Annotated in this window: 54 protein-coding genes (2 of these 54 only partly in view); 36 read left to right on the top strand and 18 right to left on the bottom strand. The window is 67.5% G+C overall.

Features of this window, described 5'->3' with window-relative positions:
• Nucleotides 1–114, top strand: partial view of an ABC transporter ATP-binding protein gene (locus IED13_RS06175; protein WP_260368387.1) — the 3' portion only. The gene continues 654 nt to the left of window position 1, outside the view; only the last 114 of its 768 coding nucleotides appear in the window; its start codon lies beyond the left edge, outside the window; the stop codon is at nucleotides 112–114.
• Here the strand turns inward: IED13_RS06175 and IED13_RS06170 are convergent.
• Nucleotides 111–959, bottom strand: a complete 849-nt coding sequence (locus tag IED13_RS06170; RefSeq protein ID WP_191123690.1) for an SDR family NAD(P)-dependent oxidoreductase — start codon at nucleotides 957–959, stop codon at nucleotides 111–113. The two genes, IED13_RS06175 and IED13_RS06170, sit on opposite strands and share 4 nt — an antisense overlap.
• Nucleotides 960–1146: 187 nt before the next feature.
• Here IED13_RS06170 and IED13_RS06165 point away from each other — a divergent pair, with 187 nt between their 5' ends.
• Nucleotides 1147–3348, top strand: a complete 2202-nt coding sequence (locus IED13_RS06165) for a protein-disulfide reductase DsbD family protein (protein WP_191123689.1) — start codon at nucleotides 1147–1149, stop codon at nucleotides 3346–3348.
• A gap of 29 nt (nucleotides 3349–3377) precedes the next feature.
• A complete protein-coding gene (locus IED13_RS06160) occupies nucleotides 3378–4013 on the top strand; it encodes a redoxin domain-containing protein (protein ID WP_191123688.1) in 636 nt (211 codons plus the stop codon).
• A gap of 67 nt (nucleotides 4014–4080) precedes the next feature.
• Here the strand turns inward: IED13_RS06160 and IED13_RS06155 are convergent, their stop codons facing one another.
• A complete protein-coding gene (locus IED13_RS06155; protein ID WP_260368376.1) occupies nucleotides 4081–5286 on the bottom strand; it encodes a penicillin-binding protein activator in 1206 nt (401 codons plus the stop codon).
• Between the two features lie 173 nt (nucleotides 5287–5459).
• On the opposite strand from IED13_RS06155, the gene rsmI reads away from it, so the two are divergent.
• From rsmI to gshB, 3 genes are all read left to right on the top strand, one after another.
• Nucleotides 5460–6368: a 16S rRNA (cytidine(1402)-2'-O)-methyltransferase gene (rsmI, locus tag IED13_RS06150; RefSeq protein WP_191123686.1), complete on the top strand. Its 909-nt coding sequence runs from the start codon at nucleotides 5460–5462 to the stop codon at nucleotides 6366–6368.
• A complete protein-coding gene (locus IED13_RS06145; protein ID WP_133560475.1) occupies nucleotides 6365–6760 on the top strand; it encodes a YraN family protein in 396 nt (131 codons plus the stop codon). Before rsmI ends, IED13_RS06145 begins: the two co-directional genes overlap by 4 nt.
• A gap of 71 nt (nucleotides 6761–6831) precedes the next feature.
• Complete coding sequence (gene gshB / locus IED13_RS06140) at nucleotides 6832–7770, top strand: glutathione synthase (protein ID WP_191123685.1); 939 nt, start codon at nucleotides 6832–6834, stop codon at nucleotides 7768–7770.
• Between the two features lie 147 nt (nucleotides 7771–7917).
• On the opposite strand, the gene IED13_RS06135 is transcribed toward gshB, so the two are convergent.
• On the bottom strand, nucleotides 7918–8700 hold the full coding sequence (locus tag IED13_RS06135; RefSeq protein ID WP_038365193.1) for a HesA/MoeB/ThiF family protein: 783 nt from the start codon (nucleotides 8698–8700) through the stop codon (nucleotides 7918–7920).
• A gap of 163 nt (nucleotides 8701–8863) precedes the next feature.
• On the opposite strand from IED13_RS06135, the gene IED13_RS06130 reads away from it, so the two are divergent.
• The 11 genes from IED13_RS06130 (at nucleotide 8864) to IED13_RS06080 (ending at nucleotide 19861) form a co-directional block, all read left to right on the top strand.
• Nucleotides 8864–9862 (top strand): BMP family lipoprotein, encoded by a 999-nt coding sequence (locus IED13_RS06130; protein WP_133560477.1) that lies wholly within the window; start codon nucleotides 8864–8866, stop codon nucleotides 9860–9862.
• Between the two features lie 25 nt (nucleotides 9863–9887).
• The gene (locus IED13_RS06125; protein ID WP_191123684.1) at nucleotides 9888–11417 is read left to right on the top strand and encodes an ABC transporter ATP-binding protein; all 1530 of its coding nucleotides are present in this window, start codon (nucleotides 9888–9890) and stop codon (nucleotides 11415–11417) included.
• Entirely contained in the window at nucleotides 11414–12532 is a 1119-nt protein-coding gene (locus IED13_RS06120) for an ABC transporter permease (RefSeq protein ID WP_191123683.1), read from the top strand. The genes IED13_RS06125 and IED13_RS06120 overlap by 4 nt, the downstream gene beginning before the upstream one ends.
• Nucleotides 12532–13506, top strand: coding sequence for an ABC transporter permease (locus tag IED13_RS06115; RefSeq protein WP_112761533.1), 975 nt, complete (start codon nucleotides 12532–12534; stop codon nucleotides 13504–13506). Before IED13_RS06120 ends, IED13_RS06115 begins: the two co-directional genes overlap by 1 nt.
• A gap of 17 nt (nucleotides 13507–13523) precedes the next feature.
• Nucleotides 13524–13934, top strand: coding sequence for a cytidine deaminase (locus IED13_RS06110; RefSeq protein ID WP_112761532.1), 411 nt, complete (start codon nucleotides 13524–13526; stop codon nucleotides 13932–13934).
• Between the two features lie 38 nt (nucleotides 13935–13972).
• Nucleotides 13973–14785, top strand: a complete 813-nt coding sequence (locus IED13_RS06105) for a purine-nucleoside phosphorylase (protein ID WP_038364705.1) — start codon at nucleotides 13973–13975, stop codon at nucleotides 14783–14785.
• 3 nt (nucleotides 14786–14788) lie between these two features.
• Nucleotides 14789–15550 carry a deoxyribose-phosphate aldolase gene (gene deoC, locus IED13_RS06100; RefSeq protein ID WP_191123682.1) on the top strand — a complete coding sequence of 254 codons (762 nt, stop codon included), beginning with the start codon at nucleotides 14789–14791 and terminating at the stop codon, nucleotides 15548–15550.
• On the top strand, nucleotides 15550–16875 hold the full coding sequence (gene deoA / locus IED13_RS06095; RefSeq protein ID WP_191123681.1) for a thymidine phosphorylase: 1326 nt from the start codon (nucleotides 15550–15552) through the stop codon (nucleotides 16873–16875). Before deoC ends, deoA begins: the two co-directional genes overlap by 1 nt.
• Nucleotides 16872–17816 carry a 2-hydroxyacid dehydrogenase gene (locus IED13_RS06090; protein ID WP_142022344.1) on the top strand — a complete coding sequence of 315 codons (945 nt, stop codon included), beginning with the start codon at nucleotides 16872–16874 and terminating at the stop codon, nucleotides 17814–17816. The genes deoA and IED13_RS06090 overlap by 4 nt, the downstream gene beginning before the upstream one ends.
• Nucleotides 17817–17964: 148 nt before the next feature.
• A complete protein-coding gene (locus IED13_RS06085) occupies nucleotides 17965–19323 on the top strand; it encodes an esterase-like activity of phytase family protein (RefSeq protein ID WP_191123680.1) in 1359 nt (452 codons plus the stop codon).
• A gap of 175 nt (nucleotides 19324–19498) precedes the next feature.
• The gene (locus IED13_RS06080) at nucleotides 19499–19861 is read left to right on the top strand and encodes an SPW repeat protein (protein WP_038365186.1); all 363 of its coding nucleotides are present in this window, start codon (nucleotides 19499–19501) and stop codon (nucleotides 19859–19861) included.
• 43 nt (nucleotides 19862–19904) lie between these two features.
• Here the strand turns inward: IED13_RS06080 and IED13_RS06075 are convergent, their stop codons facing one another.
• From IED13_RS06075 to nth, 4 genes are all read right to left on the bottom strand, one after another.
• Entirely contained in the window at nucleotides 19905–20723 is an 819-nt protein-coding gene (locus tag IED13_RS06075) for an ATP-binding cassette domain-containing protein (protein WP_191123679.1), read from the bottom strand.
• A 10-nt stretch (nucleotides 20724–20733) separates the two neighbouring features.
• Complete coding sequence (locus IED13_RS06070) at nucleotides 20734–22038, bottom strand: sugar ABC transporter permease (RefSeq protein ID WP_260368375.1); 1305 nt, start codon at nucleotides 22036–22038, stop codon at nucleotides 20734–20736.
• A complete protein-coding gene (gene xylF / locus IED13_RS06065) occupies nucleotides 22031–23077 on the bottom strand; it encodes a D-xylose ABC transporter substrate-binding protein (protein ID WP_142022343.1) in 1047 nt (348 codons plus the stop codon). Before xylF ends, IED13_RS06070 begins: the two co-directional genes overlap by 8 nt.
• A 128-nt stretch (nucleotides 23078–23205) precedes the next feature.
• Nucleotides 23206–23907, bottom strand: a complete 702-nt coding sequence (nth, locus tag IED13_RS06060) for an endonuclease III (protein ID WP_191123678.1) — start codon at nucleotides 23905–23907, stop codon at nucleotides 23206–23208.
• A 20-nt stretch (nucleotides 23908–23927) separates the two neighbouring features.
• Between nth and IED13_RS06055 the strand changes: the two genes are divergently transcribed.
• Nucleotides 23928–24458 (top strand): DUF2244 domain-containing protein, encoded by a 531-nt coding sequence (locus tag IED13_RS06055; RefSeq protein WP_191123677.1) that lies wholly within the window; start codon nucleotides 23928–23930, stop codon nucleotides 24456–24458.
• 174 nt (nucleotides 24459–24632) lie between these two features.
• A complete protein-coding gene (locus IED13_RS06050) occupies nucleotides 24633–25529 on the top strand; it encodes a methylated-DNA--[protein]-cysteine S-methyltransferase (protein WP_191123813.1) in 897 nt (298 codons plus the stop codon).
• A 6-nt stretch (nucleotides 25530–25535) separates the two neighbouring features.
• On the opposite strand, the gene IED13_RS06045 is transcribed toward IED13_RS06050, so the two are convergent.
• Together IED13_RS06045 and IED13_RS06040 are read right to left on the bottom strand one after the other, a co-directional pair.
• On the bottom strand, nucleotides 25536–27242 hold the full coding sequence (locus IED13_RS06045) for a hypothetical protein (RefSeq protein ID WP_191123676.1): 1707 nt from the start codon (nucleotides 27240–27242) through the stop codon (nucleotides 25536–25538).
• A 97-nt stretch (nucleotides 27243–27339) separates the two neighbouring features.
• Nucleotides 27340–28518: a fumarylacetoacetate hydrolase family protein gene (locus IED13_RS06040; RefSeq protein ID WP_191123675.1), complete on the bottom strand. Its 1179-nt coding sequence runs from the start codon at nucleotides 28516–28518 to the stop codon at nucleotides 27340–27342.
• Between the two features lie 199 nt (nucleotides 28519–28717).
• Between IED13_RS06040 and ugpB the strand changes: the two genes are divergently transcribed.
• From ugpB to IED13_RS06015, 5 genes are all read left to right on the top strand, one after another.
• A complete protein-coding gene (gene ugpB / locus IED13_RS06035; RefSeq protein WP_112761522.1) occupies nucleotides 28718–30043 on the top strand; it encodes a sn-glycerol-3-phosphate ABC transporter substrate-binding protein UgpB in 1326 nt (441 codons plus the stop codon).
• A 76-nt stretch (nucleotides 30044–30119) separates the two neighbouring features.
• Complete coding sequence (gene ugpA, locus IED13_RS06030) at nucleotides 30120–31001, top strand: sn-glycerol-3-phosphate ABC transporter permease UgpA (RefSeq protein ID WP_038364681.1); 882 nt, start codon at nucleotides 30120–30122, stop codon at nucleotides 30999–31001.
• Nucleotides 31001–31750, top strand: a complete 750-nt coding sequence (locus tag IED13_RS06025) for a creatininase family protein (RefSeq protein WP_191123674.1) — start codon at nucleotides 31001–31003, stop codon at nucleotides 31748–31750. The genes ugpA and IED13_RS06025 overlap by 1 nt, the downstream gene beginning before the upstream one ends.
• Nucleotides 31750–32598, top strand: coding sequence for a sn-glycerol-3-phosphate ABC transporter permease UgpE (ugpE, locus tag IED13_RS06020; RefSeq protein WP_112761520.1), 849 nt, complete (start codon nucleotides 31750–31752; stop codon nucleotides 32596–32598). Before IED13_RS06025 ends, ugpE begins: the two co-directional genes overlap by 1 nt.
• Before the next feature lie 7 nt (nucleotides 32599–32605).
• Nucleotides 32606–33685, top strand: coding sequence for a sn-glycerol-3-phosphate import ATP-binding protein UgpC (locus IED13_RS06015; protein WP_191123673.1), 1080 nt, complete (start codon nucleotides 32606–32608; stop codon nucleotides 33683–33685).
• Nucleotides 33686–33808: 123 nt separating this feature from the next.
• On the opposite strand, the gene hemW is transcribed toward IED13_RS06015, so the two are convergent.
• Genes hemW through rph form a run of 3 tightly spaced genes read right to left on the bottom strand, consistent with a single transcriptional unit; the run spans nucleotide 33809 to nucleotide 36371 of the window.
• Nucleotides 33809–35008: a radical SAM family heme chaperone HemW gene (hemW, locus tag IED13_RS06010; protein WP_248312474.1), complete on the bottom strand. Its 1200-nt coding sequence runs from the start codon at nucleotides 35006–35008 to the stop codon at nucleotides 33809–33811.
• The gene (rdgB, locus tag IED13_RS06005; RefSeq protein WP_191123672.1) at nucleotides 35005–35652 is read right to left on the bottom strand and encodes an RdgB/HAM1 family non-canonical purine NTP pyrophosphatase; all 648 of its coding nucleotides are present in this window, start codon (nucleotides 35650–35652) and stop codon (nucleotides 35005–35007) included. The genes hemW and rdgB overlap by 4 nt, the downstream gene beginning before the upstream one ends.
• 2 nt (nucleotides 35653–35654) lie before the next feature.
• Nucleotides 35655–36371 (bottom strand): ribonuclease PH, encoded by a 717-nt coding sequence (gene rph, locus IED13_RS06000; protein WP_112761518.1) that lies wholly within the window; start codon nucleotides 36369–36371, stop codon nucleotides 35655–35657.
• A gap of 144 nt (nucleotides 36372–36515) precedes the next feature.
• Between rph and hrcA the strand changes: the two genes are divergently transcribed.
• The 3 genes from hrcA (at nucleotide 36516) to IED13_RS05985 (ending at nucleotide 38580) form a co-directional block, all read left to right on the top strand.
• Nucleotides 36516–37601, top strand: a complete 1086-nt coding sequence (gene hrcA / locus IED13_RS05995; protein ID WP_051988210.1) for a heat-inducible transcriptional repressor HrcA — start codon at nucleotides 36516–36518, stop codon at nucleotides 37599–37601.
• A 38-nt stretch (nucleotides 37602–37639) separates the two neighbouring features.
• Nucleotides 37640–38260 carry an ankyrin repeat domain-containing protein gene (locus tag IED13_RS05990; protein WP_191123671.1) on the top strand — a complete coding sequence of 207 codons (621 nt, stop codon included), beginning with the start codon at nucleotides 37640–37642 and terminating at the stop codon, nucleotides 38258–38260.
• 68 nt (nucleotides 38261–38328) lie between these two features.
• Complete coding sequence (locus IED13_RS05985) at nucleotides 38329–38580, top strand: DUF3297 family protein (protein WP_038364668.1); 252 nt, start codon at nucleotides 38329–38331, stop codon at nucleotides 38578–38580.
• 129 nt (nucleotides 38581–38709) lie between these two features.
• Here IED13_RS05985 and IED13_RS05980 read toward each other — a convergent pair whose 3' ends face one another.
• Both IED13_RS05980 and IED13_RS05975 read right to left on the bottom strand, forming a co-directional pair.
• Complete coding sequence (locus tag IED13_RS05980; protein ID WP_191123670.1) at nucleotides 38710–39246, bottom strand: GNAT family N-acetyltransferase; 537 nt, start codon at nucleotides 39244–39246, stop codon at nucleotides 38710–38712.
• Complete coding sequence (locus IED13_RS05975) at nucleotides 39243–39842, bottom strand: helix-turn-helix domain-containing protein (protein WP_191123669.1); 600 nt, start codon at nucleotides 39840–39842, stop codon at nucleotides 39243–39245. Before IED13_RS05975 ends, IED13_RS05980 begins: the two co-directional genes overlap by 4 nt.
• Nucleotides 39843–40111: 269 nt before the next feature.
• On the opposite strand from IED13_RS05975, the gene lepA reads away from it, so the two are divergent.
• Complete coding sequence (gene lepA / locus IED13_RS05970) at nucleotides 40112–41917, top strand: translation elongation factor 4 (protein ID WP_038364663.1); 1806 nt, start codon at nucleotides 40112–40114, stop codon at nucleotides 41915–41917.
• A 160-nt stretch (nucleotides 41918–42077) separates the two neighbouring features.
• Here the strand turns inward: lepA and xylB are convergent, their stop codons facing one another.
• Together xylB and xylA are read right to left on the bottom strand one after the other, a co-directional pair.
• Complete coding sequence (gene xylB, locus IED13_RS05965) at nucleotides 42078–43526, bottom strand: xylulokinase (protein ID WP_191123668.1); 1449 nt, start codon at nucleotides 43524–43526, stop codon at nucleotides 42078–42080.
• 9 nt (nucleotides 43527–43535) lie between these two features.
• Entirely contained in the window at nucleotides 43536–44843 is a 1308-nt protein-coding gene (gene xylA / locus IED13_RS05960) for a xylose isomerase (protein WP_142022331.1), read from the bottom strand.
• Between the two features lie 139 nt (nucleotides 44844–44982).
• Between xylA and IED13_RS05955 the strand changes: the two genes are divergently transcribed.
• The 6 genes from IED13_RS05955 to IED13_RS05930 all read left to right on the top strand — a co-directional run bounded on the left by IED13_RS05955 (nucleotide 44983) and on the right by IED13_RS05930 (nucleotide 51973).
• Nucleotides 44983–46005: a LacI family DNA-binding transcriptional regulator gene (locus IED13_RS05955; protein WP_142022330.1), complete on the top strand. Its 1023-nt coding sequence runs from the start codon at nucleotides 44983–44985 to the stop codon at nucleotides 46003–46005.
• 116 nt (nucleotides 46006–46121) lie between these two features.
• Nucleotides 46122–47177, top strand: coding sequence for a sugar phosphate isomerase/epimerase family protein (locus IED13_RS05950; RefSeq protein WP_142022329.1), 1056 nt, complete (start codon nucleotides 46122–46124; stop codon nucleotides 47175–47177).
• A gap of 10 nt (nucleotides 47178–47187) precedes the next feature.
• Nucleotides 47188–48360, top strand: coding sequence for a Gfo/Idh/MocA family protein (locus IED13_RS05945; protein WP_191123667.1), 1173 nt, complete (start codon nucleotides 47188–47190; stop codon nucleotides 48358–48360).
• Complete coding sequence (locus IED13_RS05940; RefSeq protein ID WP_191123666.1) at nucleotides 48345–49913, top strand: sugar ABC transporter ATP-binding protein; 1569 nt, start codon at nucleotides 48345–48347, stop codon at nucleotides 49911–49913. The genes IED13_RS05945 and IED13_RS05940 overlap by 16 nt, the downstream gene beginning before the upstream one ends.
• A gap of 77 nt (nucleotides 49914–49990) precedes the next feature.
• Nucleotides 49991–50938: an ABC transporter permease gene (locus IED13_RS05935; protein WP_248312482.1), complete on the top strand. Its 948-nt coding sequence runs from the start codon at nucleotides 49991–49993 to the stop codon at nucleotides 50936–50938.
• A gap of 96 nt (nucleotides 50939–51034) precedes the next feature.
• Nucleotides 51035–51973 carry an ABC transporter substrate-binding protein gene (locus tag IED13_RS05930; protein ID WP_038364652.1) on the top strand — a complete coding sequence of 313 codons (939 nt, stop codon included), beginning with the start codon at nucleotides 51035–51037 and terminating at the stop codon, nucleotides 51971–51973.
• Between the two features lie 193 nt (nucleotides 51974–52166).
• Here IED13_RS05930 and IED13_RS05925 read toward each other — a convergent pair whose 3' ends face one another.
• A complete protein-coding gene (locus IED13_RS05925; RefSeq protein WP_112761507.1) occupies nucleotides 52167–52502 on the bottom strand; it encodes a GIY-YIG nuclease family protein in 336 nt (111 codons plus the stop codon).
• Between the two features lie 129 nt (nucleotides 52503–52631).
• Here IED13_RS05925 and IED13_RS05920 point away from each other — a divergent pair, with 129 nt between their 5' ends.
• Nucleotides 52632–53402 carry an SDR family NAD(P)-dependent oxidoreductase gene (locus IED13_RS05920; RefSeq protein ID WP_191123665.1) on the top strand — a complete coding sequence of 257 codons (771 nt, stop codon included), beginning with the start codon at nucleotides 52632–52634 and terminating at the stop codon, nucleotides 53400–53402.
• Between the two features lie 96 nt (nucleotides 53403–53498).
• Here the strand turns inward: IED13_RS05920 and IED13_RS05915 are convergent, their stop codons facing one another.
• Entirely contained in the window at nucleotides 53499–54257 is a 759-nt protein-coding gene (locus IED13_RS05915; protein ID WP_210323523.1) for a GntR family transcriptional regulator, read from the bottom strand.
• A 240-nt stretch (nucleotides 54258–54497) separates the two neighbouring features.
• Here IED13_RS05915 and IED13_RS05910 point away from each other — a divergent pair, with 240 nt between their 5' ends.
• A protein-coding gene (locus tag IED13_RS05910; protein WP_191123664.1) for an ABC transporter substrate-binding protein crosses the window boundary here: on the top strand, nucleotides 54498–55698 show its 5' portion. It continues 332 nt past the right edge of the window; 1201 of the gene's 1533 nt are visible here — the first part of the coding sequence; its start codon is at nucleotides 54498–54500; its stop codon lies off the right edge, out of view.

The raw sequence follows: 55698 nt of genomic DNA, 5'->3' as shown, positions 1-55698 counted from the left end.
CGCATCGATGCCGCTCGTCCGCGCAGGCGCGGCGCGGCGGCGGAGGCCGAGATCGTCCGCGCCGTCCGGCAAGGGCTCGGCGCCGACATCGTGACGGACGGCGCGGCGATCTAGGTCTTCGCGACGAACGCCTTGAACGCCTCGCCATAATCCTTGTGCCAGCGCGAGAGCGGCGGGCGGTTCTCGATGATATCGCCCATCGCCCAGGCCATGCGCTTCTCATCGAGGGCGCGCGTCGTCTCGTCATCCGGGCAGAGGATGTAGAAGTCCCCGGCCTTCAGCCGCTCCAGCATGAAATCGACGGTCTGCTCCGGTGTCCAGGCACCCTCCGGCTTCTCGACGCGCCCGCGCGCCGTCAGCGGCGTGAAGACGAAGCCGGGGATCAGCAGATGGGCGCTGACCTTGCAGCCTTCGGTGTTGCGGAGTTCATGCGCCAGCGCCTCGGTGAAGACCTTCACGCCCGCCTTCGAGACATTGTAGGCCGGATTGCCCGGCGGCGTGGTGATGCCCTGCTTCGAGCCGGTGTTGACGATCAGCGCCGGCGCGCCATGGGCGACCATGCCCGGCCCGAAGATCTGCGTGCCGTTGACGATGCCGCCGAGATTGACCGCGAGGGTGCGCTCCCACGTCTCAGCCGGGCCGAAAATGCCGCTGCCTTGCTGTATCCCGGCATTGTTCATCAGCACATGCACGCGCCCGAAGCGAGCGAGCACCTTCTCCTGCAGCGCCGCGACCTCCTCGCGATGCGAGACATCGGTCGCGACCGCCAGCACGTTGTGCTCGCCGACCAGCGTGGCGAGCACCTGCCCGGCGGCCTTCAGCCCTTCCTCGTCGCTGTCGGCGATGGCGACCCTCATGCCGAGGCCGGCGAAGGCGCGGGCGGCGGCGAAGCCGATGCCGGAGGCGCCGCCGGTGATGACGGCCGTATTGGCGGCGATGAGGGCGGGGTGGATCGTCATGGTCTCGGATCTCGCGATTTCAGCGGAGGCGGGAGATAAGGAGCGGTGCGCGGCGACATCATGGCGCGCTGCGGGCGGCGGCGCGATGGCGCAGGATCGCCTGAGATGCTGCCTCACCGCCTTGTCATTGGCATGAACGGGTCGTTTGAGGCATCTGGGACCGATGATATCAGACAGAAGTGGGATGATGGCGCCGTATTCCGAAAGACCTGACAGGGCGCGCGGCGTTTCGGCCCGGCGGCTTCTGACCGGCGCCCTGCTGGTCCTGGGGCTGGCGTTGCCGGGCGCGGCGCTTGCGGCCGAATCGGCGCCGGTCACCTCCCAGCGTGTCACCGCGACCTTGCTGTCGAGCCGCGACACGGTCGCGCCCGGCGAGCGCTTCCATGTGGCGCTGACCCAGAAGCTTGCCCCGCACTGGCATACCTATTGGCTGAACCCCGGCGATTCCGGCGAGCCGACGCAGATTCAGTGGGATCTGCCGGCCGGCGCGAAGGCCGGAGACATCGCCTGGCCGGCGCCGCGTGCCATCCGCGTCGAGCCGCTGGTGAATTTCGGCTTCGAGGGCGAGGTCCTGCTGCCGGTCGAGATCACCGTGCCGGCCGATGCCAGGCCCGGCGAGACCTTTTCGCTCAAGGCGAACGCGACCTGGCTGGTCTGCGAAAAGATCTGCATTCCCGAGGAAGGCAGCTTCACGCTCGACCTGGCCGTCGGCGCGGCAAGCGCAGTCGATGAGGCGGCGCAGCAGCGCATCGATGCCGCGCTCGCCGCCCTGCCGAAGCCGGCCGGCTTCCGTGGCAGGCTGAGTGCCGATGGCGACAACCTCGCCTTGGCACTGCCCGGTCTTCCGGCCGGCGCGAGCGATCTGCGCTTCTTTCCGATCTCCGACACGCTGATCGAGCACGCCGCCGACCAGCCCATGAAAGCCGGCGATGTGCCGGGCCTGACGCTGACCCGCTCCAGTGCCTTCAAGCTGGAGCAGCCTGATATCTCCGGCGTCCTGACCTTCAGGCAGGATGGCGTGCCGCGTGCGCTGACGCTGGTGGCCGATGCCGATCCGGCACTGGTCTCCAAAGCGGCCGAGACCGGTTCCAACGCGCCCCGCCCGGCGGTCGTGCGAATTCCCGTCCCGGCGGAAGGCGCCGACCTCACGCTGCTCGCCGCATTGGCCTTCGCCTTCGCCGGCGGGCTCATCCTCAACCTGATGCCCTGCGTGCTGCCGGTGTTGTTCATCAAGGCGCTCGGCTTCGCCCAGACGGCGCATCGCAGCCGCACTGAGACGCGTGAGCAGGGCCTGATCTTCCTCTGCGGCGTGCTGCTGACCTTCCTGGTGCTGGCCGGAGCCGTCATTGCGCTGAGTGCGCTCGGCGGTAGCGTCGGCTGGGGTTTCCAGCTCCAGTCGCCGCTGCTCGTCATCGCGCTGGCGGTGGTGATGGTGCTGATCGGGCTCAATCTGATCGGCGCCTTCGAGATCGGCGGCTCGGTGGTCGGCCTCGGTGACGGGCTCGCCAGCCGGGGCGGGCGCCTCGGCGCCTTCATGACCGGCGTGCTCGCCGTCGTCGTCGCCACGCCCTGCACGGCGCCCTTCATGGGCGCGGCGATGGGCTATGCGGTGACGCAACCGCCAGCGCTCGCGCTCTCGGTCTTCATGGCGCTGGCCCTCGGCTTCGCTCTGCCGGTGGTGGCGCTCTCCTTCGCGCCGGGCCTGCTTCGGCTTTTGCCCAAGCCCGGGCGCTGGATGCTGGTGCTGAAGCAGGCCTTCGCCTTCCCGATGTTCGCGACCGCAATCTGGCTGATCTGGGTCGCCTCGGTCCAGACCGGCCCGCAGGGCGTTCTGGCGGCGCTGGTTGCGGTGCTGGCGGCGGGTTTCGTCGTCTGGCTCGTCGGCGTCACCCGCGGCTCCCTGCCGCGCCGCGCCTTCGGGACTGTGCTGGCCGTGCTGGTCGCGCTCGGCGCCGGCTGGTTCACGGTCGAGAACGCCGTGCCGGGCACCAATGCGGAGGCGCGGGCTGGGGATATCCAGGCCTGGAGCCCTGAGCGCGTCGCCACCCTGCAGGGGCAGGGCAAGCCGGTCTTCGTCAACTTCACCGCCGCCTGGTGCATCACCTGCCTCGCCAATGAGCGCGTTGCGCTCTCGCGTCAGGAGGTGAAGGACGCTTTCGCCAGGCTCGGCGTCGTCTATCTCAAGGCCGACTGGACCAATCGCGATAGCCGCATCGCCAAGGCGCTGGCCGAGCAAGGCCGGGCCGGTGTGCCGCTCTATCTGTTCTACCCCGCTCGCAAGGAGGCGCAGGCCGAGATCCTGCCGCAGCTTCTCACCGTGGATGGATTGATCACTGCGGCCGAGCGAGCGGCCGGCAGCAATGCCAAGACGGCGGCAGCAGCGCCGTAGGAGTTCGACTTCAACCAAGGGAGACAGACATGCAAAGCCTGACCAGACAGACTTTCATCGCCGGCCTCACCCTCGCGGGCCTTGCCTTCCCGGCCGTCGCCTTCGCGCAAGGCGCGGCCAAGATCGGCGCGCCCGCCCCCGCCTTCCAGGCGGTCGATGTCGAGGGCAAGACCCGCAATCTCCAGGAATTCGCCGGCAAGACCGTGATCCTCGAATGGACCAATCACGACTGCCCCTATGTCCGCAAGCACTACAACAGCGCCACCATGCAAACGTTGCAGAAGGACATGGCCAAGGAGGGCATCGTCTGGCTCTCGGTGATCTCCTCGCCGCCCGGCGAGCAGGGCTATGTCGAGGCGGCGAAGGCGAAGGAGCTGACCGTCCAGCGTGACGCCGCCCCCGCCGGCATCCTGCTCGACCCGAAGAGCCAGGTGGCGCGCGCTTATGGCGCCCAGACCACGCCGCACATGTACATCATCGATCCCAAAGGCACGCTCGCCTATATGGGTGCGATCGACGACAAGCCGTCCTCGAACCCCGCGAGCCTCAATGGCGCGAAGAGCTATGTCCGGCAGGCGGTCGCCGAGCTGAAGACCGGCAAGCCGGTCTCCGAGGCCAGCACTAAGGCTTATGGCTGCGCGGTGAAATACGCGCCGGCGAGCTGAGCTCTGTCAGCGCTCAAATGCAAAAGGCCGGGCATTTGCCCGGCCTTTTTGTCGGTACGGCAGCGCGCTACTGCGAACGCGGGCCGAGATCGCGCGGCGCGGCGTTGATCGTGACGATCTGGCCGTTGCGCAGTTCGAGCACCGCAAGCCCCCGCTCGACCTGTCCGTCCGGCCGGAAGCGGAAGACGCCGTCGGCTCCCGCGAAGCCCGAGGCATTGGTCAGCACCGCCTCGGAGAAGCGCTGCGAGCCTTGCGTGCGCGCCAGTGCCGCCGCCAGCGAAACCGCGTCGTAGGAGAGGGTCGCGGTGCGGGTCGGGCTGCTGTTGAAGCGTTGCTGGTAGCGGCCGGCGAAGGCGTTGAAGCCGGCCGTGTCGGGCGAGGCGAACCAGCCGCCCTGGATCGCCTGCACCTGCGCGATGCCGCTGTCGTTCCAGACGCCGGTGCCGAGCGGCTTGACCTTGCGCGGGTCGAAGCCGGCCTGCTGCAACGCCTGCCCGAGCGCCGGCATCATGTCGGCCGCCGCCGGAACGAAGAGCGCATCCGCCTGCTGCAGCGAGGGCATCAGGCGCTGGACGGCGGTGCGCATCGTGGCCGGGTCGGAGCCGAAATGCTCGATCGCCGCGACGCGGGCGCCGCGTGCCGCCACCGCCTGCTGGAAGGCGGCCTCGACGACCTTGCCATAGGCGGTGTCGGGCAGCAGCGCGGCGAAGGATTTGCGGCCCTGCTGCGCGGCATAGGCGATGACGCGGTTGACGTCGTTCTCGGGCGGGAAGGAGAGCAGATAGACGCCGCGCGAGGCCACGTTGGAATCGCTGGAGAAGGCGATGACCGGCCGGTTGGCCGCCCGCGCCACCTGTCCCGCCGCCTGCACGGTTGGGGCGAAGAGCGGCCCGATGATGAGTTCGGCGCCTTCCGAGATCGCTTCCTGCGCCGCGGCGCGCGCGCCTTCCGGCGTGCCGCGGTCGTCCTTGACCAGCAGCGTCAGGTCCGCGTTGGGGAATTCGGCCAGGGCCATCTCGGCGGCGTTCTTGAGTGAATTGCCGACCACGCCGCCCTGGCCTTCGGCGCCGAGCGGCAGAATGAGGCCGACCTTGACCTTGCCGGTGCCGATGGTCTGGCCGCTTGGCGCGGCCGGTTCCGTCGAGGCGGGGCCGTCGAAGCCCGGCAGGCCGGCGGGGCCACCGCTGCAGCTCGCGAGCAGCAAGGACAGGGAGACGGCCAGCGCGCCCGCCTTGAACCGCAGAACCGGTACGAAGTGCCGATGGTGCAACACGGGCGATCTCCAGTCGTGACCGGGCCGGCAAAGCCTTGCCCGGTGATACAGTCCCCCCGCGGGACTCTCGTGCCAGTGCCACATGCTATTTTCAAGTTGTTAACTATGGGTTGCATCGGGCCCGTCGCACGCACGCCATGGCGCGGCCGGGGGCGCTGTGGCAGCTTGCGGCCATGTCGAACGCCGCTCCGCCCCGCCCCGCCAGCTACACCGCCTTCGGTCTCAAAGCCGAGGCCGAGCCGCTGTCACCGGGGCTGCACATCGTCGCCACGCCGATCGGAAACCTGCGCGACATCTCTTTCCGGGCGCTCGCCACCCTCGCCGCCGCCGATGCGGTCCTGGCCGAGGACACCCGCACCTCGAAGACGCTGCTGGCGCATTACGGCATCTCGACGCCGCTCCTGCCCTATCACGAGCACAACGCCGCGCAGATGCGCCCGAAGGTGCTGGCGAAGCTGCGCGAAGGCGGCAAGCTCGCTTTGATCTCGGATGCCGGGACGCCGCTCGTTTCCGATCCCGGCTACAAGCTCGTGGCCGAACTGGTGGCGGAAGGCCTGCCGGTTACGGGTATTCCCGGCCCCTCCGCCGTGCTGGCGGCGCTGGTGCTCGCCGGGCTCCCGACGGACCGCTTCTTCTTCGAGGGCTTTCTGCCTCCCAAATCGGGAGGGCGCCGCACCCGGCTGACCGAGCTCGCCGCCATTCCCGGCACGCTGGTCTTCTTCGAATCGCCCCGCCGCCTCGCCGAGATGCTGGCTGATGCCGCCGCCGTGCTGGGCCCAAGGCCGGGCGCTGTCGCGCGCGAACTGACGAAGTTCTACGAGACGGTCAGGCGCGGCACCCTCCCCGAGCTGGCCGCGCATTACGAGACCCAAGAGGAGGCGCGCGGCGAGATCGTCGTCATCATCGGCCCGCCGGGCGCCGTCGATCTCGTTCCCAGCGACGAGGCGATCGATGAGCGGCTGCGCGTGGCGCTGGCGAAGGTCTCGCTGAAGGAGGCGGTGGCGCAGGTCGCGGCCGAGACCGGCCAGCCGCGCCGCAAGGTCTATGCGCGCGCCCTCGAACTCACCCGCGACGATCCGTGACAGAACCGGCGACGCGCTCGGAATTGCGCAGCCGCCGGGCGCGGCGTTCCGGCCTTTCGGGCCGGCGGGCGGAATGGCTCGCCATCCTCTGGCTGATGGCGAAGGGCTATTGGCTGCTGGAGCGGCGCTTCGGCGGCAAGGGCGGCGAGATCGATATCGTCATGCGGCGCGGGCGCACCGTCGCTTTCGTCGAGGTCAAGGCGCGCGGCCGAATCGAGGATGCGCTCACGGCCGTGACAACGGAAAAGCAGCGCCTCGTCGAGCGGCGCGTCCGGCAATGGCTCGCCCGCAATCCCTGGGCGATGGGCTACGATCTCAGGGCCGATGCGGTGTTCCTGGCGCCCTGGCGCTGGCCGCGCCATGTGCCGGCCGCCTTCGCGCTTGTCCTGTGACGCAGGGCCACCTACTTGCAGGAACCCGACCGGCAGCCCGATAAGAACGGGCCGCAACAGGAAGCCCGCCCATGACTCTCTCCGTCGCCATCCAGATGGACCCGATCGAGCGCATCCGGATCGCCGGCGATACCGGCTTCGCCCTGATGCTGGAAGCGCAGGCGCGCGGCCACACGCTCTACACCTACACCCCCGACAAGCTCTCGCTGCGCGACGGCAAGGTCACGGCGCCGATCCGCCCGGTCACGGTGCGCGACGTCGAGGGCGATCATTTCACTTTGGGGGCCGAGGAGAAGGTCGACCTTTCCCAGCTCGACGTCGTGCTGCTTAGGCAGGACCCGCCCTTCGACATGGCCTATGTCACCACCACGCATATGCTGGAGCGCATCCACCCCAAAACACTGGTGGTCAACAACCCGACCGAGGTGCGCAACGCGCCCGAGAAGATCTTCGTCACCCATTTCCCGGAATTGATGCCGCCGACGCTGATCACCCGCGACAGGGCCGAGATCGAGGCCTTCCGCGACGAATACGGCGAGATCGTCATGAAGCCGCTCTACGGCCATGGCGGCGCGACCGTGTTCAAGACGGGCAAGGGCGATCCGAACTTCGGCTCGCTCTTCGACCTGTTCAGCAACCTCTTCCGCGAGCCCTGGGTGGTGCAGGGCTTCATCAAGGAGGTCACGGAAGGCGACAAGCGCATCATCCTGATCGACGGCAAGGCGGCGGGCGCGGTCAATCGCGTGCCGGCGGTCGGCGATCTCCGCGCCAACATGGTGCGCGGCGGCGCGGCGCGGCCGACCGATCTGTCGAAGCAGGAGCTTGCGATCTGCGAGGCGATCGGCCCCGAGCTCAGCCGGCGCGGCCTGCTGCTGGTCGGCATCGACGTGATCCACGGCAAGCTCACCGAGATCAACGTCACCGCGCCGACCGGCGTGCGCGCCATCAAGAAGCTGGGCGGGCCGGATCTGGCGGCGCAGCTCTGGGATGTGATCGAAGCGAAACGCTGAGAGGTTCCCTTCGACCTCTGACATGGTCATCCCGGGCGAAGCGAAGCGCAGACCCGGGATCCAGGCCTGGACCTCGGCCGGAAGCGCTCCGGAATCGGCGCCGCTTTGCTGCTTGCCCGGGATGACGGCGCCGTTAATTGATGGCGTTCAGGCCGCGACGTTCGTCCCGTTCAGCGGGTTCGTCTCGTCCCAGCCATAGCGCAGCGTCTCGAAGCGCATCGTCAGCGAATCGACCAGCAGGAGCTTGCCGACCAGCGGCTCGCCGAAGCCGGTGACGGCACGCACGACCTCCAGCGCCATCAGCGAGCCGATGATGCCGGGCAGCGCGCCCAGCACGCCGGCCTCCGCGCAGGTCGGGATCGAGCCCGGCGGCGGCGCATCCGGGAACAGGCAGCGCCAGGTCGGGTTCGGCCGCCCGTCCGGGCCGGTTTCATGGGCGCGGATCGTGGTCAGCGAGCCGTCGAAGCGGCCGAGCGCGCCCATCACCACCGGCCTGTGTTCATGGAAACAGGCGTCGGAGACGGCATAGCGCGTGGCGAAACTGTCCGAACCCTCGGCGACGACATCGTAGAAGGCGATCATCGCGCGGGCATTGTGCGGGTCGATGCGGGTGACATGTTCCTCGACCACGACATTCGGGTTGAGCCGGCGGATGAAGTTCGCGGCCGCCACGGCCTTGCGTTTGCCGATGTCGTCGGTGGTGAAGATGGTCTGGCGCTGCAGGTTCGAGAGCGAGACCACGTCGTCGTCGACGATGCCGATCTTGCCGATGCCGGCCGCGGCCAGATACTGGATCAGCGGCGCGCCGAGCCCGCCGGCGCCGACGACCAGCACGCGGGCGTTCTTCAGCTTCTGCTGCCCCGGCCCGCCGATCTCCGGCAGGACGATATGGCGCGCATAGCGCTCGATCTCGTCGTCGTTCAGCATCATCCCACAGGATAGGACCGGATGGCCTTCTTCGGCAATCGCATCGCGTTGCCGCGCCTGCGAAAGAGTTGACCTCATCGCCAGCTTGGCCGCGCCGCCGAGCCATGTCATCGTGGCACCATCGAGGGCCGGCTAACGGCACCCGGCTTCAACAGGGGACTATGCGATGCGTTTGGGTTCTTTCGCGGCGGCGCTGGCCGGCATGGTGATTTCGGCGGCGGCTTTCGCGCAGCAGCCGATCAAGCCGGCGATCGTCTACGACAAGGGCGGCAAGTTCGACAAATCCTTCAACGAGGGCGTCTTCATCGGCGCCGACAAGTTCAAGAAGGAAACCGGCGTCGAGTTCCGCGATTTCGAGCCGACGAACGATGCGCAGATCGAGCAGGCCCTGCGCCGCTTCGCCCGCGACGGCAATTCGCCGATCATCGCGGTGGGCTTCTCGCAGGCGACCGCGCTGCAGAAAGTCGCGGCCGAATTCCCGGACCTGAAATTCACCATCATCGACATGGTGGTCGAGCTGCCCAACGTGCAGTCGATCGTCTTCAAGGAGCATGAGGGCTCCTATCTCGTCGGCCTGCTCGGGGCGATGGCCTCGAAGACCGACAAGCTCGGATTCGTCGGCGGCATGGACATCCCGCTCATCCGCAAATTCGCCTGCGGCTACATCCAGGGCGTCAAGGCGGCCAAGCCCGGCGCCGAAATCTTCCAGAACATGACCGGCTCGACGCCTTCAGCCTGGAACGACCCGGTGAAGGGCGGCGAACTCGCCAAGTCGCAGATCGACCGCGGCGCCGACGTCGTCTACCACGCAGCCGGCGGCACCGGCATCGGCGTGCTCCGGGCCGTGACCGATGCCGGCAAGCTCGGCATCGGCGTCGATTCCAACCAGAACGCGCTGCATCCCGGCAAGATCCTGACCTCGATGCTCAAGCGCGTCGACGTTGCCGCCTACAACTCCTTCATGGCGGCGCGCGACGGCTCCTGGAAGCCCGGCATCTCCGTGCTCGGCCTCAAGGAAGGCGGCATCGACTGGGCGCTCGACGACAACAACAAGGCGCTGATCACGCCCGAGATGAAGGCCGCCGCCGAGAAGGCCAAGGCCGCCATCATCGCCGGCACGGTCCAGGTCCACGACTACATGTCCGACCAGAAATGCACGATGTGAGGCGCGGGCCGCACTCTTGAGCCTCGTGCCTTCCCCTCCTGCGATCGAGCTCGTCGGCATCTCCAAGCGCTTCGGCGCGGTCGCGGCGAACCGGGACGTTTCGCTTGCGGTCGCGGCCGGCTCGATCCACGGCATCGTCGGCGAGAACGGCGCCGGAAAATCGACGCTGATGTCGATCCTCTACGGCTTCTATGAGGCCGATGCCGGCGAGATCAGGATCGCGGGCGAGCCGCGTCGCATCCGCTCCCCCGCCGATGCGATCGCGGCCGGCATCGGCATGGTCCATCAGCATTTCATGCTGGTCGAGACGCTGAGCGTCGTCGACAACGTCGTGCTCGGCGCCGAGGGCGGGGCCAGCCTCAAGGGCGGGCTGGCGAAGGCGCGGGCGGAACTGGCCCGCCTGTCGCGCGAATACGGGCTCGCGATCGACCCCGATGCCACGGTCGGCGATTTGTCCGTCGGCCTGCAGCAGCGCGTCGAGATCCTGAAGGCGCTCTATCGCGGGGCGCAGATTCTGATCCTCGACGAGCCGACCGCCGTGCTGACCCCAGCCGAGGCCGATCAGCTCTTCGCCCTGCTCCGGGCGCTGAAGGCGCAGGGCAAGACGGTGATCCTGATTACCCACAAGCTGCGCGAGATCATGGACGTCACCGATACGGTCTCGGTGATGCGGCGCGGCGAGATGGTCGCCGGGTTCCGGACGGCGGAAACCTCGCCGCCGGCGCTGGCCGAGGCGATGGTCGGCCGGCGCGTGCTGCTGCGCGTCGAGAAGCCGCCGCGCCAGCGTGGCGCTGCCGTTCTCGAGGCGGTCGGCCTGTCCTGCCGCGACGCGCGCGGCACCGAGACGCTGCGGGATGTGAGCCTGACCCTCCATGCCGGCGAGATCGTCGGCATCGCCGGCGTCGCCGGCAACGGCCAGAGCGAGTTGCTGGAGGTGCTCGCCGGGCTGGTCCAGCCCACGCGCGGCGTCATCCGCCTGGGCGGCCAGATCCTCGCGGCGGCGGATCGTCATCCGGCCCGGCTGCGCGAGCGCGGTCTCATGCATATCCCGGAGGATCGCCATCGCAGCGGCCTCGTCACCGCCTTCAGCGCGGCGGAGAACGCGATCCTCGGCTATCAGGGCGATCCGGCCTTTCGGGCCGGGCCTTTCCTGTCGCCGTCGCGGATCGAGGCGCATGCGCTGACGGCCTTCGCGGCCTATGACGTGCGCCCGCCCGATCCCGCCCTGAAGACGGCGAAATTCTCCGGCGGCAACCAGCAGAAGATCGTGCTCGCCCGCGAGATCGAGCGGCATCCGCAGGTGTTGCTCGTCGGCCAGCCGACGCGCGGCGTCGATATCGGCGCGATCGAGTTCATCCACCGCAGGCTGATCGAATTGCGCGATGCCGGCGTCGCGATCCTGCTGGTTTCGGTCGAGCTCGAGGAGGTGATGGCGCTCTCCGACCGAATCATCGCCCTCTGCGGCGGCCGGATCACGGGAGAACGCGCAGCAGAAGCGGCGGATGAGCGCGATCTCGGCCTGCTGATGGCCGGCGTCACGGACGAAGCTGCATGAGCGCCGCCCCGGTCGAACTGCCGCGCTGGGCCGATACTGCGCTGGTGCCGCTCGTCTCGGTGGCGGCGGCCCTGCTGGTCGCCGGCCTCGTCGTCCTCGGCATCGGGGAGAACCCGCTGGAGGCGACGGCGCTGCTGCTGCGCGGCGCGCTCGGCAGCGCGGAAGGCATCGGCTTCACGCTCTACTACGCGACGAACTTCATCTTCACGGGGCTCGCCGTCGCCGTCGCCTTCCATGCCGGGCTGTTCAATATCGGTGGCGAAGGGCAGGCGACCGTCGCCGGCATCTGCGCGGCGCTGGCCTGTGGGGCGCTCTCGGCCATGCCGGGTTTCCTCTCCGTGGCGGGCTTCCTCGCCGCGCCGCTCGCCATCCTCGCGGCGGCTGCAGGCGGCGCGGCTTACGCCTTCATCCCCGGCTGGCTGCAGGCGAAGCGCGGCAGCCATGTCGTCATCACCACGATCATGCTGAACTTCGTCGCCGCGACTCTGATCGTCTATCTGCTGCGCGAAGTGATCGGCAAGATCGGCTCGATGCAGCCCGAGACAGCGGATTTCCCGGCACAGGCCGTGCTGACGCCGATGCACCAGCTCCTCGCACCGTTCGGAATCAAGCTGCCCTCGACCCCGCTCAACAGCGCCTTCCTGCTCGCCCTGATGGCGCTGGTCGCGGTCTGGTTGCTGATCTGGCGCACGCGGCTGGGCTATGCGATCCGCACCGTCGGGGCCAATCCCCGCGCCGCCGCTTATGCGGGGATTTCGCCCGCCGCGGTCACCATGATCGCCATGGCGATCTCGGGCGCGCTCGCCGGCGGGCTCGCGGTCAATGAGGCGCTCGGCGTGCAGCATCGGCTGGTGCTCGATTTCACCGCCGGCTACGGCTTCGTCGGCATCGCCGTCGCGCTGATGGGGCGCGGCCATCCGGTCGGGGTGGGCCTGGCGGCGCTGCTTTTCGGCGTGCTCTACCAGGGCGGGGCGGAGCTTTCCTTCGACAAGCCGGCGATCACCCGCGACATGGTGGTGGTGATCGGCGGCGTGCTCATCCTCTTCGCCGGAGCGCTCGACGGGTTGTTTCGCCGGCTGGTGGCGACGGCGCTCGGCCGCGGGGCAGCCGGCTGATGGAGTGGCTCCAGACCCTTGCCGTCGTGCTCGATTCGATGGTCCGGCTCTCGATCCCGCTGATCTGCGCGGCGCTTGCCGGGCTCTGGTCGGAGAAGGCCGGCGTCGTCGATATCGGCCTCGAGGGTAAGATGCTGATCGCCGCCTTCGCCGCTGCGGTCGCGGCCCTCGCCACCGGCTCGGCCTGGGTGGGGCTGGGCGCCGGCATTCTTGCCTCGGTCCTGCTGGCGCTGCTGCATGGCTTCGCCGCCATCACCTGGCGCGGCAACCAGATCGTCTCCGGCGTTGCGATCAACATGCTGGCGGCGGGCCTCACCGTCGTCCTCGGCAATGCCTGGTACGGGCAGGGCGGGCGCACGCCGCCGCTCGAAGGGGCCGCCCGCTTCGGAGAATTGTCGCTGCCCTTCGGCCCATGGGCGCGCGAGCATGTGCCGGTGCTCGGCCTCCTCTATGACGAGGTGGTTTCCGGCCATGCCGCGCCGGCTTATCTCGCCTTTCTCTGCGTGCTGGCCACCGCGCTCGTGCTGAGGCGCAGCCGCTTCGGCCTGCGCATCCGCGCCGTCGGCGAGAACCCCGCCGCCGTCGATACGGCCGGCATCTCGGTGGCCGGCCTGCGTTATGCGGCGGTCGCGATCTGCGGGCTGCTCTGCGGCATCGGCGGCACCTATCTCGCCGTGGCGCAATCGGCCGGCTTCCTGCCGCAGATGACGGCGGGGCGCGGCTTCATCGCGCTCGCAGCCGTGATCTTCGCCAATTGGCGGCCCTGGCCGGCGCTCGGCGCCTGCCTGCTCTTCGGACTGCTCGATGCGGTCGCGATCAGGCTTCAGGGCGTGACGCTGCCGGGCATCGGGCTGGTTCCGGTGGAGGCGATCCAGGCTTTGCCCTATCTGATGACCATCATCCTGCTCGCCGGCTTCATCGGCCGCGCGACACCGCCAAAGGCTTCCGGGATACCCTATGTCAAGGAACGCTGACATGAAGGACCGCTGACTTGGCCGCCGATCCCGATTTCGACGCGCTCTTTGCAGCCGCTTCCCGCCTCCAGCCGCGCGCCTACGCGCCCTATTCACGCTTCAAGGTCGGGGCGGCGCTGCTGGCCGATGACGGCACGGTCCATGCCGGCTGCAATGTCGAGAACGCCGCCTATCCGGTCGGGACCTGCGCCGAGGCCGGCGCCATCGCCGCGATGATCGCGGCCGGCGGCACGGCGATCCGCGCCATCCTCGTCTTTGGCGAGGGCGACGAGCTGGTCACGCCCTGCGGTGCCTGCCGCCAGCGCATCCGCGAATTCGCGAGCCCCGAGACACCCGTCGCCATCGCCGGGCCCGAAGGCATCCGCGCGCGTTTCACGCTGGAGCAGTTGTTGCCAGCGTCCTTCGGACCGGCCAATTTGCCGCGGTGATTTGCGGCGGCCGCATGGACGGCCGGGAGAGGGTTTGCATGGCGGTCGATCCGGCTTTCGACGAAGCGGCATCGGTGTTGATCGACAGGGGGATCGACGGCCCGATCGAATGCGCCCTGGTGCTCGGCACCGGGCTCGGCTCGATCGTCGACGATGTGCAGGACGCCGTCACGATTCCCTATGCCGATATTCCTGGCTTTCCGCATGGCGAGGTGTCCGGCCATGCCCGCCAGCTCTGCTACGGCACGCTGTTCGACCGCAAGGTGCTGATCTATCAGGGCCGCGCCCATTATTACGAAGGCGGCGATTCCGCGGTAATGCGCGTGCCGCTCGGCCTGCTCACCGCCTTCGGCTCGCCGCCGCTGATCCTGACCAATGCGGCCGGCTCGCTTTCGCCCTCGATGGGGCCGGGCAGCCTTGCGCTCATCACCGACCACATCAACCTCAACGGCCCCAATCCGCTGGTCGGCGACCGGGGCGACGGCCGCTTCGTGCCGATGGTCGATGCCTATGATCCGTTGCTGCGCGGGCGGCTGAAGCGCGCCGCGGCGAACGCGATCGTGCCGTTGGGCGAGGGCGTCTACATGTGGTTCTCGGGGCCGAGCTTCGAGACGCCGGCGGAAATCCGCATGGCAAAGACGCTTGGCGCCGATCTCGTCGGCATGTCGACCGTTCCGGAAGTCATCCTGGCGCGGCGCTACGATCTCCGCGTCGCCGGCCTGTCCATCGTCACCAATATGGGCGCGGGCCTCCATGGCGGCGCGCCCCATCACGGCGAGACACGCGATGTCGCCGCGGTGGCCTCGCGCTCGCTGCGCCGCCTGCTGCGCGCCTTCCTGTCGGAGCTTTGAACCATGTCGGACGACGCTTTCGCCAGACGCGCGCTCGCGCTGCTCGACCTGACCGACCTCGCCGACGACGCCACCGAGGACGGCGCCCGCGATCTCTGCCGCCGCGCCGTCTCCGGCCCGGTTCCGGTCGCGGCGGTCTGCCTCTGGCCGCGCTTCGTCGCGACGGCGCGTCTGGCTCTGGGCGACGGCCCGGTGCGGATCGCGACGGTCGTCAATTTCCCGGAGGGCGGGACGCCGATCGCGCCGGTCATCCGCGAGACCGAGGAGGCGCTGGAGGCCGGCGCCGACGAGATCGACCTCGTCCTGCCCTGGCAGGCCGTGCTCGCCGGCCATACGACGGCGGCGACCGCGATGCTCCGCAATGTCAGGATGCGCTGCGGCGACAGGCTGCTGAAGGTCATCCTTGAGACCGGCGAATATCCCGATCTCGAAAAGGTCAGGACGGCGGCCGAGCTCGCCATCGCCTGGGGCGCGGATTTCATCAAGACATCGACCGGCAAGACCGCCCGTTCGGCCAGCATCCCGGCGGCGCGCGTCATGCTCAACGTCATCGCCATGGCCGGCCGGCCGGTCGGGCTGAAACCCTCCGGCGGCATCCGCACGCTCGCCGACGCCAAGGGCTATCTCGACCTCGCCGATGCGATCATGGGGCCGGACTGGGCGACGCCGCGAACCTTCCGCTTCGGCGCGAGCGGCCTGCATGGCGCGTTGCTCGCGGCGATCGACGGCGCCGCGGCCGGCGAGGCCGCACCGGGGACTTACTGATGCGGCTGACGCAGGAGATCATTGCCGCCAAGCGCGACGGCCATGAAGTGCCCGATGCCGATATCCGCCAGATCGTCGCCGGGCTGACCGACGGCTCGGTCAGCGAGGGGCAGGCGGCGGCCTTCGCCATGGCCGTGTTCTTCAACGACATGACCGAGAAGGAGCGCGTGGCGCTGACGCTCGCCATGCGCGATTCCGGCACGGTGCTGAACTGGGACGACCTGCCGGGCCCCGCTCTCGACAAGCACTCGACCGGCGGCGTCGGCGATACGGTGAGCCTGCCGCTGGCGGCGGCGGTTGCGGCCTGCGGCGGCTATGTCCCGATGATCTCCGGCCGCGGCCTCGGCCATACCGGCGGCACGCTCGACAAGCTCGATGCCGTGCCGGGCTATGTGACGCAGCCGGGCATCGATCTCTTCCGCAAGGTGGTGCGCGAGACCGGCTGCGCCATCATCGGCCAGACCGCCGATCTCGCCCCGGCCGACAAGCGGCTCTATGCGATCCGGGACGTCACCGCGACGGTGGAATCGCTGCCGCTGATCACGGCCTCGATTCTGTCGAAAAAACTCGCCGCTGGCCTGCACGGCCTCGCCATGGACGTGAAGTTCGGCTCCGGCGCCTTCTTGCCGGAACCCGCGAAGGCGCGCGCCCTGGCGCAGGCGCTCGTCGGCGTCGCCAACGATTCCGGCCTGCCGACCACGGCCTTGCTCACGGACATGGACGAGCCGCTCGCCAGCGCCGCCGGCAATGCGCTCGAGGTTGCCTATGCGCTCGACCATCTGACGGGGCGCCGGCGCGAGCCGCGCTTCCACGAGGTCACGGTCGCGCTCGGCGCCGAGATGCTGCTGCTCGGCCGTCTGGCGGCGAACCTCGACGAAGCGCGTGGCAGGATCGAGGATGCCTTCGCCTCGGGTGCCGCGGCCGAGCGCTTCGCCAGGATGGTGGTGGCGCTGGGCGGCCCTGCCGATCTGCTCGAAGCGCCGGCAAAGCATCTCGCCGCGGCGCCGGTCGTGAAGCCGGTCTTCGCCGAGACGGCCGGGACGGTCTCGGGCATCGATACCCGCGCCGTCGGTCTTGCTGTCGTGGCGCTGGGTGGCGGCCGGTTGCGGCCGCAGGACGGCATCGACCATGCGGTCGGCCTCACCGATATGGCCGGCATCGGCGCGACGCTCGGGCCGGACCGTCCGCTCGCCATCATCCATGCGCGCGGCGAGGACGCTTTCCTTGCGGCAAGCGAGCGCTTGCGCAAGGCCTATCGGATCGGAGAGGGTGCGGCGCAGGGCGAACTGGTCGCCGGACGGATCACGGAGAGAACACGGGCATGAGTTTGCTTCTGGCCATGACGGGCTGGCATGTCGAGGACTGGCGGGCGCGCTTCCAGGCGCTGCTGCCGGAGATGCCGATCGTGGTGCCGGGCGAGCCCTTCGACCGCCGGGCCGTGCATTATGTCGCGAGCTGGAAGCATCCGGCCGGCAGCCTGACCGGCCTGCCGAACCTCGCGGCGATCTTCTCGCTCGGTGCCGGCGTCGATTTCCTCTTCGCCGACGACAAATTGCCGGAAGTGCCGATCGCACGCGTGGTCGATCCCGACCTGACGACGCGGATGAGCGAATATGTCGTGCTGCATTGCCTGATGTATCTGCGCCAGCAGCATCGCTACATGCGCCAGCAGCAGGCGAAGCTCTGGGAGGACGACCGCAACCAGCCGGCGGCCCGTTCCGTCCGTGTCGGCATCATGGGGCTCGGCGAACTCGGCCTCGATGCCGTGGCCAAGCTCAAGGTCATCGGCTTCGACGTGGCCGGCTGGAGCCGCTCGCCGAAGAGCGTCGAGGGGCTGCAGACCTTCTCCGGCGAGGACGGCATGAAGGATTTCCTGGCGCGGACCGACATCCTGGTCAGCCTGGTGCCGCTGACGCCCGAGACGCGCGGCATCCTCAACGCCGGGCTTTTTGCGGGGCTCGCGCAGGACGGCCGGCTCGGCGGGCCCTTCCTGATCAATCCGGGCCGCGGCGGCCTTCAGGTTGCCGATGACATCATCGCCGCGCTCGATGCCGGCACGCTCAAGGGCGCGACGCTCGACGTGTTCGAGACCGAGCCGCTGCCGGTGGAGTCGCCGCTGTGGAGCCATCCCGGCGTGACCGTCACCCCGCATAATGCCGCGATGTCCGAGCCGGAGGCGATCGCCACGCTGGTCGCGGCGCAGATCAGGCGGCTGGAGGCGGGCGAGCCGCTGCTGCATGCCGTCGACCCGGCCCGGGGCTACTGAGCACTGGCCCGAAAAGTCGAATCCGGTTTTCGGAAGCGGCCGATGCCGTAGCGCCATCTGGCGCCTTCACCGAACCGTCACCCCGTTGTTGTCGGGGTGCCATCCGGGCGCGCGAAGCCGGCTGGTCCTTTTCAGCCCGGAGAATTTCATGCGCTCGTCGCTCGCCATTATCCTGCTTCTGTCGTCCACCATGCTCGCCGGAGCGCAGGAGTCTCCGAAGGAATTTCCCGCGAAGCTTCTGAGCCAGGCGCTGCTGCCGGCCGAGACGATCATCCCCGCCCCCGCCGATGCGCCGGCCGATCTCAAGGTTTCCGGCAAGTTCGTCACGCCGGGCAAGCGCGTCGAGGCCGTCAGCACGGTGATGGGCACCTCGGGCGGGCGCCCGACGGGGCTCTCGACCCCCTTCGCCGGCCAGCCGGTCCAGGGCTTCTCCGGCATCCGTTCGCTGGGCAACAACGAGTTCCTCGTGCTGACCGATAACGGCTTCGGCGCCAAGGTGAACTCGCCCGACGCAATGCTGTTCTTTCATCGCCTGAAGGCCGATTTCGGCAAGGGCGCGCTCGAACGTGTCTCGACCACCTTCCTGCACGATCCCGACAAGAAGGTCCCCTTCCGCATCGTCCATGAGGGCACCGAGAAGCGCTACCTGACCGGCGCCGATTTCGATCCGGAATCGATCCAGCCGATCGGTGGCAAATACTGGATCGGCGAGGAGTTCGGCCCCTATCTCATCCGCGTCGACGCCAATGGCAAGGTCGAGGCCGTGTTCGAGACGCTGGTCGACGGCAAGCCGGCCCGCTCGCCCGATCACTACGCCGTCACCACCCCGGCCGCGCCGAACCTGCCGGTCGAGTTCAATGTCCGCCGCTCGAAGGGCTTCGAGGGCATGGCCCAGTCGCCGGATGGCCGCTTCCTCTACCCGCTGCTCGAAGGCCCGCTCTGGAACGCGGAAACCAAGGGCAACGAGGAAGTCGACGGCAAGGAAGTCCTCCGCATCCTCGAATTCGACGTCCAGAACGAGAAGTGGACCGGCCGTTCCTGGTTCTTCCCGCTCGAAGCCAAGGGTCTCGCCATCGGCGACTTCAACATGATCGATGCCACGACGGGCCTGATCATCGAGCGCGACAACGGCGAGGGCACCGCCGACAAGGCTTGTGCCGCCGGCCAGCGCGGCCCGGACTGCTTCCACGACATCGCCAAGCACAAGCGGATCGTCAAGATCGAGATGACCGACGCCAATGTCGGCAAGCCCGTGCGCCGTATCGGCTATATCGACCTGATGAAGATCGCCGATCCCGACGGCAAGGCGAAGCAGGGCACGAAGGACGGTGTCTTCACCTTCCCGTTCTTCACCATCGAGAACGTCGACGTGGTCGACCGGGCGAATGGCGTGATCGTCGTCGGCAACGACAACAACCTGCCCTTCTCCTCCTCGCGCGACCCGAAGAAGGCCGACGACAACGAACTCGTCCTGCTGTCGGTCAAGGACCTGCTCGACGCGAAGTGAGATCGTGCCTGCGCCGGCACCGCAGTGCGCGGGGTCGGCGCAGGCGCTCCGCGCCAGCGACGCAGTCGTTCCTCGTCTGTTCTTGAAATATTGCCGACTCGGCGTATAATAAATCGACCAAGCGCCTCGTGCGCGAGGCGTAGTGGTTGGATGATCTTCACCGATGGAGGTGATCATGTTGACCGCGAATACGAACATCAGACGGTCGCAGGACTGGCTAAACCTGATCCTTGCCGCGCTGCTGTTCTTCTCACCCTGGTTCATGGGCTTCGTCGGCGACTTCATGCCGACGCGCAATGCCTGGATCGTCGCCGTGGTGCTCGCCCTGGTCGCGGTCGCCGCGCTCACGGCCTTCGCGGAGTGGGAGGAATGGCTGAACCTGGCGCTAGGGCTCTGGCTGGTGGCCTCGCCCTGGATGCTCGGCTTCACCGGCAATCCCGCCGCCTTCCGGACGCATATCGTCCTCGGTCTGCTGACCGCGGCGGTTTCGGCCTGGGCGGTCTGGGATTACCATCACGAGCCGCACGCGACGGCCTGAGGAGCTTCGTGCTCTTCCTGGCGGATACTGGCCCCTGCGCGGTCTAATTCCGCAGCGCGCCGGGGCCGGCCACTGCCGCCGGAGGGCATTTGCCCGAGATGATCATGCCCAGCACTTCGTCCTGGGTGATTTCGGCCGTGCGGGCCGTGCCGACGACCTTGCCGTTCTTCATCACCGTGACCCGGTCGGCGAGATCGAAGACATCATGCAGGTCATGGCTGATCAGGAAGATGCCGATGCCCTGTTTCTTGAGCTGCAGGATCAGTTCGGCCACCTGCTTCGTCTCGGCGGGGCCGAGCGCGGCGGTGGGCTCGTCCATGATCAGCACGCGCGCGTTGAAATAGATCGCGCGGGCAATCGCGACCGATTGGCGCTGGCCGCCGGAAAGCGCCTTCACCGGCTCCTTGAAGCGCCGGAAATGCGGGTTGAGCCGCCCCATCACCTTGCGGGTCTCGGATTCCATCGTCGCATCGTCGAGCGTGCCCCAGCCGGTCAGCAATTCCCGGCCGAGGAAGATATTGGCGGCGGCGTCGACATTGTCGGCGAGCGCCAGCGTCTGGTAGATCGTCTCGATGCCGTAGCGCTTGGCGTCACGCGGGCTCGCGACCGTCACCTCCTCGCCATTCACCCGGATCGTGCCGGCATCGGCCCGGTAGGCACCGGACAGGATCTTGATCAGCGTCGACTTGCCGGCGCCGTTATGGCCGAGCAGCCCGACGACCTCGCCCGGCATCAGGTCGATGCTGGCGCCGTCGACCGCCTTGATCCCGCCGAAGGCGATCGAGACGTCGCGCATCTCGATGAGAGGGATGCCCTGGCCAGGATGGGTGTCGGCGAGATCGGCCGGCTCTGCGATGCTCATCGGCGCCTCCTCACCCCAAGCGCTTGCGATAGAGCCCGTCGAGCCAGACCGCGATGACCAGGACGATGCCGACGACGATGTTCTGCAAGGGCGCGTCGACGCCGATCAGCACCATGCCTGATTGCAGCGACTGCATCACCAGCGCGCCGAGCATCGCGCCCACGATGGTGCCGACGCCGCCGGCGAGCGAGGTGCCGCCGATCACCGCCGCGGCGATGACATAGAGCTCGTCGAGCGAGCCGGCGGCATTTGTCGCGGCGTTCAGCCGGGCCGTGGAAATGCAGGCGGAGATGCCGACCAGCGCACCCATCAGCCCGAAGACCAGCATCAGCACCTTGCGGGTGTTCACGCCCGAGAGCTGCGCCGCCTCCGGATTGCCGCCGATGGCGAAGACATAGCGGCCGAAGCGCAGACGGTTGGCGACGAAGGTCATGGCGATGCCGACGCCGAGCGCGACCAGCACCGGCACGGCGAGCCCATGGCCGATGGTGAGCCCGCCCTCGGGCCAGATGCCGCCCTTGGCCTCGACGAGGCGGCGCGCGATGCCGGCCGGAAGAGCATAGGAATTCGCCATCGTCACGGTCGCGATCACCGCGCCGCAGCCGAGGGCGGCGATCAGCGCTTCCGCCCAGAGCGGGCGCAGGGTGAAGCCGAAGCGCTTGCGCCGGCGCCGGATCAGCGCGGCGGCGACGCAGATCGCGATGCAGGCCAGGATGCCGATCGCCCAGGAGGCGCTGGTGCCGATGGCGCCTTCGACGCCGCCGCCGAGCGGTCGGAAACGCGAATCCATCGGCGCGATGGTCTGCCCCTGTGTCACCCACCAGGCCGCGCCGCGCCAGATCAGCAGCCCGCCCAGCGTCACGATGAAGGAGGGGATGGCGAGATAGGCGATCAGCGCTCCCTGCAGCAGCCCGACCATGCCGCCGAGGCAGATGGCGACGATCAGGCTGACCAGCCAGGTCAGCGGATGCTCGAAGCCCCAGAGGCCGGGCAGGAGCCTGACCTGCACCAGCCCGACCACCATGCTGACGAAGCCGAGCATGGAGCCGACCGAGAGGTCGATGTTGCGGGTCACGATGACCAGCACCATGCCGCAGGCCATCACGGCGATGGAGGAGGTCTGGACCAGGAGATTCCAGAGATTGCGCGCGGTCAGGAAGGCGCCGTCCGAGAGCCAGTTGAAGCCGAGCCAGATCACGGCGAGCGCCGCGACCATGCCGATCATGCGCGGATCGAACTCGATCTCGCGCAGATGGTCGGCGAGGCTGCGGCGCTCCTGCGCCGGGTTGACCGGCGCCGAAGTGGATTCAGTCACAGGCCTTGACCTTGCCGGGCGCGACGCCCTGGCAGACCGCCGATTTCGGCGCCCAGCCGGCGTCGATCACGACGTTGAGGTTTTCCTTCGTCACCGGCACGGGCGTCAGGAACAGCGCGGTCATCTTCTGCTTGGACGGTCCCTGGTCCCAGCTCATCGATTTCGGAATCTCGGAAAGCTTGCTGCCGCCGGCGAGCTTGATTGCGATCTCGGCGGCGTTGCGGCCAAGCTCGCGCGCATCCTTCCAGATCGTCACGGTCTGGGTGCCCAAAGCGACGCGGTTGAGCGCGGCGCGATCCGCATCCTGGCCGGAGACCGGCACCGAGCCGGCGAGCCCCTGCGCGTCCATCGCCGCGATGGCGCCGCCGGCCGTGCCGTCATTGGCGGCGATCACCGCATCGACCTTGTTCTGGTTGCGCGTCAGGATCTGCTCCATGTTGCGCTGGGCATTGGCGGGCAGCCAGCCATCGGTGAAGGCTTCGCCGACATTCTTGATCTTGCCGCTATCGATGGCGGGCTTCAGCACCTCGATCGAGCCCTGGTAGAGGAAGCCGGCATTCGGGTCCTGGCTCGAGCCCTTGATGAAGACGTAATTGCCCGCGGGCTTCGCCTTCTGGATCTCGCGCGCCATCATCCGGCCGACCTCGACATTGTCGAAGGTCAGGTAGAAGACCTGCGGGATCTCGATCAGCCGGTCATAGCCGACGACGCTGATGCCCTCGTTCACCGCCTTCTCGACGGCGGGACGGATGGCCTGCGCGTCCTGCGCCAGGATGATCAGCGCCTTGGCGCCGCGGGAAATCAGGCTTTCGACATCGGTGAGCTGCTTGGCGGGGGAGGATTGCGCGTCGGCGGAAAGATAGGTGCCGCCGACCTTCTCGATCGCGGCCTTGATCGCGGCCTCGTCGGTCTTCCAACGTTCTTCCTGGAAATTCGACCAGCTGACCCCGACGACGGGGCCTTTCGATTGCGCGAAGGCGCCTGCATGAATGGACATGGCGGCAACGGCGATGCTCGCCGCAAGGACGAAACGCTTCATCACTGACCTCCTGAGCTTCCTCTGCCGCAGACTCTCAGGCTTCTCCGAGCCTCCAGGGCGTCCGGCCCATGAAGCTCAGCCCAGTGCCAACGGGCTGTCAAGCAGACTAAGGGAGGTCTGACGAAGCGTCAGGTGACGCGCTTGTCCGCGGAGTCGCAGAGGTCGTTCTGGATGCAGCGCCCGCATTCGGGCCTCAGCGCCTTGCAGGTGTAGCGCCCGTGCAGGATCAGCCAGTGATGGGCGTGGCGGCCGAATTCCGGCGGCACCGCCTTCTCCAGCCCGAGCTCGACCTGCAGCACGTTCTTTCCCGGCGCGATCCGCAGCCGGTTGGCGACGCGGAAGACATGGGTGTCGACGGCATGCGTGGTCTCGCCGAAGGCGATGTTGAGCACCACATTGGCCGTCTTGCGGCCGACGCCGGGCAGGCTTTCCAGCGCCTCGCGCGTGGCCGGCACCTCGCCGCCGAATTCGGCGATCAGCTTCTCGCTGAGCGCGATCACGTTCTTCGCCTTATTGCGATAGAGCCCGATCGTCTTGATGTGCTCGCGCACCGTCCCCTCGCCCAGCGCCAGCATCTTCTCCGGCGTGTCGGCGATGGTGAAGAGCTTGCGCGTCGCCTTGTTGACGCCGGCGTCGGTCGCCTGCGCCGAGAGCACCACCGCGACCAGCAGGGTGAAGGCGTTCACCGATTCCAGCTCGCCCTTCGGCTCGGGATTGGCCGCCCGGAAACGCTCGAAGATCTCGCGGATCTCGGCCGGCTTGCGGGCGCGCGGTAACGTGATGCGCTTTGCGGGCGCGGCCTTGCGCAAGGGCCTGTTCTGCTGATCCATGCCCGCGTTATAATCCGCCGATGGACCTCGACAAGAGCCTCGTCGACGACAGCAGCGACGCCGCCCGGCGCCCGGTCTTCGACGCGACCATCACACCGCATCGCTCGCTCGGCCAGCACGGCTTCCGCATCGTGATGACGCTGGTCTGTCTGGCGAGCGTGGTTTCGTCCATTCCCTTCGTCGTGCTCGGCGCCTGGCCGGTCGCCGGCTTCTTCGGCATCGACGTTCTCGCGCTGTTCATCGCCTTCCACGTCAATTTCCGTCATGCCCGCGCCTTTGAGCGCATCGTCGTGACGCCGCTCGAGGTCTTCCTGCGCAAGGTCTCGCATCATGGCCGCGAGGCGGTCTGGCGCTCCAACCCGGCCTGGACCCGGCTCGAAAAACAGGCCGACGAGGATTACGGCCTGCTCGGCCTCACGCTCGTCTCGCGCGGGCGCAGCGTCCCGGTCGCCGCCGCGCTCTCGCCGCAGGAGCGGGCGGGCTTCGCCGATGCGCTCGGTGCGGCGCTGGCGCGGGCGCGGCGCGGGCCGGATTATGATCCGCCTCGGTGAGGTTCGGCTGCCGGAGCTTGTCAGCTTTCGGGTGGGAGCGGCATGGTTGGCGCCCTAGATTCGCATCATAATGACAGATGCGAGGATTTAGCCATGAACGCCCAGGCCCCGATGAAAACGGCGATGACCCCGACGCGCTTCTCCAATGCGGTGTTGTCCCGCGCGGCCGAAGCCATGCCCAACGAGGCGGATTTCCCCGCCGCGGCACCGGGCTCGGACTACGACACCGTCCGGCGCATCCTTTCCTTCATCACCCATAACTGGCGCGAGCAGCCGACGATCGAGGCGATCGCGGATGCGGCCGGCGCGACGCCGACCGATGTCCACCATCTCTTCCGGCGCTGGTGCGGGCTCACCCCCAAGGCCTTTTTGCAGGCGATCACGCTCGACCATGCCAAGGGCCTGCTGGCCTCCTCCGCCAGCGTTCTCGACACGGCGCTGGAAGTCGGGCTCTCCGGTCCCGGCCGGCTGCACGATCTCTTCGTCACCCATGAGGCGATGTCGCCCGGCGAGTGGAAGCTCGGCGGCGACGGGCTGAAGCTGTCCTACGGCTTCCATGCCTCGCCCTTCGGCGAAGCGCTGATCGTGGTCACGGATCGCGGCCTTGCGGGTCTGGGTTGGGTCTCCAACAGCATCGACGGCGGCAAGGTCGTCGGCGGCCGGGCCGAGGCTCTGGCCGACATGATGCGGCGCTGGCCCCATGCCGATTACCATTACGACCCCGCGCTGACGGCGCCCTATGCCGGCCGCATCTTCGATCCCAAGGCCTGGGCGGCCGAGACGCCGCTACGCGTCGTGCTGATCGGCACGGATTTCGAGGTGCGGGTCTGGGAGACGCTGCTCAGGATCCCGGTCGGCTGCGCCACCACCTATGGCGATGTCGCCAGCCATATCGGCAAGCCGAGCGCGGCGCGCGCCGTCGGCATGGCGGTCGGCAAGAACCCGATCTCCTTCGTCGTGCCTTGCCACCGCGTCATCGGCAAGTCGGGAGCGCTCACGGGCTATCACTGGGGGCTGACGCGCAAGCGCGCCATCCTCGGCTGGGAGGCGGGGCAAGCCGCCGCCGGCTGAGCCCCGCTACGGGCGCAGATACATGTCCCAGCAGGGCGCGAGCGCGATGCGTTCGCGCCCTTCGAGCGCCTTGCCGAAATGCTCGCGCAGCATGGCGCGGGCCGTGGTCGGCGGGCATTTCGGCGCCAGGATGGCGTCCGTGCGTGCGAGTTCCGCGAGCGTATCGGAGTCGAGTTCGGGCGTGCTGCGACCGGGATCGGCACCGACCGGCACGGCGCGCGGCGGCGTGCGGTAGAGCAGGCGGTTCATCGGATCGACGAAGTCGAGGGTGAAGAAGCCGTTGAGCTTGCGCCGGTTCGCCGCCTCCCAGCTCCGGATGGCGCGCACGGCCTGCTGCACTTCCAGCAGCCAGGTCGCCTGATAATCGATCTCGGAATAGAGGATATAGGACGGCGGCAGGTCGCGCCGGACGAGATCGTCATAGGTCGCCTGATGGGTCGCATAATGATCGAGCATCGCGGCGGCTCGCGCCTTGATGTCCGGCTTCACGCTGACGCGCCCGAGCGGGCCGAGTTCGGGCAGGTCGAGCGCGGCATAGCTCGGCGCGCCCAGTAGGGCCCGCATGCTGCGCTCGACATAGATCACCGCCGTCGGCAGGCTCACGGCGAGCGCCAGCACCAGCACCAGCGGGCGCATCGGGTCGTCGCGGCGCTGCCACCAGTCGCGGAGCAGGGTGAGCAGGATCGGCCAGAGCCCGATGAATTCGAGCGAGCCGGTATTCTGCGTCTCGAAGAAGGTCAGCGCCGCGAATCCCGCTGCGAGCCAGCCGAGGGGGCTGTTGGCCAGCGCCCGCCAGCCGGCGAGGGAGGCGGGGAGGCCGCTCCGCCAGGATGCGAGGGCGAGCGCTCCGAGCAGCAGCAGCACCGGGCCGACCACGTTGAACTTGACCGAGGCGACGGTGAGGAAGCGCGGCAACAGCGCGCCGGTGTTGAGGCCGAGCAATTGCAGGATGTCGGCGAGATAGGCCGAGACGATGCCCGTCGCCAGCTCGAGCCCGGCCAGTGCCGCGATGACGAGGCCGGCGGCGATGGCGACGTCGAGCAGGCGCATCCGCCCGGCGACCAGCGCATAGCCGACGATGAGCGTGCCCGTCACCGCGCCGGTGATCTTCACGAGGAAGAGGCTCAGCATCAGCGCGGCGACGAGGCCGATCCGCAAGGCGCGATGACGCGCGAAGAGCAGCGTCGCGATCAGCAGGTAGAGCAGCAGGCTGACATGGCGGTTGTAATAGCCGTAGCCGTCGAAGCCGGGCGATGGGTAGAGCGCGTGCAGGTTGATCGGCAGCGCGGCGAACATCAGCAGCGGCAGGAGCAGTGCGAGCGCCTGTCCGCGCGCCCTTGGCGCGAGATCGACCATCAGCAGCGCGGTGAGCGGCAGCAGCACCGGCAGCAGCGCCCAGTTGACCAGCAGCATCGGCTGCGCGGCCGGAAAGAGCGCATCGAGCCCGGCGGCGAGATAATAGCCGAGCGGCCCGACCGGCGCGAAGAAGTCCAGCCCCGGCGCCTGCCCGACATGGATGCGCTGGATCGCGTCGAGATAGACGACTGTGTCCCAGGCATTCGGGCCGAGCGGCACGCGCAGCGGCAGGTTCAGCCCGGCGATGACCGCGACGACGAAGGCCGCGATCCAGACGAGAGGGTTGCGCAACAGGCGCCCGGCGAGGTTGCCGCCCTCGCCGCGGGGGAGCCCGGTCCTGATGTCGCCCACCGCCAACGCCAACCCTCCTGGTCGCGCGCTCTCTGACAGAAAAACCTTACCAGCAAGCTGACGCGGTTGCCGACACTGCCCCCTGCCGGCCGAGGTTATGGCCTCAAAGCAGCCCGCGCTTCGCGAGATGGCGCATCAGATGCGAGGCGCCATAGGTCCAGGGCTCGCATTCATCCGTGCGCTTCATCCGGTTGACGAGGCTGCCCAGTTCGGGCGCCGCGATGGTGACGATATCCCCGTATTTATGGGTGAAGCCGCCGCCCGGCGCACCGCGATCCTTGATCGGCGCGAACATGGTGCCGAGATAGAGCGCCGCCCCGTCCGGATACTGGTGATGCGGGCCGATCATCTGCGCCGCCAGATCGGCCGGGTCGCGGCTGATCTTGGCGATCGAGGAGGAGCCTTCGAGCGTGAAGCCGTCCTCGCCCGCGACCGTCAGCGTCACGGTCGTCCTGCGGACATGGTCGAGCGTGAAGCCCGCGTCGAAGAAGCGGATGAAGGGGCCGACCGCGGCCGCGGCATTGTTGTCCTTGGCCTTGCCGAGCAGCAGCGCCGAGCGGCCCTCGACATCGCGCAGATTGACGTCGTTGCCGAGCGTTGCGCCGACGATCGTGCCGGTCGAGGCGACGATCAGCACGATCTCCGGCTCCGGGTTGTTCCAGCTCGAAGCCGGATGCAGGCCGGCATCGACGCCGGTCCCGACGGTCGACATCGCCGGCGCCTTGGTGAAGATCTCGGCGTCCGGGCCGATGCCGACCTCGAGATACTGGCTCCAGGCGCCCTGCTTGATCAGCACCTCCTTGAGATGCATCGCCTCGGGCGAGCCGGGCTTGAGCTTGGACAGGTCGTCGCCGATGAGCTTGCCGATCTCCTCGCGGATCGTCGCAGCGGCGGCCGGGTTGCCGCGCGCCTTCTCCTCGATCACGCGCTCCAGCATCGAGACGGCGAAGGTGACGCCGGCGGCCTTGACCGCCTGCAGGTCGAGCGGCGAGAGCAACCAGGGCTTCGAGGGGTCGCGCCTATCCACGGGCGTGTTCGCCAGGATGTCGGCGAGCGAGGCGATCGCCTCGCCCTCGACCGCGCGCAGCGCCTTGGCGGGATCGGTCGATTCGCACAGATCGCGGCTGGTCGGGAAATGGGCGCTGACGTCGATCACCCGCCCGTTGCGGACGGTGACCACCGCCGGGCCACCGAGATCGGGCCGCCAGACCCGGCCGGCCAGGACGGCGGTTGCGGCATCCTGCGGCAGGGTCGCTGCGACGGAGAGGTCGAGATCGGGCATGGCGTCGTCCAGGAGAGAAATCGTTCGGGAGCCGGAGAACAGCCGCTTATGCGCAAATGCGCAAGCCGGTTCGCGACCATAGGTGGATTGCGCCGGGCGTCATCGATTTGTCATTGAAATGTCGCCCGCGCTTCATGCTAGCTTGCGCACCAACGACAAGAACCGCGGCGGGGTCCGCCCGCGGAAGGGAGATCGACCCATGAGCATCAAATCCCGTATCCTGATGAGCGCGGCGGCGTTCGCGCTCGCCGGTGCTTCGCCGGCTTTCGCCCAGACCGAGATCCAGTGGTGGCACGCGCTGACCGGCGCCAACAACGACGTCGTCGTCAAGCTCGCCAATGATTTCAATGCCTCGCAGAAGGAATACAAGGTCGTTCCGGCCTATAAGGGCTCCTACCCCGACGCGTTGAACGCCGGCATCGCCGCCTTCCGCGCCGGCCAGGCGCCCCACATCCTGCAGGTCTTCGAGGTCGGCACCGGCACGATGATGTCGGCCAAGGGCGCGATCAAGCCGGTCCATGAGATGATGAAGGAAGCCGGCGAAAAATTCGATCCGAACGCCTATCTCCCGGCGATCAGCGGCTACTATTCGACGGCGAAGGGCGAGATGCTCTCGATGCCGTTCAACTCGTCCTCGATGGTGATGTGGTACAACAAGGACGCCTTCAAGAAGGCCGGCCTCGACCCCGCCAAGCCGCCGAAGACCTGGCCGGAGGTGTTCGCGGACGCCAAGAAGCTCAAGGCCGCCGGCTACGACAAATGCGGCTTCTCGAACGCCTGGGCGACCTGGGCCAATATCGAGCAGTTCGGCGCCTGGCATAACATTGCGCTGTCGACCAAGGTCAACGGCATGGCCGGCACCGATGCGGTGATGACCTTCAACAAGGACCCGGTCTTCCTCAAGCACTGGACCAATCTGGTCGAGCTGCAGAAGGACAAGACCTATGACTATTCCGGCCGCACCAACAATGGCGAAGGTCGCTTCACCTCGGGCGAATGCCCGATCTTCCTGACCTCCTCGGGCTTCTATGGCAACGTCGTCGCCAATGCGAAGTTCGACTGGGGCAACGCCCCGATGCCGTACTATCCCGACGTGCAGGGCGCGCCGCAGAACTCGATCATCGGCGGCGCCTCGCTGTGGGTGATGGGCGGAAAGTCGGCGAACGAGTACAAGGGAGTCGCCAAGTTCTTCACCTTCCTCTCCGACGTCGACCGCCAGGCGAAGCTGCACACCGAGTCGGGCTATCTGCCGATCACCAAGGCCGCTTATGAGAAGGTCAAGGCGTCCGGCTTCTACAAGGACAAGCCCTATCTCGAGACCCCGATCCTCGAGCTGACCAACAAGACCCCGACCGACAACTCGAAGGGCCTGCGCTATGGCAGCCTCGTCCAGATCCGCGACATCTGGTCGGAGGAGCTGGAGGCGGCGCTGAACGGTCAGAAGTCGCCGCAGGCGGCGCTTGACGCGGCTGCCGAACGCGGCAACCAGATGCTGCGCCAGTTCGAGCGGACCGCGGCCCGCTGAGCGGTCGGCGCTCGCATATCCAAGGCCATCCCGGACAGATTCCGTCCGGGATGGCCGTCTCGTTCCAGGGAAGCCGATGCAGAAGAACGCATACTTCAAGGGGCTGACGATCCCCTTCCTGCTGCTTCTGCCGCAGCTCGCGATCACCATCGTGTTCTTCTACTGGCCGGCGACCCAGGCGGTCTGGCAGAGCTTCCTGCTCGAGGACGCCTTCGGCACCGCGACGCAATTCGTCTGGTTCGAGAACTACCAGACCCTCTTCGCCGACCCCGGCTACCTCCGGGCCTTCTTCAACACGCTCATCTTCTCGACCTTCGTCTGCGTGTTCTCGCTGTCGATCGCCCTTCTTTTCGCCGTCATGGCCGACCGGCAGATCCGCGGCGCCGAAATCTACAAGACCTTGCTGATCTGGCCCTATGCGGTGGCGCCCGCCATCGCCGGCGTGCTCTGGCTCTTCATGTTCGATCCCTCGCTCGGCATGCTCGGGCGCGGCCTGCAATCCCTGGGCATTGCATGGAATCCGCGGCTCAACGGCAACCACGCCATGCTGCTGGTGATCCTGGCCGCCACCTGGAAGCAGATCAGCTACAATTTCCTGTTCTTCCTCGCCGGCCTGCAGTCGATCCCGAAGAGCGTGATCGAGGCGGCGGTGATCGACGGCGCCAAGCCGATGCGCCGCTTCTGGACCATCGTCTTCCCGCTGCTCTCGCCGACGACCTTCTTCCTGCTTACGGTCAACATCGTCTACGTCTTCTTCGACACCTTCGGCATCATCGACTCCGTCACCGGCGGCGGCCCCTCGGGCGCGACCGAGACGCTGGTCTACAAGGTCTTCGCCGACGGCAAGGGCGGCTCCAATCTCGGCGGTTCGGCGGCGCAGTCCGTGGTGCTGCTGGTCATGGTCATCGCGATGACGGCGGTCCAGTTCAAGTTCATCGAGCGCAAGGTGAGCTACTGATGGCCTCCGTGCTCTGGATGGACCTGACCGCCGAGGAGTTGCGGGCCAAGGCGGCGGTCGATGCCGTCGTCGTCCTGCCGGTCGCCTCGATCGAGCAGCACGGCCCGCATCTGCCCGTCGGCGTCGACACGGTGCTCTGCGGCGGCGTCTGCAAGGCGGCGGCCGAGCGCGCTGATGATGTCGAGCTCGTCGTCGCGCCGACGCTCTGGTGCGGCATGGCCGAGCACCACATGGCCTTCGGCGGCACCTTCACCTTCGACATCCCGACCTATCGCGCGGTGCTCCTTTCGCTGCTGAAGAGCATCGAGCGCCATGGCTTCCACCGCGTGCTGATCGTCAACGGCCATGGCGGCAACATTGCCGCGCTCACCGCCTTCCTGCCCGACTTCGCCCGCGAGACGCGGCTGCATGTCGAGGCGACCACCTATTTCCTGCTGGCGCAGGACGCGCTCCCGTCGCTGCTGGAAGACCAGCAGGGGGTGCAGCACGCCTGCGAGGTCGAGACCTCGATGATGATGGTGCTGGCGCCAGGCTCGGTCCGCGACGACAGGCTGGGCGAGGCTCACGGCGCGCGCGACGGCCTGCCCGGCCGCCCGACCGTGTCGCGCCACCGTTCTTTCCGGGACATGACCGAGACCGGCGTGATCGGTGATGCCCGCCGTGCGAGCGTGGAAAAGGGCCGGGCCTGCCTCGATGCCTGCGCCGAGGCGCTGGCCGGGCTCTTGCGCGAGATGGGGAGGGCCGCCTGATGGTCGAGGACCGCCGCCTGGGCGACATGCTCGCCTACATCATCCTGACGATCGGTGTGCTGATCGTCGCCTTCCCGGTCTGGTTGACCTTCGTCGCTTCGACCTGGGACGCCTCGACCGTGATCAACGGCCATATGCCGCTCTATCCCGGGCCCTATTTCTTCGAGAACTACAACCGCATCCTGTTCATCGGCACGTCCAGCACCACGCGCGAGCCGGTGGTGCACATGCTGCTGAACTCCTTCATCATGGCGATGGCGATCGCGCTGGGGAAGATCTTCATCTCCGTGCTCTCGGCCTATGCGGTGGTCTATTACCGCTTCCCGTTCCGCATGACGGCGTTCTGGATCATCTTCGTCACGCTGATGCTGCCGGTCGAGGTCCGTATCTTCCCGACCTTCAAGATCGTCTCCGATCTGAACATGCTCGACACCTATCAGGGCCTCGCCATCCCGCTGATCGCTTCTGCGACCGGCACGCTGCTCTTCCGCCAGTTCTTCATGACGATTCCCGACGAATTGCTCGAAGCCTCCAAGATCGACGGCGCGGGCCCCTTCAAGTTCTTCAAGGACACGCTGCTGCCGCTCTCGATCACCACGATCGCGGCGCTCTTCGTCATCCAGTTCATCTATGGCTGGAACCAGTATCTCTGGCCGCTTCTGGTGACGACGAAGGACTCGATGCAGACCATCGTCATCGCCATCAAGAAGATGATCGTCACCGCCGACGCCCTGACCGAATGGCAGCTCGCCATGGCCACCGCCATGCTGGCGATGCTGCCGCCCGTCTTCGTCGTCATCGCCATGCAGAGGCTCTTCGTGAAGGGCCTCGTGGAAACCGAGAAGTAATCCGCGAATGGCTCAGGTCACTCTCAGCAACGTCAAGAAGGTCTATGCCGGCGGCGTCGAGGCCGTGAAGGGCGTCTCCTTCGACATCCCCGATGGCGGCTTCTGCGTGCTCGTCGGCCCCTCCGGCTGCGGCAAGTCCACGCTTCTGCGCATGGTCGCCGGGCTGGAGACGATCTCGTCGGGCGAGGTCACGATCGGCGAGCGCGTCGTCAACCAGATCGAGCCGGCCGACCGCGACATCGCCATGGTGTTCCAGAACTATGCGCTCTACCCGCATATGAACATCTACGACAACATGGCCTACGGCCTGCGCAACCGCGGCACGCCGAAGGACGAGATCGACAAGCGCGTGAAGGAGGCGGCTCGCATCCTCGCGATCGAGCCCTTCCTCGAGCGCCGGCCGCGCCAGCTCTCCGGCGGCCAGCGCCAGCGCGTCGCCATGGGCCGCGCCATCGTGCGCAAGCCGCAGGTCTTCCTCTTCGACGAGCCGCTCTCCAACCTCGACGCCAAGCTGCGCGTACAGATGCGCGTCGAGATCAAGAAGCTGCAGCGCGCGCTCGGCGTGACCTCGATCTACGTCACCCACGACCAGGTCGAGGCGATGACGCTCTCCGACAAGCTCGTGGTGATGAATGCCGGCCGGGTCGAGCAGATCGGCGTGCCGGCGGATGTCTATCGCAAGCCGGCGAGCAAGTTCGTCGCCACCTTCATCGGCTCGCCGCCGATGAACATCCTGCCGGGCCTCGTCGACGGCCACGGCATCGTCGCGCTGGGCGACACGGTGTTGCAGGTGCATGATTTGCGCGACGACCTGCCGCCGCAGATGCCGGTCGAGGTCGGCCTGCGGCCGGAGGATATCGAGATCGTCTCCGACGATGATGCCGGTTCGCTGCCCTTCGACGTCGAGTTCATCGAGGAGCTCGGTGCGACCCAGCTCTTCCACGGCAAGCTCGCAGGCCAGCCCTTCGTGATGCAGGCGGCGACGGGCGACGTCCCGGCGCAGGAAGGCCGACTCTGGATCACGGTCGATCCCGGCAAGGTCCATGTCTTCGATCCGAAGACGGGCGTGCGGCTGGGGAAGGACTGAGCACGGCACAGCCGTCATGCTCGGGCTTGACCCGAGCATCTCATGACGCGGAGCTTCCGGAGTCTCGTCGTACCTGAGCTTCTCGGGTCTGCGCTGTGCTCCGCCCGAGAATGATGCCCTGTTTTAGGCCGCCAGATCGGCCACCAGCGCATCGAGCAGCAATGCGCCGTCCGGCGTTGCCGCGAGCCGGCCGCCTTGCCGGTGCATCAGCAGCTTCTCGTCGATCAGGCTGGCGATGCGCTTGGCGTTGAGTTCGCGTCCTGACAGCGCCTTGAACACCGTGGGATCGATCCCCTCGACGAGGCGAAGCCCCATCAGCAGGTATTCGTCACCCTGCGCCTCTTCGCCCAGCCGGTCATTCTCGACGAGCGCATGGCCTTCCGCCTCGACCCGTTCCAGCCAGATCTCGGGCCGCTTCTCGGTCGAATGCGCCATGCGGCCTTCCGCTGTCACCAGCCTGCCATGGGCGCCGGGGCCGATGCCGGCATATTCGCCATAGTGCCAGTAGACGAGGTTGTGGCGGCATTCCGCACCCGGCCGGGCATGGTTGGAGATCTCATAGACCGGCAGGCCGTGCTTGGCCGTGATCTCCTGCGTCGTCTCGTAGAGCGCGGCACCGGCATCGTGGTCGGGAATGGCGAGCTTGCCGGCCCGGAACAATCGCTCGAACGCCGTGCCAGGCTCGATCGTGAGCTGATAGAGCGAGAGATGCTCGGCCGCATGGCTGATCGCCAGTTCCAGCTCAGCGCGCCAAAGGGCCGGAGTCTGCAAGGGCGAGCGGGCATAGATCAGGTCGAAGGAATAGCGCTCGAAATATTGGCGCGCGATCGCCACCGCCGCCAGTGCTTCCTCAGCCGAATGCATCCGGCCGAGCGCCTTGAGATCGGCATCGTTCAGCGCCTGCACGCCGAGCGAGACGCGGTTGACGCCGGCCGCCCGGAAATCGCGGAAGCGCCCGGCCTCGACGCTGGTCGGATTGGCTTCGAGGGACACTTCGCAGTTGGAATCGACCGCCCAATGCTCGCCGATGGCGTCGAGGATCGCGCCGACGGTGCGGCCCTCCATCAGCGAGGGCGTGCCGCCGCCGAAGAAGATCGAGGACACCGTGCGGCCCGGCACCAGCGCGGCGCGATGCGCGATCTCGCGACGGAAGGCGGCGATGTAGCGGGCTTGGTCGGGTGGCTGCAGCCGGACATGGCTGTTGAAGTCGCAATAGGGGCACTTCGCCAGGCAGAAGGGCCAGTGCACATAGACGGCGAAGCCCGCATCCGCAGTCGGATGCAGGAGCGGCGGCCGCTCGGCGAGGGCGGCCGGGGCGCTCAACCCGGCTTCCTCAAGCAGGCGGCGGCGAGCGCATGGAAGGCGCGCGCGCGGTGCGACAGGCCGGGCGAACCGTCGGCCGGGATGCCGTGCTTCTCCTCAGCCGTCATCTCGCCGAAGGTCTTGTCATGGCCATCCGGCAGGAAGATCGGATCGTAGCCGAAGCCGCCCGCGCCCCGGATCCGCTCGGTGATCGTGCCGTAGACGCGGCCCTCGAACAATTCCTGGTGCCCGTCCGGCCAGGCGATGACCAGCGCCGAGACGAAATGCGCCTTGCGCTGCTCGGGCGCATGGGCGCCGCGCTTGGCGAGTTCCATCTGGACGCGGGCGATCGCCGGGGCGAAATCCTTGCCCGGCCCGGCCCAGTTGGCCGAGAACAGCCCGGGCGCGCCGTCGAGCGCGTCGATGCAGACGCCGGAATCGTCGGAGAGCGCGGGCAATCCACTCGCCTTGGTCGCGGCGATCGCCTTGATCGCCGCATTCTCCGAGAACATGTAGCCATCCTCGACCGGCTCGGGCAGGCCGAGCTCCCCGGCCGAGACCAGTTCGATGCCGTAAGGCGCCAGCAAGTCGCGCATTTCGCGCAGCTTGCCCTGGTTATGGGTCGCGATCACGACCTTGCCGGTGAGAAGGCGGTGGGTGGTCATCGTCAGGCCACCGCGGCCTTTTGCAGCGCGACGAGCTTGGAAACGCCGCCCTTGGCGAGCTTGAGCAGCGCGAGCAGTTCTTCTTCCGAGAACGGTGCGCCCTCGGCCGTGCCCTGCACCTCGACGAGGCCGCCGGAGCCGGTGATGACGAAATTCGCGTCGGTCTGCGCGCCGGAATCCTCGACATAGTCGAGATCGATCACGGGCTGCCCGGCGACGATACCGCAGGAGACGGCGGCGACATGGTCCTTCAGCGGATTGGTGCCCTTGAGCAGGTTGCGGCCTTCCATCCACTTCAGCGCATCGTGCAGCGCGACCCAGGCGCCGGTGATCGAGGCCGTGCGGGTGCCGCCATCGGCCTGGATCACGTCGCAATCGACGACGATCTGGCGCTCGCCGATCGCGGTCAGGTCGACCACGGCGCGGAGCGAACGGCCGACGAGGCGCTGGATCTCCTGGGTGCGGCCGGAGGGCTTGCCGGAGGTGACCTCGCGGCGCGTGCGCTCATGCGTGGCGCGCGGCAGCATCGAATATTCGGCGGTGACCCAGCCCTTGCCGGTGCCGCGCAGCCAGGGCGGACCCTTTTCCTCGACGGTCGCGGCGCAAAGCACCTTGGTCTCGCCGAACGTCACCATGCAGGAACCCTCGGCATAGCGCACCACGCCGCGTTCGAGCGTGACCTTGCGCATCTCGTCGGCGGCGCGTTTGGAGGGTCGCATGAAATGATCCTGTCTTGCGGGGAGAGGCGGCTTGTAGGCTCTCCCACGTCACCGGGCAAGGCAGGGCGAGCCATATAGCCCTCTTGATCCGCGCGCCCGCCATGCCGACAATAGGGTACGTGCGCGATTTCGCAGCCGAGGTTCATGAGCGCTCATACAACCCGCCCGGAGACGACGAGCAGCCTGGTCGAGATCGACCAGCGCTCGCGCGAGATCTTTCGCCAGATCGTCGACGGCTACCTGACGACCGGCGAGCCGCTCGGCTCCCGCAACATCGCCCGCCTGCTGCCGATGGCGCTCTCGCCCGCGACGGTGCGCAACGTCATGACCGACCTCGAGCTTGCCGGGCTGATCTATGCGCCGCACACCTCGGCGGGGCGCCTGCCCACCGAACGGGGGCTGCGCTTCTTCGTCGATGCGATGATGGAGGTCGGCAACCTCACATCCGACGAGCGCAAGCGGATCGAGGCCCAGATCCGGGCGGCGGCGAGTCATCACAGCCTCGACCAGACACTGACGGAGGCTTCCGCGCTGCTGTCAGGCCTCTCGCGCGGCGCCGGCGTCGTCGTCACCACCAAGGCCGATCCGCGGCTGAAGCACATCGAATTCGTCCGGCTCGATCCTGCCCGTGCCCTGGTGGTGCTGGTTTCGGAAGACGGCGCGGTCGAAAACCGCCTGCTCGCCTTGCCGCCGGGCCTGCCCGCCTCGGCCCTGACGGAAGCCGCGAACTTCCTCAATGCTCGCATCCTCGGCAAGACGCTCGGCGAAGTGCGTGGCGAGATCGGGGCGCAGCGCGCGCTGATGGAGCGTGAGCTCGACGCGCTCACCGCCCGCCTCGTCGAAAGCGGCATCGCCACCTCCTCGGGCCCGAGCGGCGATCGCCACCTGATCGTGCGCGGCCAGGCCAATCTGCTCGACGATCTCAGGGCGCAGGAGGATCTGGAGCGCATCCGCATGCTCTTCGGCGATCTCGAGACCCAGACCGACGTGATCGATCTGCTCTCCCGCGCCGAGGAGGGCGACGGCGTCCGCATCTTCATCGGCTCGGAGAACAAGCTGTTCTCGATGTCGGGTTCATCGATGGTGGCGGCGCCCTTCCGCGATGCCGAGCAGCGTATCGTCGGCGTTGTCGGCATCATCGGCCCGACGCGGCTGAATTATGCCCGCATCGTCCCGATGGTCGACTATACCGCCAAGGTCGTTGGCCGCCTGCTGGACGGCAGCCGGTGACGCACTGGCTGCGGGCTTTAGCCCTTGGAGCTTGCCTGATGACGACCGCTGCCGCTCATGCCGCCTCCGATCTGCTCGCCGCTGCCGAATCCGGAAGAACGGCCGAGGTGAAGGCCCTGATCGCGAAGGGAGCCGATCTCGAAGCGCGCGACTCGCAAGGCCGCACGGCGCTCCTCCTCGCTGTCGCCGGCAACCATGTCGAAATGGCCAGGGCCCTGCTCGCCGCCGGTGCGAGCCCCAACACGCAGGCCGCCAACCACGACACGCCCTGGCTGCTCGCCGGTGCCTCCGGCCGCACGGACATCATCGCGGCGATGTTGCCGCTGAAGCCCGATCTGCGCTTGCGCAACCGCTATGGCGGCAATGCGCTGATCCCGGCCTGCGAGCGCGCCCATGTCGAGACGGTGAAGCTGCTCCTGACCAGCGGCATCGACGTCAATCACGTCAACGATCTCGGCTGGACCTGCCTCTTGGAAATCGTGATCCTCGGCGATGGCGGCCCGCGCCATCAGGAGGTGGCGAGGCTCGTCCTCGCCGCAGGCGCCGATCCGAACCTCGCCGATCGCGACGGCCTGACGCCGCTTGCCCATGCTCGAGCGAGGGGACAGGCAGCCGTGGCTGAATTGATCGAGCAGGCGGGCGGCCGGGCGAAGCGCTGAGTTGGCTTTGAGGGCGGAAGCGGCTATCGAGCGCGGAAAGCAATCGTTTCCGTATCGCAGGTTCCGCCATGTCCGACCAGCTTCCCGACCGTCTCTCCGTCAATCCGGACAGCCCCTTCTATGATGCCGACGTGCTGGCACGCGACATCGGCATTCGCTTCAAGGGCGTCGAGAAGACCAATGTCGAGGAGTATTGCGTCTCGGAAGGCTGGGTGAAGGTCGCGGCCGGCGCCGCCAAGGACCGCTTCGGCCGGCCGATGACGATCACCCTCAAGGGCCCGGTCGAGCCTTATGTGCGCGGCGAGGCCAAGGAAGGCTGAGGCAGCCCGAGCGACCGCCTTTCATTCTCGGGCGGGCGCGCAGCGGCGACCCGAGAAACTCTCCCAGAGGACGCCGGAGCCTCTTCCGGCGTGAGATGCTCGGGTCGAGCCCGAGCATGACGCCTGTCCTCAGACGAGATCCTTGTAGAAAAACGTCGAGCCGCATTCGGCCCCGTCCGGCATCAGCGCGAAGCGCGGGATGGTGCCGAGCTCCGTCCAGCCCAGCCGGTTGTAGAGCCTTCGCGCGGCACCGTTCTCATCCGTGTCGAGCACCAGCAGGTTGCGTCCCCTTTCTCGGGCGATGGCCTCGGCCCGGCTCATCAGCGCCTCGCCGATCCCCTGCCGGCGCGCACGGGAATGCACCAGCACCTTGGCGATCTCGGCGCGATGCGGCTGGTTGGGCTTGCCGATCAGATGAAGCTGCGCCGTGCCGACGATCCCGTCCGCATTGCGGGCGACGAACAGCACGATCTGTCCTCCCGCGACGCCAGCCGCGACATCGCGCCAGAAGCGCTCGTAATCGGCGGCCGTATTCCAGTCCATGAAGCCGACCGAGGCGCCGTTGGCGACGCAGTCGCGCAGAATCTCGGCCAGCGCCGGCAAGGCGGCCTCAGCAGCCGGAGCGTCGAGGATGTCGATGGCGGTGGTCATGGCGAGAGCGTTCATGCGGCATGTCCCGGAAAAGTACCGCTGCCCGCGGTGAGGATGACGGCGTAGCGCACGGGCTCGGCGCCTGGATTGCGGTAGGTGATCGGGCCGCGCAGATGCATCTGCAGGCAATCGCCTTCGGCGAGAGCGTGACTTGTGCCTTCGACCGTCAGGTCGAGCCGGCCGCGCAGCACCCAGATCTGCTGGTCCAGCGTCGGCGCGCCGGCAGCGCTGTCGAGCCGGACCTCAGCACCCCCCGGCAATTCCACCTCGACGATCTCGAAGCTGGAGCCGGTTCCGCGCGGCGAGACGTTGCGGCGCAGATAGCCGCTCGCCGGATCGCGCCAGACCGGTTGCGACGCGCGGCGCGACAGCGGCCCGGTGCCGGCCTCGTCCTCCAGCAGGGCGGAGAGCGACAGCCCGAGCCCGGAGCCGAGCCGGACCAGCACCGTCGCGGTCGGACTCGATTCGCCGCGCTCGATTCGCGAAATCATGGCGCGGCTGACGCCGGTGCGCTGGGCAAGCTCGTCCAGCGTCAGGCCGTGGCGCTGCCGGGCGGCCTTGAGCCGTTCACCCAGCCGGCGGTCGATATCGGTGTCGCTCTCGAATTCCATGAATGTGAGAATAATTCTTATATATTGGAATTGGCAAGATGCTTTCTTAAGCCTCCAAAACCTCCGCCTTCATCCCGGGCGACCGAAGGGAGACCCGGGGTCCATGCCGGGGCGTTTCCGATGACGGTTCAGGGATGGATCCCGGATCGGCGCCGCTTTGCGGCTTGTCCGGGATGACCGGTGTGGTTCTCGCGCCAGCACATGGCTTTGATGCCCCCTGAATCGCGCAACCGCTTGGCGCAACGCGGCTTCACTGCTATGGCGCGCGCATGAGCACCCGTACCATCGACAACATCCGCAACTTCTCGATCGTGGCCCATATCGACCACGGCAAGTCGACGCTGGCTGACCGGCTGATCCAGCAGACCGGCACGGTCGCCGCACGCGACATGAGCGAGCAGATCCTCGACTCGATGGATATCGAGAAGGAACGCGGCATCACCATCAAGGCGCAGACGGTGCGGCTCGACTATCAGGCGAAGGATGGCAAGACCTACATCCTGAATCTGATGGATACCCCCGGCCACGTCGATTTCGCCTATGAGGTCTCGCGCTCGCTGGCGGCCTGCGAGGGCTCGCTGCTGGTGGTCGACGCCTCGCAGGGCGTCGAGGCGCAGACGCTCGCCAACGTCTATCAGGCGCTCGACGCCAACCACGAGATCGTCACCGTCCTCAACAAGATCGACCTGCCGGCCGCCGAGCCGGAGCGGATCAAGCAGCAGATCGAGGACGTGATCGGGCTCGATGCCTCGGAAGCCGTACCGATCTCGGCCAAGACCGGGCTCAACATCGAGGGCGTGCTGGAAGCCATTGTCCAGAAGCTGCCCGCCCCGAAGGGCGACCCCGACGCGCCGTTGAAATGCCTGCTGGTCGATTCGTGGTATGACGCCTATCTCGGCGTCGTCGTTCTCGTGCGCGTCATCGACGGCGTGCTCAAGAAGAACATGACCATCCGCATGATGCGGGCCAAGGCGTCCTACGGCGTCGACCGCGTCGGCGTGTTCAAGCCGAAGATGCTGGAGGTCAAGGAACTCGGCCCTGGCGAGGTTGGCTTCTTCACCGCCTCGATCAAGGAAGTCGCGGACACCGCCGTCGGCGACACCATCACCGACGACAAACGGCCGATCGCCGAGCCGCTGCCGGGCTTCAAGCCGGTGCAGCCGGTGGTGTTCTGCGGCATCTTCCCGGTCGATGCCGCCGATTTCGAGGTGCTGCGCGCCGCCATGAGCCGGTTGCGCCTGAACGACGCCTCGTTCTCCTACGAGATGGAAACCTCCGCCGCGCTCGGCTTCGGCTTCCGCTGCGGCTTCCTCGGGCTGCTGCATCTGGAGATCATCCAGGAGCGGCTCGAACGCGAGTTCAACCTCAACCTGATCTCGACGGCGCCATCGGTCGTCTATCGCCTCAAGCTGCGCGACGGCACGTCGATCGAGCTCCACAACCCGGCCGACATGCCGGACGTGATGAAGATCGAATTCATCGAGGAGCCCTGGATCAAGGCGACGATCTTCACGCCCGACGAATATCTCGGCTCGGTGCTGAAGCTCTGTCAGGATCGCCGCGGCATCCAGACCGACCTCTCCTATGTCGGCTCGCGCGCCAAGGTGGTCTACGACCTGCCGCTGAACGAGGTCGTGTTCGACTTCTACGACCGCTTGAAGTCGATCTCGAAGGGCTATGCCTCCTTCGACTACGCCATCACCGACTATCGCGAGGGCGACCTCGTGCGCATGTCGATCCTGGTCAATGCCGAGCCTGTCGATGCGCTCTCGATGCTGGTCCATCGCTCGCGCGCCGATGCGCGCGGCCGCGCCATGTGCGAGAAGCTCAAGGAGCTGATCCCGCCGCATATGTTCCAGATTCCGGTCCAGGCGGCGATCGGCGGCAAGATCATCGCCCGCGAGACCATCCGCGCGCTGCGCAAGGACGTCACCGCCAAATGCTATGGCGGCGACGCCACCCGCAAGCGCAAGCTTCTGGAGAAGCAGAAGGAAGGCAAGAAGAAGATGCGGCAGTTCGGCAAGGTCGAAATCCCGCAGGAAGCCTTCATCGCCGCCCTCAAGATGGACGATTGAGCGCGTAGCACTCGCCGTTCCCAGCAAAAACTCGACCGTCATCCCGGACGCAGCGAAGCGGAGATCCGGGATCCATGCCTGAAGCTTCATCTCAAGCGCTCTGGCATAGATCCCGGGTCAAGCCGGGATGACGCGGAGGTTCTGGTGTTGACTGGAAGCGTCAGACGCTCTCGCGTCGATAGGCCGCGCGGTAGCGCGCATAAAGCCGCTGATAAGCCTCGCTCCACTCGGCGCGCGGCGTGACCACCCTCTCCAGCGCCGGCGGCTTGCATAGCGCCTCCGGCGCCTCGCCGGTGACGGCAAGCCGCGCCAATCGCGCCGCCCCGAAGGCACCGCCTCTTTCGCCGCCGGCGCGGTATTCCAGCGGCCGGTCGAGGATCGCAGCCAGAATTTCGCCCCAGAGCGCCGAGCGCGCCCCGCCGCCGATCACGCTCAGCGTCTCGATGCGCGGCCCCACTGCCTCGAGGGCGGCGAGCCCGTCGGCGAAGCTGAAGCCGACGCCCTCCAGCACGGCCCGGCCGAGATCGCTGCGCCGCGTGCCATGGGTGAGCCCGGCGAAGAGTCCGGTCGCCTGCGGGTCGTTGTGCGGCGTCCGCTCGCCGGAGAGATAGGGCAGGAAGACGACCTCGCCCGGCCGGTCGGTCTCGTTGGCAATCTCATCCAGCAGTGCCGCTTCCGTCGTGCCGGTCACGCCGCTGACCCAGCTCAGGCTCGAAGCGGCGCTCAGCATCACCGCCATCTGGTGCCAGAGGCCAGGCAGGGCATGGCAGAAGCTGTGCACCGCCTGCGCGGGATTGGCCGAATAGGCGGCGCTGGTCGTGAAGATCACGCCGGACGTGCCGAGCGACAGAAAGCCTTGCCCCGGCGTGATCGCGCCGATGCCGACAGCGCCGGCCGCATTGTCGCCGGCCCCGCCCGCGACGATGACGCCTTTCGGCAGGCCCCATGCGGTTGCGAGCGCGTCACGCAATACCCCGCCGGGCTCGCTGCCCTCGACGAGGCGCGGCATTGCCGTCTCGGAGAGCCCGGTCGCGTCGAGCATCGCTTGCGACCAGCGCCGTGCCGCGACGTCGAGCCAGAGCGTGCCGGCGCTGTCCGACATCTCGGAGATCGGCTCGCCGGTCAGGCGCAGCCGCAGATAATCCTTCGGCAGCAGCACCTTGGCGATGCCGGCGAAAATCTCGGGCTCGTGCCGCTGCACCCAGACCAGCTTCGGCGCGGTGAAGCCGGGCATGGCGAGGTTGCCGGTGATCGCGCGTGAGCGCGGTTCGCGCTCCTCCAGCAACCGGCACTCGGCGCCGCTGCGCCCGTCATTCCAGAGAATGGCCGGGCGCAGGACCCGGTCCTGCGCATCGAGCAGCACGGCGCCATGCATCTGGCCGCTGAGGCCGAGACCGCGCGCTCCCGCCATCTCCGCCGGCCGTTCAGCCTTGAGCCGCCTGAGCACTCGGTCTAGCGCCTGCCACCAATCCTCGGGGTTCTGTTCGGACCAGAGCGGCTGTGGCCGCGAGACGGTGAGCGGCTCGCTCGCCTCCGCGACGACGCGCTCGTCCGTGTCGACAAGCACGGCCTTGAGCGAGGAGGTGCCGAGATCGATGCCCAGGAACATCGCCGCGCCTCAGATGAAGCGCTGCACGAGGTTCTCCAGCATCTCCTGCCGCCCCGACACGGGATGCGGCTCCGGTCCGGCAGCCGCCTTCTCGGCGATCTCCGCGAGCGAGAGCCGCCCGGCGAGGATGTCCTGTCCGAAGCCGCCGTCCCAGCCGGCATAGCGGCGCGAGACGAAATCGGCGAGGCCGCCATCCACGATCAGCCTCTCGGCGTTGAGCAGCGCTCGCGCCAGCAAATCAAACCCGCCGACATGGGCATGCAGCAGGTCGATGGCATCGATCGACTGGCGCCGCACCTTGGCGTCGAAATTGAAGCCGCCGGTCTTCAAGCCCCCCGCCTGCAGGATGCGGTAGAGCACCAGCGTCATCTCGTTGAGGTCGTTCGGGAACTGGTCGGTGTCCCAGCCGTTCTGGGGGTCGCCGCGGTTGATGTCGAGACTGCCGAGCAGGTCATGCGCCAGCGCATAGGCGATCTCATGCTCGAAGCTGTGGCCGGCGAGCGTCGCGTGGTTGGCCTCGATGTTAAGCTTCACCTCGCCGACGAGATCGTAACGCGAGAGAAAGCCGTGCACCGTCGCGGCGTCGAAATCATATTGATGCTTGGTCGGCTCGCAGGGCTTTGGCTCGATCAGGAGCGTGCCGGTGAAGCCGATCCTGTGCTTGTGCTCGACGACCAGCGCGAGGAAGCGGCCGAGCTGGTCGAGTTCGCGCTTCAGATCGGTGTTGAGCAGCGTCTCATAACCCTCGCGTCCGCCCCAGAGCACGTAGTTGGTGCCGCCGAGCCGCTTCGTCACATCGAGCACGGCGCGCACCTGCGCGGCGGCATGGGCGAAGATGTGCGGGTCGGGATTGGTCGCGGCGCCCGCGGCATAGCGCGGATGCGAGAACAGATTGGCCGTGCCCCAGAGCAGTTTCACCCCCGTCCGCTCCATATGCCCGGCAAAGCGGTCGGCGATGGCATCGAGATTGGACCAGCCTTCGCGGATGCTGCGCCCCAGCGGCACGGCGTCGACATCGTGGAAGGCGAAATAGGGTGCGCCAAGCTTGGCGAAGAAGTCGAAGGCGGCATCGGCCTTGGTTTCCGCCATGGCGAGCGTATCGGGCCCGCCGAGCCACGGCCGTTCGAAGGTGCCGCTGCCGAAGACGTCGCTGCCGGGCCAGCAGAAGCTGTGCCAATAGGCCACGCAAGGGCGAAGGATCTCCGCCATCGGCTGACCCAGCACGAGGCGATCAGGCTCGTAGTAGCGATAGGCCAGCGGGTTGCGGCTCTCCGGTCCCTCGAAACGGATCGCGGGCAGATCGGTGAAATAGCTCATGGCGTTCCCTCGGCTTGGAAGCTCGGGCCTGCACCTGCGAGGCTTGGAGAAATGCCTCGATATTTCAGGTGTGACCCATCATTTTGAGTTGCGCACATCTAATCCCGTCTTTATCGCTTTGGGAAGGGGAGGGTGGCGCATGGCGCGGACCACGCTGCAGGATGTCGCGAGCGAGGCAGGGGTCAGCCTCGCCACGGTCGACCGCGTGATGAACGGCCGTTCCGGCGTCCATGCTCGCACCGTCGAGCGCGTCCAGGCAGCGGTGAAGGCGCTCGATTTTCATCCGGATCGCCACGCCTCGCGGCTGGCGCGCGGCCGCGACTACGATTTCCGGATCATCCTGCCCACCGGCGAAAACGACTTCATGAAGATGTTGGAGGGCGAGTTGCGCGAGACTGGCGCGCGGCTGCGGCATGAGCGGATCAAGCTCTCCGTGCAGCAGGTCGACGTCTTCGACGGCCCCCTGCTGGCCGCCGCCATCGAGGAATTGCCCGCGACGATCGACGGTCTTGCCGTGGTGGCGCTCGATCATCCCGCCGTCGTCGAGGCGATCAACAATCTGGTCGCGGCCGGTGTCACGGTGCTGACGCTGGTTTCCGATCTGCCGTCGAGCCGGCGCAGCCATTTCGTCGGCATCGACAATGTCGCGGCCGGGCGCACCGCCGCCAATCTGATCGGCCGTTTCGTGCATGGGTCGGGCAAGGTCGGGCTGATCGCCGGCTCGCTGGCGCTGCGTGACCATATCGAGCGGCAATATGGCTTCGAGCAGGTCATCGCCCGCGAATATCCGAATCTGCAGGTGCTGCCGCTGCGTGAAGGGCGAGACGACAACAGTCGCGTCGAAAGCGCCGCCCGCGCCCTACTGGCCGACCATCCCGATCTCGTCGCGATCTACAGCGCCGGCGGCGGCCAGTCCGGCGTCGTTGCGGCGCTCGAAGCCTCGGGCCGGGCGCGGGAGGTCGTCTTCATCGCCCATGAGTTGACGCCTCTTGCGCGGCGCCATCTCGTGCGCGGCACCATCGACGCGATCATCAACCAGGATGCCGGCCACATGGCCCGCAGCGTCGCGCGCGTGCTGCAATCGACCCGCGAAGGCGCGCCGATCGTGCCGGGGCAGGAGCGAATCCGCATTGACGTGTTTTTGCGAGACAACTTGCCTTGAGCATGGCAATCTGAGGTACGCACCGCAAAACTGGCGAGTAAGACCTAGAGGCGGGCAGACGATGGACGGCTGAGCGGAACGGCAGTTTCCGAAAGGCCGACGGGAGGAGACGAGGGATGAAAACGATCAAGGGACCGGCGATTTTTCTCGCCCAGTTCGCGAGCGACGCCGCTCCGTTCGACTCGTTCGAGGCGATCTGCGCCTGGGCCGGATCGCTCGGCTATGAGGGCGTGCAGATCCCGAGCTGGGACGGGCGCCTCTTCGATCTGAAGAAGGCTTCGGACTCCAAGGATTATTGCGACGAGATCGCCGGCATCGCCCGCTCCCACGGCTTGGCGATCACCGAGCTTTCGACCCATCTGCAGGGTCAGCTCGTCGCCGCCCATCCGGTCTATGACGAGATGCTCGACGGTTTCGCGGCCCCGGAGGTGCGCGGCAATCCCAAGGTGCGGCAGGCCTGGGCGGTCGACCAGTTGAAGCGCGCCGCCCGCGCCTCGCGCCATCTCGGCCTCGACGCCCATGCGACCTTCTCCGGCGCGCTCGCCTGGCCCTTCCTCTACCCCTTCCCGCAGCGCCCGACCGGGCTGATCGAGACCGCCTTCGCCGAACTCGGCAAGCGCTGGCGGCCGATCCTCGACGTCTTCGACGAGAACGGCGTCGATGCCTGCTTCGAACTGCATCCGGGCGAGGACCTGTTCGACGGCACGACCTTCGAGATGTTCCTCGACCATGTCGGGCAGCATCCCCGCGCCAACATCCTCTACGACCCCAGCCATTTCGTGCTGCAGCAGCTCGACTATCTCGCCTTCATCGATATCTACCGCGAGCGCATCAAGGCCTTCCATGTGAAGGATGCCGAGTTCAACCCGACCGGCCGCCAGGGCGTCTATTCCGGCTATGCCAACTGGGTCGACCGGGCCGGGCGCTTCCGCTCGCTCGGTGACGGGCAGGTCGATTTCGGGTCGATCTTCTCGAAGATGGCGGCGAACGACTTCGCCGGCTGGGCCGTGCTCGAATGGGAATGCGCGCTGAAGCACCCGGAGGACGGCGCGCGCGAGGGTTCGGAGTTCATCCGCAGCCACATCATCCGCGTCACCGAGCGCGCCTTCGACGATTTCGCCGGTGCCGGCACCGACGAGGCCGCTAATCGCCGCCTGCTGGGCATCGGCTGAGGAGGCGCGCATGGTTATCGAAGCAGGCAGGCAGACGGGCTTCGGCCACCGCATCCGCCTTGGCATGGTCGGCGGCGGGCAGGGCGCCTTCATCGGCGGGGTGCATCGCATCGCAGCCCGGCTCGACGACCGCTACGAGCTGGTCGCCGGGGCGCTCTCCTCGGAGCCCGCACGGGCGAAGGCTTCGGCGCGCGAGCTCGGCCTCGCGGAAGAGCGCGCCTATGGTTCCTATGAGGAGATGGCCAAGGCCGAGGCGGCGCGGCCGGACGGCATCGAGGCCGTCTCGATCGTCACGCCCAATCACATGCATGCGCCGGTTGCGCGTGCCTTCCTGAAGGCCGGCATCCACATCATCTGCGACAAGCCGCTGACGACGACGCTGGCGGAGGCGCGCGATCTCGCCGCCCTTGTGCGCGAGAGCGGCAGGCTCTTCGTGGTCACCCACAACTACACCGGCTATCCGCTGGTGCGGCAGGCGCGCGCGCTGGTCGCGAGCGGCGCGCTCGGCACGCTCCGTCTGGTCCAGGTCGAATACGCCCAGGACTGGCTGACCGAGAAGACCGAGGCGACCGGCCAGAAGCAGGCCGCCTGGCGCACCGATCCGAAACAGGCCGGTGCTGGCGGTGCGCTCGGCGATATCGGCACTCACGCCTATAATCTCGCGAGCTTCGTCACCGGCCTGAAGCTCAAGGAGCTCTGCGCGGAGCTGACGAGCTTCGTCGAGGGCCGTGCGCTCGATGACGATGTCCAGATCCTCTTGCGCTTCGAGGGCGGCGCCAAGGGCGCGCTCTGGGCGAGCCAGGTCGCGCCCGGCAACGAGAACGGGCTGAAGCTGCGCGTCTATGGCAGCAAGGGCGGCCTCGAATGGGCGCAGGAGAACCCGAACCAGCTCTGGTTCACGCCCTTCGGCGAGCCCAAGCGCCTGCTGACGCGCGGCGGCGCCGGCGCCCTCTCCGAAGCCGCGCGGGTGACGCGTATCCCGAGCGGCCACCCCGAGGGTTATCTCGAAGGCTTCGCGACGATCTACAGCGAAGCGGCCGACGCGATCATCGCCGCGCGTGGCGGCGCCAAGCCCGATCCGGCCGTGACCTATCCGACGGTCGAGGACGGGCTTGCCGGCATGGCCTTCATCGAGGCGGCGGTGGCCTCCTCCAAGGCGGGCGGGCGATGGACGAGCCTCTGATCCATCACGGTGGCGCACCGCCGGGTGCCAGCCCGCCCGTGCTGGCGGCGCGGGGCGTCGCCAAGGCCTTCGGCCCGGTCGAGGTGCTGACCGATGTCGGGCTCGCGCTGGCGGCCGGCGAGGTCCATGCCGTCATCGGCGAAAACGGAGCCGGCAAATCGACGCTGATGAAGCTGATTTCCGGCCATCTCGCGCCGACGCGCGGGGCGATCGAGATCGACGGCGAGGCCGTGCATTTCGCGGGCCCCGTCGATGCCGAGAGCCGCGGCATCGTGCTGGTGCATCAGGAAATCCTGCTCGCGCCGCATCTCACCGTGGCTCAGAACATCTTTCTCGGCCGCGAATTGAAGCGCGGCCTGATGGTCGACGACCGCGCCATGAATGCGCAGGCCGCCGCGGCGCTGCGCCAGCTCGGCGTCGACATCGACCCGAGGGCGCTGGTCTCCCGCCTCTCCATTGCCCGGCGCCAGCTCGTCCAGATCGCCCGCGCCTTGGCTGTGCCGCACCGCGTCGTCATCTTCGACGAGCCGACAGCGTCGCTGACCCCCATCGAGACCGAGGCGCTGCTCAAGGTCATCCGCGCTCTGAAGGCGCGCGGCGTCGCCATCCTCTATATCTCCCATCGCCTGCCCGAGGTCGCCGCCATCGCCGACCGCATCACCGTGCTGCGCGACGGCCGGCTGATCGCGACGCGCGACGCGGACACCCTCTCGCCCGTCGAGATGGCCCGGTTGATGGTCGGGCGCGACATGGCGCAGCTCTATCCCCAGCGCAGCGAGGCGCCGCCCGGCGCTATCGCCCTGGAGGTTCGCGATCTCTCCGTGCCGGGCTTCGCGGCCGATATCTCCTTCACCTTGCGCAAGGGTGAGATCCTCGGCTTCGCCGGGTTGATCGGCGCCGGCCGCACCGAGCTGATCGAGGGCGTCACCGGCTTGCGTCCCGCCCATGGCGCGGTCTCGGTCGAAGGCAGGCCGATCCGCCTGGGATCGGTGCGCGAGAGCATGCGGGCCGGAATCGTCTATCTGAGCGAGGACCGGAAGGGAAAGGGCCTGCTGCTCGGCCAGAACCTGCGGGTCAACCTGACGCTCGCGGCGCTGCGCCGCTTCCTGCGACATGGCTTCATCGACCGGCAGGCCGAGGAGCGCGAGCTCGACGCCGCCATCGGTGCCTTCGATATCCGGGCGAGACGCAAGGAGATGCTCGCCGGCCAGCTTTCGGGCGGCAACCAGCAGAAGCTCCTGCTCGCCAAGATGATGCTGCTCGCGCCCGAGATCGTCATCATCGACGAGCCGACACGCGGCATCGACATCGGCACCAAGCAGCAGATCTATCGCTTCATCGCGAAGCTGGCGGCGGAGGGGAAGGCTGTCATCGTCATCTCCTCGGAGATGCAGGAATTGATCGGCATCTGCCATCGTATCCTGGTGATGCGCGCCGGCCGCCTCGCCGGCGAGGTCGCAGGCGAGGCGATGACCGAGGACGAAATCGTCGTCCATGCCACCGGCGTCAGTGCCATGGCGGGTGACACATCCATGAGGGCAGCCCAGCCATGACCGACGAAGCCCGGCCACTCGACCTCGACAAGGATGGCGGCCGCAGCGGCCTGGCCCGATTCTTCGGCGAGATCGACATGGCGGCGGTCGCGCCCTTCATCGCGCTCGCAGCGCTGTTCCTGCTCGGCGCGCTGCTCAACCCGAATTTCCTCACCACCAACAACCTGATGAACGTGCTGACGCGCTCCTCCTTCATCGCGATCATCGCGGTGGGTGCGACCTTCGTGATCTCGGCCGGCGGGCTCGATCTCTCCGTCGGCTCGTCGGCGGCGCTGGTCGCCGGCATCATGATCCTGTTCCTGAACGGCGGCGGGCTCGATGGCGGCACGCTGCTAATCGGCGCGGCGATGGGCGTCGCGATCCTCGTCGGTGGCCTGGCGGGCTTCGCCAACGGCGCGGTGACGGTGCTCGGGCGGATAGAACCCTTCATCGTCACGCTCGGCACCATGGCGATCTTCCGCTCGGTCACGACCTGGCTCGCCGATGGCGGCTCGATCGCGGTCAAATCCCCGGACGTCCGCGGGCTGCTGCGGCCGATCTATACCGGTACCGTCTTTGGCCTGCCGGTGCCGGTCCTGATCATGGCGGTGGTCGGGCTCGTCGGCGCCTTCATCCTCTACCGCACGGCCTTCGGTCGCCATGTCATCGCGGTCGGCTCGAACGAGGACGTCGCGCGCTATTCCGGCGTCCATGTCGGGCGGGTGCGGGCGCTGACCTATGTCATCCAGGGTGTCTGCGTCGCCATCGCGGTGATCGTCTATGTGCCCCGGCTGGGCGCGGCGACCGCGACGACCGGCCTGCTCTGGGAATTGCAGGCGATCACGGCTGTCGTCATCGGCGGCACGGCGCTGCGCGGTGGCGTCGGCCGGATCTGGGGCACGATCTGCGGCGCTTTCATGCTCGAGGTCGTCGGCAACATCATGGTGCTGTCGAGCCTGGTCAGCGAATACCTGATCGGCGCCGTCCAGGGCGTGATCATCGTCATCGCCATGCTCGTCCAGAAATCGCTGATGCGGAGGAGCTGACGCCCGCATTCCGATACGGCCGGCGGCACAGGGCTCCCGCCGGTTCCGATCCAAAGGCCCGAACCCGATAACCACAAGAAGCAAGGGAGTGAGACAATGCGCAGGATCATGATGGGCCTCGCGGCCGCCGCTCTGACGGCGACGCTTGCCCAGGCACAGCAGAAGAACGTCACCATCGCGGTGTCCATTCCGGCCGCCGACCATGGCTGGACCGGCGGCGTGGTCTATCACGCCGAGCGCGCCGCCAAGATCCTTCAGGCCAATCATCCCGGTCTCAAGATCATCGTGAAGACCTCGCCGAACGGTGCCTCCCAGGCCAATGCGCTGGAGGATCTGACGACGCAGAAGATCGACGCGCTCGTCACCCTCCCGCACAATTCCGATGAGCTCACCGACCCGATCCGGGCGGTGAAGAAGAAGGGTGTCTTCGTCACGGTCGTCGACCGGGCGCTGACGGATCCGACGATCCAGGACCTCTATGTCGCCGGCAACAATCCCGAGCTCGGCCGCGTCGCCGGCCTCTATCTCAAGGAGAAGCTCGGCAAGGGCGACATCGTCGTCATCCGCGGCCTGCCGATCGTCATCGACGAGGAGCGCCAGAAGGGTTTTGACGCAGCCATCGCCGGCAGCGGCATCAAGGTGCTGGAAAAGCAGTTCGGCAACTGGTCGCGCGACGACGCCTTCAAGGTGATGCAGGACTACCTGACGAAGTATCCGAAGATCGACGCCGTCTGGTGCCAGGACGACGACATGGCGGTCGGCGTGCTCGAGGCGATCTCCCAGGCCAAGCGCACCGACGTCAAGATGGTCATCGGCGGCGCCGGCATGAAGGAGATGATCAAGCGCGTCGCCGACGGCGACAAGATGATCCCCGTCAACGTGCTCTACCCGCCGGCGATGATCGCGACGGCACTCGAGCTCACCGTCGCGAATTTCTACGACAAGGTGCCGGTGCGCGGCCGCTACATTCTGGACGCGACGCTCGTCACCAAGGAGAATGCGAGCGAGTTCTATTTCCCCGATTCGCCGTTCTGAGCGCAGATCGGAGCGGCGGATGACCGGGAGAGTTCCTTCCCGGCAAGCTGCGATGCGGCATGAGGGCTCCGGAGCAGAGGCGCTCCGGAGCCCTTTTGCTTTTGAGATTGCATCGATTTCATACGGGAACCGCACTGTCATCCCGGGATTGACCCGAGATCCATGCCGGAACGCCACCGATCCAGGCTGGATGTCAGATCGCCTCGGCACCGAGCTTTGCCAGCCAATGGCCGAGCCGTTCCTTGAGAAGGCGGTCGCGCACATAGGCGAGGCTCTCCTCGTCGAGCCGCTCCAGCTCCTCCAGCCGGAAGGCCTCCGGCCCATGCGCGTCCCAGGCGGCCTGAAGCCCGCGATGGGTATGGCTGCGGTGGCGCAAGGTGAAGCGCAGCCGGTTCTCGATGCTGCCGAGATCGGTCGCGCGGCCGACCCAGCGCTGGCCGCTCGGCTCGCAGCGCAGCAGATAGATGCCCGCCGCCGTCTTGCGTTCCTTGTAGGCGGCAACGGCCGCCTTCTTCTCTTCACTGCGCATGGCTGGCCTCGTCGGGGGATCGAGATGCGTAATATAACCCGGATATTAATAGGGCAAGAAATTTATCCGGGTATATTGTCGGCAACGCCGCCGCTTGATCCTCGGCTCCGCTCGTCCGAAGGTTGACCGATGAGCGAGAGCGAACCTGTCCTTCTCTTCGGCGACCTGTCCGGCAAGACCGCGCTCGTGACCGGAGCTTCCGGCGGTCTCGGCCTTCATTTCGCACGGCTGCTCGCGCGCTATGGTGTCGCCGTGACGCTGGCGGCCCGGCGCAAGGCTGCCCTCGACTGTGCCTGCGCGGAGATCGCTGATGCCGGCGGGGAGGCGCAGGGCCTCGCGCTCGATGTTGCCGATGCGCGCTCCGTCCGGACAGCGCTGGAAGGCCATTCCTTCGACATCCTGATCAACAATGCCGGAATCAGCGGCGCCGCGCCGGCCGCCGAACTGGGCGAGGAGGAATGGGACCGCGTCCTCGACACCAATCTCAAGGGCGTCTTCCTGGTGGCGCAGGCGGTCGCGCGCGGCATGCGCGCCTCCGGCCGGGGCGGGGCGATCGTGAACATCGCCTCGATCCTCGGCCATCGCGTCGCCGGCGGCGTCAGTGCCTATGCCGCCTCCAAGGCGGGCGTGATTCAGCTCACCAGGGCGCTGGCATTGGAATGGGCCCGTGACGGCATCCGGGTCAATGCGCTCTGCCCCGGCTATATCGAGACCGACATCAATCGCGATTTCTTCGCCGGCGAGCCCGGCCAGAACCTGATCCGCCGCATCCCGCAGCGGCGACTGGGCCGGCCCGAGGAGCTCGACGGGGCGCTGCTCCTGCTCGCCTCGCAAGCCGGCAGCTACATCACCGGCTCGACCATCGAGGTCGATGGCGGCCACCTCGTCTCGTCGCTCTGACGGCGTCCTAATACTTGATCACGCCACAGCGCCGGAAGGCGTCTTCGACCTGTCGAGTGGCCGGGCGACCTCTTGAGCCTTGGCGCTCCGCGCCGGTCAGGGCGATTCCGGCGCGGTCCGGTTCGGAAGCTGGGACAACACGCCCATGATGGGCCGCAGATGCTGTTCGAGGATGCCGAGCGCCTTCGCCTCGTCATACTCGCTCAGCGCCTCGATGAGCGCGTGATGTTCCTTGCGGATGCGCGCGATCCGGCTCGGATCCGTGCTGATCGCCGTCATCGCGACGCGCTGCTGGCGCGCCCCGAGCGACTGGTAGAGCTCGGACAGCACCACATTGCCGACAGCGGCGACCATGGCGAAATGGAAGTCCCGGTTGAGCTCGATCCGGCCGAAATAGTCGCCCTCCGGCCGCTCGTCGAGCTGCGCGAGGATGGTGCCCATTTCGGCGGGCAGCGGGATTTCCTCACGGCAGATCCGGCTGATGGCGTGGCTCTCGATCATCCGCCGGGCTTCGTAGAGATCGATGAGCTCCTGCGCCGTCACCTGCCGCACCAGCGCGCCGCGGCGCGGCAGCAGATCGATGAAGCGTTCGGCCTCGAGCCGGTGGAAGGCTTCGCGCACCGGCGTGCGCGAGACGCCCAGCGCCGAGGAGATCTGCTCTTCCTCGACGAAGGAGCCCCCCACGAAGCGGCCGCGCAGGATCTGCTCGCGGACATAGAGATAGACCCGCTCGCGCGTCGGCCGGCCGCGCTCTTCGGCGGGCTCGTCCTGAAGCTCGATCATCGCCATGAGCGTATCGTCCCGAAAACCGTATTCCTTTTCGACATGATGCCATGCCGAGTTGGCGGTGGACATCAAAAAATTCGCCACGTATACGTGACGCATCAGAAGCGAAGGGCGCGTCCTCTGTGGCGCGCGACCTGCGCCGGGGAACGTTAAGCCGTGCACCTGCCGACTGTGATTCATGCTGTTTTGGCCTGTCGGGCGCCGCATTCGCGCGGCTGTCGTCGGCCGGGCACGGCATGGCGATTGCACATCGCAGGCTGACGCGGAGATCAGCCAGCACGCGCGCCAGCCAGAGCAGAGGATCAGCCGATGAGCATCTCCCGCCGTTCTCTCTTGGGTGCCGGTCTTGCCGCTCCGGTACTGGTTTCGCCCTTGTTCAGGCAGTCCGCGCAGGCCCAGCGCGCGAACGGCATCATCCGCTATGGCCTTTCCGCCTTTCCGCCCAATCTCCAGCCCTGGGTCTCGACCGGCGCCTCGGCCGGCACGGTCAAGATGCTGATCCATCGCAGCCTCGTCTCCTACGGGCCGGATGGGGAATTGCGCGGCGAACTGGCCGAATCCTGGTCGCGTGACGCCGAGGGGGCCTGGGTCTTCAAGCTCCGCCCGGGCTGCGTCTTCCAGAACGGCGACCCGGTCACCGCCGACGACGTCAAATGGTCGATCGAGCAGATCGCCGGCGAGAAATCGACCGCCTATATGCGCGCCCAGTTCCAGAGCATCGAGCGCGTCGAGATTCCCGATCCGGCGACGGTCCGTCTCGTCACCAAGGAGCCGCTGGTGACGCTGCCGAGCTGGTTCGGCAACTACAACACCTTCATCCTCTCGCGGAAATCGACGGCGAACGAGCCGATCGGCGCCGGCCCCTTCCGGCTGGTCGGGCAGGAGCGCGGCACCTCGCTCGACCTCGCGGTCTTCGACAAGTTCTACAAGCCGGGTTTCCCCAAGCTCAAGGGCATCAAGTTCGTCGTCTATGCCGACGAGAACCTGCGCAACGCGGCGTTGATGTCCGGCGATGTCGACATGATCGAATACGTGCCCTGGCAGTCGATGGCGGCGGTGGAGGCCGATCCGCGCCTCAAGCTCGACAACCAGGAAGGGCCGTTCATGGACGTGCTCTTCAACGGCACCAAGCCACCCTTCAACGACCCGCGCGTGCGCCGCGCCGTCGCCCATGCCGTGCGCCGCGAGGACATCGTCAAGGCTGCCTTCTTCGGCCGCGGCAAGCCGCTCGAAGGCCTGCCGATCGTCGAGGGTACGCCCTGGTACGACGACAAGCTCGCCCATGGCTGGAACTACGATCCGGCCCGCTCCAAGGCGTTGCTGGCCGAGGCCGGCTTCGCCAACGGCTTCCAGACGACGCTGCTGTCGACCGCCCAGTTCGGCATGCACAAGGACACCGCCGAGATCGTCCAGCAGCATCTGGCAGCGGTCGGCATCCAGTGCGAATTGCAATTGCCGGACTGGTCGACCCGCGTCAGCCGCGGCATGCGCGGCCAGTACGACATGGCGA

The organism is Allobosea spartocytisi, assembly GCF_014764685.1.
Taxonomy (GTDB): Bacteria; Pseudomonadota; Alphaproteobacteria; order Rhizobiales; family Beijerinckiaceae; genus Allobosea; species Allobosea spartocytisi.
This window is presented reverse-complemented; position numbering and strand designations above follow the sequence as displayed.

Excerpts from the sequence above, each read along its gene's own strand:
- IED13_RS06170 (WP_191123690.1), bottom strand. The coding sequence starts at position 959 with ATGACGATCCACCCCGCCCTCATCGCCGCCAATACGGCCGTCATCACC.
- IED13_RS06165 (WP_191123689.1), top strand. The coding sequence starts at position 1,147 with ATGGCGCCGTATTCCGAAAGACCTGACAGGGCGCGCGGCGTTTCGGCC.
- IED13_RS06160 (WP_191123688.1), top strand. The coding sequence starts at position 3,378 with ATGCAAAGCCTGACCAGACAGACTTTCATCGCCGGCCTCACCCTCGCG.
- rsmI (WP_191123686.1), top strand. The coding sequence starts at position 5,460 with ATGTCGAACGCCGCTCCGCCCCGCCCCGCCAGCTACACCGCCTTCGGT.
- gshB (WP_191123685.1), top strand. The coding sequence starts at position 6,832 with ATGACTCTCTCCGTCGCCATCCAGATGGACCCGATCGAGCGCATCCGG.
- IED13_RS06135 (WP_038365193.1), bottom strand. The coding sequence starts at position 8,700 with ATGATGCTGAACGACGACGAGATCGAGCGCTATGCGCGCCATATCGTC.
- IED13_RS06130 (WP_133560477.1), top strand. The coding sequence starts at position 8,864 with ATGCGTTTGGGTTCTTTCGCGGCGGCGCTGGCCGGCATGGTGATTTCG.
- IED13_RS06120 (WP_191123683.1), top strand. The coding sequence starts at position 11,414 with ATGAGCGCCGCCCCGGTCGAACTGCCGCGCTGGGCCGATACTGCGCTG.
- IED13_RS06115 (WP_112761533.1), top strand. The coding sequence starts at position 12,532 with ATGGAGTGGCTCCAGACCCTTGCCGTCGTGCTCGATTCGATGGTCCGG.
- IED13_RS06105 (WP_038364705.1), top strand. The coding sequence starts at position 13,973 with ATGGCGGTCGATCCGGCTTTCGACGAAGCGGCATCGGTGTTGATCGAC.
- deoC (WP_191123682.1), top strand. The coding sequence starts at position 14,789 with ATGTCGGACGACGCTTTCGCCAGACGCGCGCTCGCGCTGCTCGACCTG.
- deoA (WP_191123681.1), top strand. The coding sequence starts at position 15,550 with ATGCGGCTGACGCAGGAGATCATTGCCGCCAAGCGCGACGGCCATGAA.
- IED13_RS06090 (WP_142022344.1), top strand. The coding sequence starts at position 16,872 with ATGAGTTTGCTTCTGGCCATGACGGGCTGGCATGTCGAGGACTGGCGG.
- IED13_RS06085 (WP_191123680.1), top strand. The coding sequence starts at position 17,965 with ATGCGCTCGTCGCTCGCCATTATCCTGCTTCTGTCGTCCACCATGCTC.
- IED13_RS06080 (WP_038365186.1), top strand. The coding sequence starts at position 19,499 with ATGTTGACCGCGAATACGAACATCAGACGGTCGCAGGACTGGCTAAAC.
- IED13_RS06075 (WP_191123679.1), bottom strand. The coding sequence starts at position 20,723 with ATGAGCATCGCAGAGCCGGCCGATCTCGCCGACACCCATCCTGGCCAG.
- xylF (WP_142022343.1), bottom strand. The coding sequence starts at position 23,077 with ATGAAGCGTTTCGTCCTTGCGGCGAGCATCGCCGTTGCCGCCATGTCC.
- nth (WP_191123678.1), bottom strand. The coding sequence starts at position 23,907 with ATGGATCAGCAGAACAGGCCCTTGCGCAAGGCCGCGCCCGCAAAGCGC.
- IED13_RS06055 (WP_191123677.1), top strand. The coding sequence starts at position 23,928 with ATGGACCTCGACAAGAGCCTCGTCGACGACAGCAGCGACGCCGCCCGG.
- IED13_RS06050 (WP_191123813.1), top strand. The coding sequence starts at position 24,633 with ATGCCCAACGAGGCGGATTTCCCCGCCGCGGCACCGGGCTCGGACTAC.
- IED13_RS06040 (WP_191123675.1), bottom strand. The coding sequence starts at position 28,518 with ATGCCCGATCTCGACCTCTCCGTCGCAGCGACCCTGCCGCAGGATGCC.
- ugpB (WP_112761522.1), top strand. The coding sequence starts at position 28,718 with ATGAGCATCAAATCCCGTATCCTGATGAGCGCGGCGGCGTTCGCGCTC.
- ugpA (WP_038364681.1), top strand. The coding sequence starts at position 30,120 with ATGCAGAAGAACGCATACTTCAAGGGGCTGACGATCCCCTTCCTGCTG.
- IED13_RS06025 (WP_191123674.1), top strand. The coding sequence starts at position 31,001 with ATGGCCTCCGTGCTCTGGATGGACCTGACCGCCGAGGAGTTGCGGGCC.
- ugpE (WP_112761520.1), top strand. The coding sequence starts at position 31,750 with ATGGTCGAGGACCGCCGCCTGGGCGACATGCTCGCCTACATCATCCTG.
- IED13_RS06015 (WP_191123673.1), top strand. The coding sequence starts at position 32,606 with ATGGCTCAGGTCACTCTCAGCAACGTCAAGAAGGTCTATGCCGGCGGC.
- rdgB (WP_191123672.1), bottom strand. The coding sequence starts at position 35,652 with ATGACCACCCACCGCCTTCTCACCGGCAAGGTCGTGATCGCGACCCAT.
- rph (WP_112761518.1), bottom strand. The coding sequence starts at position 36,371 with ATGCGACCCTCCAAACGCGCCGCCGACGAGATGCGCAAGGTCACGCTC.
- hrcA (WP_051988210.1), top strand. The coding sequence starts at position 36,516 with ATGAGCGCTCATACAACCCGCCCGGAGACGACGAGCAGCCTGGTCGAG.
- IED13_RS05990 (WP_191123671.1), top strand. The coding sequence starts at position 37,640 with ATGACGACCGCTGCCGCTCATGCCGCCTCCGATCTGCTCGCCGCTGCC.
- IED13_RS05985 (WP_038364668.1), top strand. The coding sequence starts at position 38,329 with ATGTCCGACCAGCTTCCCGACCGTCTCTCCGTCAATCCGGACAGCCCC.
- IED13_RS05980 (WP_191123670.1), bottom strand. The coding sequence starts at position 39,246 with ATGAACGCTCTCGCCATGACCACCGCCATCGACATCCTCGACGCTCCG.
- IED13_RS05975 (WP_191123669.1), bottom strand. The coding sequence starts at position 39,842 with ATGGAATTCGAGAGCGACACCGATATCGACCGCCGGCTGGGTGAACGG.
- lepA (WP_038364663.1), top strand. The coding sequence starts at position 40,112 with ATGAGCACCCGTACCATCGACAACATCCGCAACTTCTCGATCGTGGCC.
- xylB (WP_191123668.1), bottom strand. The coding sequence starts at position 43,526 with ATGTTCCTGGGCATCGATCTCGGCACCTCCTCGCTCAAGGCCGTGCTT.
- xylA (WP_142022331.1), bottom strand. The coding sequence starts at position 44,843 with ATGAGCTATTTCACCGATCTGCCCGCGATCCGTTTCGAGGGACCGGAG.
- IED13_RS05955 (WP_142022330.1), top strand. The coding sequence starts at position 44,983 with ATGGCGCGGACCACGCTGCAGGATGTCGCGAGCGAGGCAGGGGTCAGC.
- IED13_RS05950 (WP_142022329.1), top strand. The coding sequence starts at position 46,122 with ATGAAAACGATCAAGGGACCGGCGATTTTTCTCGCCCAGTTCGCGAGC.
- IED13_RS05945 (WP_191123667.1), top strand. The coding sequence starts at position 47,188 with ATGGTTATCGAAGCAGGCAGGCAGACGGGCTTCGGCCACCGCATCCGC.
- IED13_RS05940 (WP_191123666.1), top strand. The coding sequence starts at position 48,345 with ATGGACGAGCCTCTGATCCATCACGGTGGCGCACCGCCGGGTGCCAGC.
- IED13_RS05935 (WP_248312482.1), top strand. The coding sequence starts at position 49,991 with ATGGCGGCGGTCGCGCCCTTCATCGCGCTCGCAGCGCTGTTCCTGCTC.
- IED13_RS05930 (WP_038364652.1), top strand. The coding sequence starts at position 51,035 with ATGCGCAGGATCATGATGGGCCTCGCGGCCGCCGCTCTGACGGCGACG.
- IED13_RS05925 (WP_112761507.1), bottom strand. The coding sequence starts at position 52,502 with ATGCGCAGTGAAGAGAAGAAGGCGGCCGTTGCCGCCTACAAGGAACGC.
- IED13_RS05920 (WP_191123665.1), top strand. The coding sequence starts at position 52,632 with ATGAGCGAGAGCGAACCTGTCCTTCTCTTCGGCGACCTGTCCGGCAAG.
- IED13_RS05915 (WP_210323523.1), bottom strand. The coding sequence starts at position 54,257 with ATGTCCACCGCCAACTCGGCATGGCATCATGTCGAAAAGGAATACGGT.